A 46,582-nucleotide genomic window follows, 5' to 3' on the forward strand; every position below is an offset into this window, starting at 1 on the left:
GGGGGGGGGGGGGGGGGGGGGGGGGGGGGGGGGGGGGGGGGGGGGGGGGGGGGGGGGGGGGGGGGGGGGGGGGGGGGGGGGGGGGGGGGGGGGGGGGGTTGGGGGGGGGGGGGGGGGGGGGGGCGGCGGGGGGGGGCCCCCCCCCCGGACGTGTCTCGCGGGCCGTTCAGTCCCGACGGGCCTCCCCGCCGGCCTGCTCGCCGATCGCGTCCTCCTCGGGGTCGGTCGTCGCGAGCACGCCCGCGGCGAGGGTCTGCGCGACCTCCTGCAGCAGCGGGTGGCCCGGCAGGTCCTCGACGGGCACCGGCAGCGGCAGCGACCAGTTGGGCCGGTCGGTGGTGCCGGGCATGTTGGGCCGGCGCCGCACGGCGAGCGCGTCGTCGAGGGTGGCCGACAGCAGCAGCGACGGCGCCCGTCCGAGCAGCTCGTGCGCCCGCGTCACCGCCGCCTCCGGCTTCGCGTTCTCGCGCAGCCCCGGGAGCCGCTCCAGCAGCGACCGCCGGCCGCGCTCGAGCTCCTCGTCGCTGCCGGTCCCGTGCTCGCGCTGCTCCTCGACGTCGGCCCCGGTCCACAGCCCCGCCACGGTCGGCAGGTCGTGCGTGGTGATCGCGGCCATGGCCTCCTCGGGCCACTCGGCGGGGTCGTCGTCCTCGAACCACAGCAGCCGGTAGCTGAGGATGCCGTGCTCGGCCATGGCCTCCCGGACGCCGTCCTCGACCGTGCCCAGGTCCTCGCCGACGACGACCGCCCGCGCCCGGTGGCTCTCCAGCGCCACGATGTCCAGCAGGTCCTCGGCGGGGTAGCGGACGTAGGCGCCGTCGGCGGCGCTCCCGCCCGAGGGCACCCACCACAGCCGGAACAGGCCCATGACGTGGTCGATGCGCAGCCCGCCGGCGCCGGCCATCGTGGCGCGGATCGACTCGACGAACGGCTCGTAGTCCCACTCCTGCAGCCGCCACGGCACCAGCGGCGGGGAGCCCCAGTCCTGGCCCTGCGCGTTGAACTCGTCCGGCGGCGCCCCGACGGTCGCGCCCTGCGCCAGCACCCCCTGCCAGGTCCAGGCGTCGGCGCCGCCGCCGGCCACGCCGATCGGCAGGTCCTGGATGACCGTCATGCCCTCGGTGGCGCGCTCGAGCTGCAGCGCCAGGCACCACTGCAGCCAGGCGTGGAAGGCGACGTCGCGCTCGTGCGCGGCCGCGAAGGAGCCGACGGCGCCGCTGCGCGGGTCGCGCAGCTCCTCGGGCCAGGTGTGCCAGTCGGGGCCGTGCACGTCGGCCAGCGCGCACCAGGTCGCCCAGTCCTGCAGCTTCTGCCCCTGGTGCCACCACCAGTCGGGGAAGGCGGGGTCGTCGCGGCCGGTGGCGTCGAACACCCGGCGCAGGACCTCGCGCTTGCGGGCCCAGATCGCGTCGCGGTCGATGAGGTCGCCCTCGGACAGGGCGCGGCCGGCGTCGCCGTCGAGGTCGACGCGGTCGGCGCCGGGCACCTCCTCGACGCGGAGGTAGACGGGGTTGCGGAAGCGGCGGGTGGCCGGCAGGTAGGGGCTGGCCTCCTGCTGCGGGGTCGGGGCGACGGCGTGCAGCGGGTTGATGAGCACGAAGCCCGCGCCCTGGCCGGCGGCCATCTCGCGGACGGCGCGCAGGTCGGCGAGGTCGCCGATGCCCCAGCTGCCGCGGCTGCGGGTGGCGTAGAGCTGCACCGCCCAGCCCCAGGCACGGTCCTCCGGCAGCCAGCACCGGCCGGGGGACACGACCAGCCGGCGCCGCGGGCCCCCGGGCTCCTGCAGCCAGTGGTAGCCGAGCGGGAAGTCGGCGGGCAGCTCGCCGTCGACGTGCCGGGTGGACCCGTCCTCGAGGGTCACCTCGGCCTCGTCGACCTCCAGGACGTCGCCGGGGCGGGCGACGATGGGCGCCCGGTGCTCGAGGTCCTCCGGCGGCTCGCCGATCACCTCCCGCAGGCGGTCGATGGTGGCCTGGGCGACCTCGTGTTCCTCGTCGAGGGCGTCGAGCCAGGTGGCGTCGATGCCCCAGCGGTCGGTGCTGCTGGTGCGTGTCACCCCCCGATCCTCACGGCGGGCCCGGCTGATCGCAGCGCAGGCGCGGCGTGGCGCCGCTCTCCCCCCGTCCCGCCCCGGCCGGCCGCGGTTCCGGCACCCGGCGGTCCTGTGGCCGTCGACCAGGCGCTGGGGTAGGCACGAGCGGTGACCGTGATCGGCTTCCACAACTCGCACGAGCAGGTCCACCCGGCCGAGCTCCTGGCCGCCTCGCAGCACGCCGAGGAGGTCGGGTTCACCGCGGCGATGTGCTCGGACCACCTGACGCCGTGGAACCCGCGGCAGGGGGAGTCGGGCTTCGCGTGGTCGTGGCTGGGCGCGGCGCTGGCCACCACCGGGCTGCCGTTCGGCGCGGTCAACGCCCCCGGCCAGCGCTACCACCCGGTGATCGTCGCCCAGGCGATCGCGACCCTCGGCGCGATGTTCCCCGGCCGGTTCTGGGTGGCGCTGGGGTCGGGCGAGGCCATGAACGAGCACGTCACCGGGCACGTCTGGCCGAACAAGGACATCCGCGACGCGCGGCTGCGCGAGTGCATCGACGTCATCCGCGCGCTGCTGGCCGGCGAGGAGGTCAGCCACGACGGGCTGGTCGTCGTCGACCGCGCGCAGATCTGGACGCTGCCCGAGCAGCAGCCCGCGCTGATCGCCCCCGCCGTCACCGCCCGCACCGCCGCCCGGCACGCCGAGTGGGCCGACGGGCTGGTCACCATCAACCAGCCGCACGACGTGCTGCGCGACGTCGTCTCGTCCTACCGGGACGCCGGGGGGCAGGGGACGCTGACCATCCAGGTGCACGTGTCCTGGGACCCCGACGAGGACCGCGCGCTGGCCATCGCGCACGACCAGTGGCGCAGCAACGTGTTCGCGCCGCCGCTGTGCTGGGACCTCGACACGACGACGGCGTTCGACCAGGCCAGCGCGCACGTGCGCCCCGAGGACGTGACGACGGCGGTGCGGGTGTCCTCGGACCTCGGGCAGCACGCCGCGTGGATCGCCGAGTACGTGGACCTCGGCTTCGACCAGGTCTACCTGCACCACGTGGGCAAGGAGCAGAAGCCGTTCCTCGACGCCTTCGGCGAGCACGTGCTGCCGCGGCTCGACGTCACCCGGCCCGCGCCGGCCGTCGCGGTCAACCCGCTGCGGCCGCACCAGGAGCCGCAGCCCGCCGTCCTGAAGTAGCCGCCCGCCGACCGCACCCGATGATCATCGGCTCGTTGCCGTCCGCGGCGGCGTGTCCGCGCGTGTCCCGTGCACGCACCCGGTGGTCGACACGGGCGGACGGCAGCGGCCCCGCGCCGTCCGGTTGCCCCGCGGGGCCGTGATCGACAGGCTCGCCGGGTGCGGATCACGGACACGGCGGACCTCTGGTGGAAGACGGCGGTCGTGTACTGCCTTGACGTCGAGACGTTCATGGACTGGAACGGCGACGGGTGCGGTGACCTCGCGGGCCTGGCCCAGCGGATCGACCACCTCGCCGACCTCGGCGTCACCTGCCTGTGGCTGATGCCCTTCTACCCGACCGCCGAGCGCGACGACGGCTACGACATCACCGACTTCTTCGGCGTCGACCCGCGGCTGGGCACGCACGGCGACCTGGTCGAGGTCATCCGCACGGCCGACGACCGCGGCATCCGGGTGATCGCCGACCTCGTCGTCAACCACACCTCGATCCAGCACCCCTGGTTCCAGCAGGGCCGGCAGAGCCGCGACGCGCCCTTCCACGACTTCTACGTGTGGCGCGACGACGAGCCGCCGGACACCTCCGACCAGGTGGTCTTCCCCGACCAGGAGGACTCGGTCTGGACGCGCAACGAGCCGACGGGGGAGTGGTACCTGCACCGGTTCTACAAGGAGCAGCCCGACCTCGACGTCACCAACCCGCGGGTGCGCGACGAGGTCGCCAAGATCATGGGCTTCTGGCTGCAGCTGGGGCTGTCGGGCTTCCGCGTGGACGCCGTCCCGTTCTTCCTCGAGACCCAGGACGGCGCCGACGCCGAGCACTTCCCCGACCCGCACGAGTACCTGCGCGCGCTGCGCTCGCTGGTCGGCCGGCGCACCGGCAGCGGCGTGCTGCTCGGCGAGGTGAACCTGCCGCACGAGCAGCAGAAGGAGTTCTTCGGCGGCGACGACGGCGACGAGCTGACCATGCTGTTCGACTTCGTCGGCATGCAGGCGATGTACCTGTCGCTGGCCCGCGCCGACGCCGGCCCGCTGGTGCAGGCGCTCACCGGCCGGCCCGAGGTGGACCCCGACAGCCAGTGGGCGACCTTCGTCCGCAACCACGACGAGCTCACCCTCGACAAGCTCTCCGAGGACGAGCGCGAGGAGGTATTCGCCGCCTTCGGCCCGGAGGAGCGGATGCAGGTCTACGGCCGCGGCCTGCGCCGCCGGCTGCCGCCGATGCTCGACGGCGACCCGCGGCGGGTGCGGATGGTCTACAGCCTGCTGTTCTCGCTGCCCGGCACGCCGGTGCTCTTCTACGGCGAGGAGATCGGCATGGGCGAGGACCTCGACGCCGAGGGCCGGCTCGCGGTCCGGACGCCGATGCAGTGGACCGCCGGGCGCAACGGCGGGTTCTCCACCGCCGACGCCGACCGGCTGCCCGGGCCCGTGGTCACCGGCGGCTTCGCCCCGGAGTTCGTCAACGTCGCTGACCAGCGCCGCGACCCCGACTCGCTGCTGTCGTTCGTGAAGCTGCTCATCCGCCGCTACCGCGAGTCGCCGGAGCTGGGCTGGGGCTCGTTCCGGGTGCTCGAGCAGCCGCACCCGGAGGTGCTCGCGCACGTCTGCGAGTGGGACGACGGCACGCTGGTCGCCGTCCACAACCTCGGCCCCGAGCCGCGCGTGGTGCCGCTCGTGCTCGACGGCTGCGACGCCGCGCACCGGCTGGAGGACCTGCTGGTCACCCAGACGACGCCGATCGGCGACGACGGCGCGGTGGAGCTGGCGCTGGAGGGCTACGGGTACCGCTGGCTGCGGGTGGTCGCCGAGGACAGCCGCCGGCTGCTCTGACGCGCCGTCATCCCGGGACGACGGGGCGTGGTCGCGCGCCGCGTCGTCCCGGCGCGGGACCGGCGGGTCCCGCCGCGCCCGGGCGGCCTGCGCGGAGCTGTCGGAGGGGCGTCCTAGCGTCGCGGGCGATGACCGAGCCCGCCGTCCCCGCGCCCACCGCCCCGCCGACCGCCCCCGTGCAGTACCCGCCCGGCGACCCGGGCCCGGGCGGGGCGACCGCGGCCGGCCAGGCGTCCCCCGGAAGCGCCGCCCCTGCCCCCGGCGGCCCTCCGGGAGGACCGGCGGCGGGCGGGCCGGCGGCGGGCGGGCCCGCGCCCGGCGCCGAGGGCGGCGTCCAGCCCACCGGGCCGGTGACCGGGCGGCCGCCGGTGGTCCGGGCCCGCCGGAGCGACCCGCTGACCCGCATGGGCCCGTGGGCGCCGGCGGCCGGGGCGGTCCTCGGCCTGGTGGCCGGGGTGGTCGCCGTCCTGCTGCTCGGCGGGCGGGCCGAGGCGTTCGCCGAGCGCCTGGCGCTGGTGTTCCTCGTCGTCGGGCTGGTGATGCTCGGCGCGGCCGGGGCGCTGCTGGCCGACGAGGTGCGGCTGGTCCGCCGCGGCGCCCGCGAGGCCGCGGTGCGGCCGGCCTGGGTGGAGGCGACCGCGGGGTTGATCAACGGGCTCACCCCGGCCCGCCTGCTGCTCGGCTCCAGCGCGTTCGTGCTCTTCCTCGCCGCCTACACCGCGCGCTAGGGGCGCCTCAGCCCACCGCGTCGGGGTCGCGCAGCGTGGCGGGGTCCAGCCGGCCCTCGACGATGTCGTCGGCGACGTCGTCGACCACCCGCCCGGTGGCGAAGGCGTACGCGCGCAGCACGGCCAGGGTGTCCACCACGTCGAGGCCGAGCGCCACCGTGGCCACACCGGTCGCCTGCCACACGCGGCTGCGGCGGCGGGCGTCGGGGGAGTCCCACCACCGGTGGCCGCCCTCGTCGGCCACCCCGCCGGAGGCGCGCACCAGCTCCTCGGTCAGGCACACGACGACCGCCTCGACGTCGTCGCGCGGGACACCGGTGAGCGTGCCCAGCTCCCGCGCGTAGAGGTCGACGATCACCGTGGGTCCCAGCGGCGGGGCCAGCGGCACCGAGAACACCGCGCGGTAGGGCGTCTCGCCGAGCAGCGCCTCGTGCAGCTCGGGCCAGTTGCGGTGGATGTCCTCGATGTCGAAGACGATGGCGCTGCCGGTGTCGTGGGCGCGCAGGCACGGGCCGTCGCCGGCGGTGAACTGCAGCTGCTCGGCCCGCGAGGTGGTGCGGTCGCTCGCGCCGATCGGCGTCCGCAGCCCGGCGCCCTCGTGGATGCTCAGCGCCGCGCCGTCCACCCGGACCGCCTGCGCCGCCGCCCGGGCCAGCCGGGAGGGCACCATCTCCGGGCCGTCCTCGCCGTCGCCCGGCGGGTCCTGCAGTGCGTCCAGGAACCGCGTCGCCGCGTCACTCGCCGTCACCCGTCCACTCCCGTCGTCCTGGTCGCCGGTCCTCCCGGTGGCCGCTCCCCGGACCTGCGCGTCTCGCGACCCGTGGCCACCTTGGTCCAGCCGCCGCGCGTGCACCACACCTCGGGGCTCATCCGTACGCCTGCACGGCGAGGACGACGGCCAGGCCCAGCCCGGCGAGCGCGATCAGCCGGCGCAGCAGGGTCTGCGGCGCGCGCCGCACGACCCGCGGGCCGAGCCGGCCGCCGGCCAGGCAGCCCAGCGCCAGGGGCAGCGCGGCGCTCCAGGCCACCGGCGCGAGCACCACGAACCCCACGGCGGCCACCGCGTTCGCCGCCCCCAGGACGACGTTCTTGAGCGCGTTGCTGCTCGGCAGGCCCTCGCCGGTGCCCAGCAGCACGAGCGCGAGCAGCAGTACCCCGGCGGCGGCGCCGAAGTAGCCGCCGTAGACCCCGATGACGCCGGTGCCGGCGACCAGCCACCACGGGTCCCGGGCGCCGTGCACCCGGCGGCCCTCCTCGGCCAGCTCGCCCGGCGGCCGCTGCAGCAGGATGGCCAGCGCCGCGCCGCCGATGAGCAGCGGGACCAGCCGCTCGAACGCCTCGGCGGGGGTGAGCAGCAGCAGCGCCGCGCCCGCCACCCCGCCGACCACCCCGGCGGCGGCCAGCGGCAGCAGCCGCCGGCCCTGCCCGGCCAGCTCCGGCCGGGACGCGCTCACCGACCCCACGCTGGTCAGCACCAGGGCGACGGTGTTGGTGACGTTGGCGGTGACCGGCGGCAGCCCGGTGGCCAGCAGCGCCGGGTAGCTCACCAGCGAGGCCAGCCCGGCGATGCTGCCGGCCAGCCCGGCGCCGATCCCGGCGAGGACCAGCAGCAGCCACTCCAGGACGGTCACCGGGCCACCAGCACGCCGATGGCCACGCAGCCGAGGACGACGATCGCCGTCCGCAGGACCGCCGCGGGCAGCCGGCGGCCGTACCGGGCGCCGAGCGCGCCGCCCACCACGGAGCCGCCGGCGACCAGCCCGGCGGCGGCCCAGTCGACCCGGTCGGGCGCGACGACGACGTAGGCCGTCGCCGCGACGGCGTTCACCGCGGCGCTGAGCACGTTCTTGAGCGCGTTCAGGCGCTGCAGCGGCTCCGCGAGCAGCAACCCGAACACCCCCATCTGCAGCACGCCCTGGCTGGCGGCGAAGTAGCCGCCGTAGCTGCCGGTCGCGTAGGCGCCGGCGACCAGGCCGGCCAGCCGCCACCGGTGCGGCGTCGCGCCGTCGGCGGTGCGGCGGGCGGCCAGCCGGCGGGTCAGCAGCGGCTGGACGGCGACCAGCACGACGGCCAGCCCGACCAGCACCGGCACCACCGCCTCGAACGCCGCCGCCGGCAGGTGCAGCAGCAGGACCGCACCGGTCAGCGCGCCCAGCGCCGACGCCGGCAGCAGCCGCAGCACCAGCCCGCGCTGCCCGGCGAGCTCGCGGCGGTAGCCGACCGCCCCGCTCACGTTGCCCGGCACGAGCCCCAGCGTGTTGGACACGCTCGCGGTGACCGGCGGCAGCCCGGTGGCCAGCAGCACCGGGAAGGTCACCAGCGTCCCGGACCCGACGACGGCGTTGATCGCGCCCGCCGCGCCACCGGCGGCGAGCACGGCGAGCACCTCGGCGGGCGTCACGCGTCCTTGCGGCCGGCGTCGACGACGCGCAGCACCAGCTCGCCGGCCTCGTCGGAGGCGGCCAGGTCCACCTCGGCGTCGATGCCCCAGTCGTGGTCACCGGCCGGGTCGTCGAGGATCTGCCGCACCCGCCACACCCCGGGCTCGCCCCGGTCCCACACGAGCAGCGCCGGGCCGCGGGCGTCGGCGCCGGTGCCCACCTCGGCGTGCTCGGCGAAGTAGCCGCGGACCACCTCGCCCCACCGCTCGGCGTCCCAGCCGGAGCCGGCGTCGAGCTCGCCGAGGTCGTACCAGCGGCGCCGCGCCCACAGCTGCACCCGGGCGAACAGCGCGTTGCGGACCATCGCGGTGAACGCCCGCTCGTTGCCGGTGAGCGGCCGGGCCCGCGCCGGGACGGCGACCGGCTCGTCCAGCGGCTGGTCCGGGCTGGTCAGCTGCTCCCACTCGTCGAGGAGGCTGGAGTCCACCTGCCGCACCAGCTCGCCGAGCCACTCGACCACGTCGGTGACCTCCTCGGTGCGCGCGGCCGCGGGCACGCCGGACCGCAGCGCCTTCACCGCGTCGGAGAGGTAGCGCAGCACCGCCCCCTCGGAGCGGGTCAGCCCGTAGGTGGAGACCAGCTCCTTGAACGTCATCGCCCGCTCCCACGTCTCGCGGACGACGGACTTCGGCGAGGGGTGCGCGTCGGCGGCCCACGGGTTGCTGCGCACGTAGACGGCGAAGGCGTGCTCGAGCAGCTCCTCGAGCGGCTTCGGGTAGGTGACGTCCTCGAGCAGCTCGATGCGCTCGTCGTACTCGATGCCCTCGGCCTTCATCTGCGCGACCGCCTCGCCGCGCGCCTTGTTCAGCTGCGCGGCCAGGATCTGCCGCGGGTCGTCGAGGGTGGCCTCCACGACGCTGACGACGTCGAGGGCGAAGGTGTCCGAGGCGGGGTCGAGCAGCTCGATCGCGGCGAGGGCGAACGTCGACAGCGGCTGGTTGAGCGCGAAGTCCGGCGGCAGGTCGACCGTCAGCCGGTGGCGGCGGCCGTCGGGCTCCGGCTCGGGCAGCCGCTCGAGCACGCCGGCCTGCAGCAGCGAGCGGGCGATGCCCACCGCCTCGCGGATGAGCCGCAGCTGCCGCTTGCGCGGCTCGTGGTTGTCGGTGAGCAGCCGGCGCAGCGCCGCGACCGGGTCGCCGGGCCGGTCGACGACGTCGAGCAGCATCGCCGTCGTCACCCGCATGTGGCTGGTCAGCGGCTCGGGGTCGGCGGCGACCAGGCGCTCCATGGTCGACTTCGACCACGGCACCATCCCCTCGGGCGCCTTCTTGCGGACCAGCTTGCGGCGCTTCTTCGGGTCGTCGGCGACCTTGGCGAACTGCCGGAGGTTCTCCACCTCGTGCTCGGGCGCCTGGACGACGACGGTGCCCGCGGTGTCGTAGCCCGCGCGCCCGGCCCGCCCGGCGATCTGGTGGAACTCGCGGGCGTTGAGCAGCCGGGTGCGGCTGCCGTCGTACTTGCTCAGCGCGGAGAACACGACGGTGCGGATGGGCACGTTGATGCCGACGCCGAGGGTGTCGGTGCCGCAGATGACCTTGAGCAGCCCGGCCTGGGCCAGCTGCTCCACCAGCCGCCGGTACTTGGGCAGCATCCCGGCGTGGTGGACGCCGATGCCGTGGCGCACCAGCCGCGACAGCGTCGTCCCGAAGGCCGAGGTGAACCGGAACCCGCCGATCGCGTCGGCGATCGCGGCCTTCTCCTCCTTCGTGCACACGTTGACGCTCATCAGGGCCTGCGCCCGCTCCAGCGCCTGGGCCTGGGTGAAGTGCACGACGTAGACCGGCGCCTGCTTCGTGTCCAGCAGCTCCTGGATGGTCTCGTGCGCCGGCGTCGTCGCGTACCAGTGGTGCAGGGGGACCGGGCGCTCGGCGCTCGCGACCAGCGCGGTGGGCCGGCCGGTGCGGCGGGTGAGGTCCTCGCGCAGCGCGTCGGTGTTGCCCAGCGTGGCGCTCATCAGGAGGAACTGCGCCCGCGGCAGCTCGAGCAGCGGCACCTGCCAGGCCCAGCCGCGGTCGGGGTCGCCGTAGAAGTGGAACTCGTCCATGACGACGAGGCCGATGTCGGCGTCGGCGCCCTCGCGCAGCGCCACGTTGGCGAGCACCTCGGCGGTGCAGGCGATGACCGGCGCGCCGGCGTTGACGCTCGCGTCGCCGGTCAGCATGCCGACGTTGGCCGCGCCGAACACCCCGCACAGCGCGAAGAACTTCTCGCTCACCAGGGCCTTGATCGGCGCGGTGTAGAAGCTGCGGCGTCCGGCCGCCATCGCCGCGTACTGCGCGCCGGTGGCCACCAGGGACTTGCCCGACCCGGTCGGCGTCGCGAGGACGACGTTGGCGCCGCTGACCAGCTCGATCAGCGCCTCCTCCTGGTGCGGGTACAGCGGCGTGCCGCCGTCCTCGGCCCAGGCCGCGAAGGAGGTGAACAGCTCGTCGGGGTCGCTGCCGCGCGCCCGGAGGGCGGTGAGGTCGCCGGGGTCGTCGAGCAGGGGGAGGGGCGCGGTCGCGGTCATCGTGAGGGACAGCGTGCCCGATGCTCCCGGCCTTCCCGGACGCCGGGGCGACGTAACGAAACGGTCACGACTCGCCCGGGGGTGTGTGGCGCGGTTCGCCTCCGTCGATCAAAGTGAACAGAAGGTGAACGGAAGGTGGATGAGACGCATGCTGGAGAAGAACTGCCCCGAGTGCCACTGGGTGACGGTGACCGACGCCGACGGGCGTCGCCGGATCGAGATGCGGTGGGGCTCGCCGCTGCCGGCCGCGCAGGCGCGGCCGCGGCGCGCGGCCTGACGCCGCCCGGGTTCCGCACGGGACCGCACGGGTAGGCGGGTCGGCGAGGGCGGGACGGGGAGCAGACCCGCCCCGCCGGACCCGCCAGCAGGAGGAGCCCCCCGTGTCGTCACCCCGCCCCGAGTCCCAGCCCGAGCAGCAGCAGACCCCGCCGGGGACGCTCGGCGAGATGGAGCCGAAGCCCGACCACGGTGAGGAGACCTACCGCGGGTCGGGCCGGCTGGCCGGCAAGGCCGCGGTCGTCACCGGCGGCGACAGCGGCATCGGCCGTGCCGTCGCGATCGCCTTCGCCCGCGAGGGCGCCGACGTCCTCATCTCCTACCTCTCCGAGCACGAGGACGCCGAGGACACCAAGAAGTACGTCGAGGAGGCCGGCCGCCGGTGCGTGCTGGTGCCCGGTGACCTCTCCGACCGGGCGCACGCCAAGACGATCATCCCGAAGGCCGTCGAGGAGTTCGGCAAGGTCGACGTCCTGGTGAACAACGCCGCCTTCCAGATGTCGCACGACAGCCTGGACGAGGTCTCCGACGAGGAGTGGGACCACACGGTGGCCACCAACCTCACCGCGATGTTCACCCTCTGCAAGGATGTGATCCCGCACATGCCGGCGGGCGGGTCGATCATCAACTCGTCGTCGGTGAACTCCGACATGCCGAGCCCGAGCCTCGCGCCCTACGCCATGACCAAGGCCGGCATCGCGAACTTCACCGCGAGCCTCGCGCAGATGTACGCCGAGAAGGGCATCCGGGCCAACAGCGTCGCGCCCGGGCCGGTCTGGACGCCGCTGATCCCCGCGACCATGCCCGAGGAGAAGGTGGCCAGCTTCGGCCAGCAGGTGCCGATGGGCCGCGCCGGTCAGCCGGCCGAGCTCGCGCCGGTGTACGTGCTGCTGGCCAGCGACGAGGCGTCCTACGTGTCGGGCGCGCGCGTCGCGGTGACCGGCGGCAACCCGATCCTGTAGCGCCGTCCGCGGATGACCAGCTGAGTTCACGCTGACGCGTCCTGGCCCACCGTCGGCGGTGGGCCAGGACGCGGCACTCGGCTCAGCTGATCGTGCGGGCGAGCGCGGCGACGTCGGCCGGGCGCACCCGGCAGCAGCCGCCGACCAGCCGCGCGCCGGCGGCCACCCACGCCGCGGCGTCGCCGGGGTCGATGCCGCCGGCGCCCGTCCAGCGCCGGGCCGCGGCGTCCCACCCCTCGCCGCTGTTCGGGTAGGCGACCAGCGGCACCCCGGCGGCCGCCGCGGCCGCCAGCGCCGGCAGCACCCCGGCCGGGTCGGTGCAGTTGACGCCGACGGCGACCACCCCGGGCACGCCGCGCGCCATCGCGAACACCTCCGCCGCGCGCTCGCCGCGCCGGGTGCGCACCACGCCGCCGGCGTCCACGACGGTGGTCAGCGACAGCCACAGCGGCAGGCCCAGCGAGGTCGCCTCGGCCAGCACCGCCTCCACCTCCGCGGAGGCCGGCAGCGTCTCGCACGCGAGCACGTCGGCGCCGGCGTCGGCGAGCGCGGCCATCCGGGGCCGGTGGAACGCACGCAGCCGGTCGACGCCGACCTCGGCCACGTACGCGCCGGTGTACTCCGAGCCGTCGGCCAGCGCGGCGCCGTACGGCCCCACCGACCCGGCCACCCACGCGCCCGGCGCCCCCTCGCGGGCCAGCGCCACCGAGCGGGCGACCAGGGCCAGCGCCTCGTCCCGGTCCACGCCGACCGCGGCGAACCCCTCGACGGTCGCCTGGTAGCTCGCCGTCGTCGCCACCTGCGCCCCGGCGGCGGCGAAGGCGGCGTGCGCGGCGACGACGGCGCCCGGGTCGTCGCGCAGCAGCCGCGCCGACCACAGCACCGAGGCGACGTCGTGCCCGCGGGCCTCGAGCTCGGTGGACAGGCCGCCGTCGAGCAGGACCGGGCCGGCGGCGAGCGCGGCGGGCAGGGAGGTCACCGCCCCATCGTCCTCAGGAGGGCCGGTACGGCGGCGCCACGCCCCAGCCCCACCGCGGCACCGGGGCGTGCTCGACGACGGCGGCGCCGTCCTGCGAGTTGGCCAGCGCCAGCCGGGTGCCCCACTCGACGTAGCCGACGAAGGCCGCGCGGAACTCGGGGTCGTCGGGCAGGCCGGCGTCGTCGGCGGCGCGGCTCATCAGCGTGGCGAACCGGAAGCGCTGCTCGGGCACCAGCCCCAGCCCGCGGTGGTGGGCGAGCATCCGCTCGTAGCCGCCGAGCTGCTCGGTGTAGAGCGGCGGGCCGCCGAACACCTCGCACCACCAGGCGGTGACGTGCGCGCGGTGCGCCTCGGACACGCCGCCGGGGAACAGCGGGCCGAGCAGGTCGTCCCGCTCGACCCGGTCGTGGAACGCGTCGATCAGGCGCCGGGAGGTCGGGGCGCCGCCGGCCCACTCGTAGAGCGTGGGTGGCACGCCGGCCAGCGCACCACGGCCCCCGGCGGCGAGGAAGGACTCAGCGCGCGAGGCGGTAGTGGGACAGGACGACGCCGGTCGTCGTCGGCACCGACTCGACCAGCTCCCAGCGCAGGCGCGCCCCGGCCGGGAACAGGGTGCGGCCGCTGCCCAGGGCGACCGGCGCGACGGCGAGCCACGCGTCGTCGACCAGGCCCGCCGGGAGCAGGGTGGCCAGCAGGTCGGGGCTGCCGAGCACGGTGAGGTCGGTGTCGACGGCGGCCTTCAGCTCGGCGACGGTCGCGGCGGCGCCGCCGGCGAGGACCGTGGTGTGCGCCCACGTCGGCGCGTAGACCGGGTCCCGGGTGACGACGTACTTCTGCTTCGCGTCGAGCACCGGGCCGAACGGGTTGTCGGTGGTGCCCGCCCACGCGCCCTGCATCGACTCGAAGGTGCGCCGGCCGAACAGCAGAGCGCCCTCGCGCGCCATGCCGCGGCCCATGACCTCGCCGAGGACGCCGTCGGGGTAGGGCGCGAACCAGCCGCCGTGGGCGAACCCGCCGCGGGTGTCCTCGTCCGGTGCGGCCGGCGCCTGGACGACGCCGTCCAGGCTGACGTTCTCGACGATGCTGATCGTGCCCACGGCTCCTCCTCGGGTACGTCGCTACGGATTCAGTAGTAGCGACTACGTCTGACAGAGCGCAAGGGGTAGCCTCGACCGCGTGCCGGACCGCCGCCGCTACGACGACCCGTGCGGGGTCGCCCGAGCGCTCGACGTCGTGGGGGAGCGCTGGGCGCTGCTCGTCGTCCGCGAGCTGCTGCTCGGTCCGAAGCGCTACACCGACCTCGCGCGCGGGCTGCCCGGCAGCAGCCCGACCGTGCTGAGCCAGCGGCTGCGCGACCTGGAGGCGGCCGGGGTCGTCACGCGGCCGGTCGCCGGGCCGCCGGTGGGCGGGCGGGTCTACGCCCTCACGCCGCGCGGGCGCGAGCTCGAGGACGTGCTGCTGGCGCTCGGCCGGTGGGGCTCGCGCACGGTGCAGACCTCGGCCGGGGACCTGGGCACCGACGCGTTCGTGCTCGCGCTGCGCACCGTCGCCGACCCCGCCCGGCTGGCCGGCTGGTCGGCGCGGGTGGAGCTCGCGGTCGACGACCCCGCCGCGCCCGACCGGGTCGCGCTCACCGTCGCCGACGGCCGGCTGTCGGCCGTCCGGGGCGGCACCGACGCGCCCGACGCCGTCCTGGCCGGCGCGCCGGCGGTGCTCCGCCCGGTCGCCTTCGGCCGCCGGTCCCTCGACGACGCCCTGGCCGCCGGGGACCTGCGCGTCGACGGCGACGTCGGCGTCGTGCGCCGGCTGCTGGGCGCGCTCGTCCCGCCGGTCCCTGCCTGACCTCCGCGATCACGGACCTCGCGGGGGGACACGCCGGGCGCCGTCGGCGTGTCCCCACGGCGGGGCCGTGATCGCGGGCCACCGGGGCGTCGGTGAGACTGGGCAGGTGCCCGGCAGCGACGACACCAGCGGCGACCTCCCGGTCACCGGCTCCCTCGTCGTCCCCGCCGCGGCGCTGGGCTGGCGCTTCTCGCGGTCCTCGGGACCGGGCGGGCAGGGCGTCAACACCGCCGACTCCCGCGTCGAGTTGTCCGTTGCGCCGCTGGAGCTGCCCGGGCTGACCGACGCGCAGCGGCAGCGGCTGGCCGAGCGGCTCGGCTCGCGGCTGGCGGGCGGCGTCCTGACCATCACGGCGAGCGAGCACCGCCAGCAGCTGCGCAACCGGGCCGCCGCGCGCGAGCGGCTGGCCGCGGTGCTGCGCGCCGCCCTGGCCGCGCCGCCCCCGCCGCGCCGGCGCACGAAGCCGACCCGCGGCTCGCAGGAGCGGCGGATCGCGGAGAAGAAGCGGCGCGGCGAGCTCAAGCGCCGCCGCGGCAGCTGGGACTAGGCGCTCACAGCTCCGGCATCGGGACGCCCGGCGGCCGGACCGCCACCCACAGCGGCAGCTGCCCGTCGGCCGAGCGGGTCGCCGTCGTCACCTCGAAGCCCAACCCGCGGGCGAAGCGCACCACCGCCCAGGCGGGGGCGACCAGCGCGGCGGGGACGCCGTCGGCGTCGCAGCGGGCCAGCACGGGCGCGAGCACCGCGCCGCCGAGGCCGCGACGGCGGGAGCGCGGCCGGGTGCCCAGCGCGCGCAGCCGCCAGTGCGGGCCCTCGGGCAGCGCGGCGGCGAGCTCGGCCTCGGTGCGGGCGACGGCGTCGGCGCGGTCGGCGTGCAGCCGCGGCACCTCCCGCTCCAGCGCCGCGCGGACGTCGGCCGGCAGCGGGGTCGCGGCCCCGGCGGGGGCGTCCCAGGAGGCGACGGCGTCGACGTCCTCACTGACCCAGGTGGTGCCGGTGGCGACCCCGCGGTGCCCGGCGTCCAGCTCGGCCAGCCGGGTGAGCCGCTGCGTGCGCCCGTCCAGCGGCAGCGCCCAGCGCACCCACCGCGACTCGGCCAGCGCCACGGTGAGGGTGGCGGCGATCCGCGGCACGTCGCGCGGCTCGGCCGCCCGGACCACCGGGACGCCGACGTGGACCGTCGGCCCGGGTTCGCTCATGCCAGCCATGACACCACGGCGCGCGCACGGCCCGGACACGACCGTGGGGCCGGCCCCGGGACGGGACCGGCCCCACGGGGCGCGTGTCGGACTCACACGTCGAAGCCGGCGCGGTCGACCTTGCGGTGGTAGCGGGTACCGAGCTTGCCGCCCAGGATCGCGCCGAGCAGCGTGACCAGGAGCGCGGCGATGCCGGCGACGATCCCGGCGGTGGTCAGGGTGTCCCCGCTGATCGGGATGCTGGGCAGGTTCAGCCGCGAGAGCACGTCGTACTCCGAGCCGAGCACCGCGCCGAGGGCGGCGACGGCGACGACGACCAGCAGGCCGATCACCCACACGGCGATGCCCTGCCGGACCCCGTCGAACCGGGCCATGCGCCCGGCGACGTAGCCGCCGGCGAGATAGGCCAGGAACAGCACGACCAGCAGCGTGATGCCGCCGATGACGCCGATGGTGTCGGCCTGTGCAGTGGCCTGGTTGGTGGCCTGGTCGGCGCTGGACACCTGGGTCAGGCCGAAGGCGACGCCGGCGGCGGACAGCAGGGCCAGCAGGATCACGGCCAGACCGTTGGCGGACAGCCAGCCGAAGAAGGCCGCTCCCCACTTGATGCCGCCGAAGCGCTCGTGCTGCGCGTCGACGGCGTCACGGGCCTTGCCGCGGGTGGCCGACGCACCGACCGAACCGGAGGTGGCGTCGCCGCCGACAGAGGAGCTCATGGTGCCTTCCTGAGGGGATCGGGGAGTGCGGGTGCGGACCGGCCGACGGGCCGGCCGGTCCGCGGTGGGGTCAGCGGCGACGGGTCGTCGGGTCGACGTCGCCGTCGACCTCGATCTGCTCCTTGCGCACCTGCTCGGTGACCTGCTGCTGCTCGGTCACCGTCTGGGTGTCGAGGCGGACGCGCTCGACCGGCGTGGCCTCCTTGGACACCACGGGGCGCTCGGCGTGCAGGACGACCTCGTGCTCCTCCTCGGAGATGGCCGGCCCGTCCATCGCGTTGCCGATGTTGGCGTCGGTGATGGGCTCGCGCTCGACCCGGACCTCCTCGTGGGAGACGGGGACGGTCTGGCTCACGTTCTCCGTGACGACGTACTTCCGCAGCCGCGCCCTGCCGGCCTCGACGCGCTGGGTGCCCACGTTGAGGTGCTCCTCGGAGCGGGTCATGGCGTTGTCGGTCGTCGGGCCCGAGGTGTCGCGGCCGACGACGCCCTCCCGGCCGCTGAGGTCGGCGCGGCCACCGGTCGTCGTCCCGGTCGTCGTCCCGGCCGTCATCGCCTGACCGGTCGCGGTGCCCGAGGTGCCCAGGCCGTAGTAGCGGTAGAGCTCCTGCTCCTCCTGCGGCGACAGGTGGCCGGCGGAGACGTCGACGTGCGGGGCGCCCTTGACCTTCGCCTTGTCGTAGGGGACGCGCAGCTCGCCGCCGGAGACCGTGGCGTCGGCCAGGGGGACGAAGGCCTCCTTGGTGCCGAACAGGCCGGTGCGGACGGTCGCCCACTCGGGACGGCCGGTCTCGTCGTCGAGGAAGACCTCGCCGACGCTGCCGTGCTTGCCGTCGGGGCCGACGGCGGTGCTGCCGATGACGTCGCTGATCTGCCGGTCGTCGATCACGTGCGCTCCTCGCGGAAGGGGGTGGGGGATCGGCCGGCTCCCTCACGCGGCGGAGTGCCCGGGGTCAGCTGGCCACTCCGGGGGTGCCCCGCGGTTTACGACGTAAACCCTCTTCGGCTCACTCCCCGGGGACGCGCCCCTCCCGCCGGAGGGACTCCAGGCGGCCGAGCAGGTTCTCGAGGGCCTCCTCGAACTCGGCGGCCGACTCGTCCCGCGACAGCAGCCCCTCCAGCTCGGTGACGAGCGGGTACTGCGAGAGGTCGGTCCCGGTGCCGGGGACGCCCCCCGGTGCGTCCTCGGGGCTGATCTGCACGCCCTTCTGCGACACCTCGAGCAGCAGGTGTCCGAGCAGGAAGCTCGAGTAGGCCCGGTACGCGGCGACCGCCGCCTCGGCGCCGAAGCCGCTGTCGGTCATCGCGGTGAGGAAGGACTCGACCCAGCGCAGGCTGCGCAGCGGCGGGCGGACCCAGGGGGCCTCCGGCGGCCGGGTGGCCACCAGGGGGAAGACCTCGGGGTGCGCGAGGGCGATCCGCCGGACGCCATGGGCCAGCCGCTGCAGGAAGTCCTGCCACCCGCCGGCGGCGCGTATGTGCACGTCGGGATCGCCGTACAGCTCGTCGATGACGGTCTCGACGACGCCGTCGAGCAGCTGCTCGCGTCCGGGCACGTACCGGTAGAGCGCCATGGCCTCCACCCCGAGGAAGGCGCCGAGCCGCCGCATCGTGAGGGCGGCCAGACCGTGCCGGTCGATGAACTCGACGGCCGCGCCCAGGATGCGGCGGCGGTCGAGGGAGGCCCGCCCGGTGCCGGGGGGGCCGGCGGGGAGGACGGCCGCGGCGCCGCCACGGGCCTCCGGCGAGTCGGGGTCGGGACGGTGCATCGGGACGGTGTCGTCGGTCCGCGCCACGTCTGCCTCCCGGTTCCTCGTCGGACCCTGCATACCACCGTCGCCGCACCGGACCCCCTGCCCGCCCGTGAGGTCTCCGGAACGCAGCCTTGACGTCGTCGTGGCCGCGGGGAAACCGCCGCACCCGACGCTCGGAGCCGTGTCCGCAGCCCTCCCGTCCGGCGCCGCCGCACCGGCCGGCCCCCGCACGCGGACCACCGCGACGCACTGTCCCTACTGCTCGCTGCAGTGCGGCACGGCGGTCACCGCCGGCGATCGTCCCGCGACGCTCGTACCCCTCGACTTCCCGACCAACCGGGGCGGGCTGTGCAGCAAGGGCTGGTCGGCGACCGAGCTGCTCGACCACCCCGAGCGGCTGACCCGCCCGCTGGTCCGCGCGGTGCCCGGCGACCGCACCAGCCCGCTGGTCGAGTCCACCTGGGACGAGGCGCTCGACCGCGTCGTCGCCGCGATCGGGCGCACCCAGGCCCGGTACGGCCGCGACGCCGTCGGCTGCTTCGGCGGCGGGTCGCTGACCAACGAGCAGGCCTACCAGCTCGGCAAGTTCGCCCGGGTGGCGCTGCGCACCAGCGCCATCGACTACAACGGGCGCTTCTGCATGTCCTCGGCGGTCGCCGCGGCCACCCGCGCGTTCGGTGTCGACCGCGGGCTGCCGTTCCCGCTGGCCGACGTCGCCGACGCCGAGGTCGTGGTCCTGGTGGGCAGCAACCCGGCCGACACCATGCCGCCGGCGATGCAGCACCTGGACGCCGGCCGCGAGCGCGGCGCGCTGCACGTCGTCGTCGACCCCCGCCGGACGGCGACCGCCCGCCGCCCCGGGTTGCACCTGCAGCCGCTGCCCGGCACCGACCTGGCGCTCGCCAACGGGCTGCTGCACGTGGCGATCGCCGAGGGGCTGGTCGACGAGGCGTACGTGGCCGCGCGCACCACCGGCTTCGACGCGGTGCGCGCCGCGGTGCGCAGCTACTGGCCCGACCGGGTCGAGCGGCTCACCGGCGTGCCGGTGGAGCAGCAGCGGCGCACCGTGACCGCGCTCGCCCGGGCGGAGCGGGCGATGGTGCTCACCGCGCGCGGCGTCGAGCAGCACAGCGCGGGCACCGACACCGCGACCGCGTGGCTCAACCTGGCGCTCGCCCTCGGGCTGCCCGGCCGGCCCGGCAGCGGCTGGGGCACCCTCACCGGCCAGGGCAACGGGCAGGGCGGCCGCGAGCACGGGCAGAAGGCCGACCAGCTGCCCGGCTACCGCAGGCTCGCCGACCCGGCCGACCGCGCGCACGTCGCCGCCGTCTGGGGCGTCGACCCCGACGACCTGCCGGTGCCCGGCCGCAGCGCCTTCGAGCTGCTCGACGCGCTCGGCACCGACGGCGGCGTGCGCACCCTGCTCGTGCTCGCCTCCAACGTCGCCGTCTCCGCGCCCGACGCCCGCCGGGTGGTCAGCCGGCTCGGCGACCTGGACTTCCTCGCCGTCAGCGACTTCTTCCTCTCCGAGACCGCCGAGCTGGCCGACGTCGTGCTGCCCAGCGCGATGTGGGCCGAGGAGTCCGGGACGATGACCAACCTCGAGGGCCGGGTCATCCGCCGGCGGCGCGCGCTCGACCCGCCCGAGGGCGTCCGCGACGACCTGGCACTGCTCGCCGAGCTGGCGGAGCGGCTGGGCGCGCGCGGCTTCTCCGCCGACCCGGAGACCGTCTTCGCCGAGCTCGGCCGGGCCAGCGCCGGGGGAGCGGCCGACTACTCGGGCATCACCTACGACCGCATCGACGCCGAGCAGGGCGTGTTCTGGCCCTGTCCAGACCCGGCGCATCCCGGCACGCCGCGGCTGTTCACCGAGCGGTTCGCCACCCCTGACGGCCGCGCCCGGTTCGTGCCGGTGCACCACACCGGCGCGCGCGAGCAGCCCGACGCCGAGTACCCGTACGTGCTCACCACCGGCCGGGTGCTCGCCCACTACCAGTCGGGCACCCAGACCCGGCGCACGCGCAGCCTGCAGCTGGTCGCCCCGGCCCCGCGGGCGGAGCTGCACCCCGACCTCGCCCGCCGGCTGGGGATCGCGCACGACGACGTCGTCGAGCTGGCCACCCGCCGCGGCCGCGCCCGCTTCACCGCCACGGTCACCGACGCCATCCGCCCGGACACAGTCTTCGTGCCCTTCCACTGGGGCGGCGGGTCCAGCGCCAACGCGCTCACCGACCCCGCGCTCGACCCGGTCAGCCGGATGCCCGCCTTCAAGGCGTGCGCGGTCGCCGTCACCCGCGTCGGCGGCCCCGCCGAGCGGCCGCTCGCCCCCGACGCCGCGACCCAGCCCGCGCCGCGGCCGCACACCCGCCCCGTCCCGCCCGTACCACGGCCCCCGACCCGGAGGAGGACCCCCGGCGTGAAGAGCACCCCGAGATTCCTGCAAGGCGTCTTCCCGCTGACCGGGGAGGGGCTGGCGAAACCCGGCCCGGTCGACCCGGCGCTGCGCTACCAGGTGCCCGCCGGCGCCACCGCGCAGGCGCTGTACTTCCGCGGCGGCAACTCCACCGGCGAGCTGGTCTACGTGCTGCTGCTGCGCGACGGGGAGCCGGTGCGGTGGTTCCCGATCGGCGCCAAGGGCGACGTGCACGTGCCGCTGCGGGTGGTCGAGGACCTGCCCGGCGGCTGCGTCGTCGAGCTGCACGCCGCCGCGCCCGAGGGCGTCACCGGCGACCTCGTCGTCGACCTGGGCCTGGTGGAGGTCTGATGACGACGGTCCTGGGCGGTCGCCCCGAGGGACTGACCACGATCGCGCTGGACGACGACCTCGACGCCCGCGCGCGGCTGGTCGTCGTCGGCAACGGCATGGCCGGCGCCCGGTTCGTCGAGGAGGTGCTCGAGCGCGGCGGCGGCGAGCAGTTCCGGATCACCGTGTTCGGCGACGAGCCGCACGGCAACTACAACCGGATCCTGCTCAGCCCGGTCCTGGCCGGGGAGACGTCCGAGGACGACATCGTCCTCAACAGCCACGACTGGTACGCCGACAACGGCGTCACGCTGCGCGCCGGCGTCCGGGTGGAGCGGGTCGACACCGCCGCCAAGGTCGTCTACGCCGCCGACGGGACCAGCACCGCCTACGACCACCTGGTGCTGGCCACCGGCAGCTACAGCTTCGTCCCGCCGATGACCGGCGTCCGGCGCGACGACGGCAGCCTGCTGCCCGGCGTGTACGGCTTCCGCACCATCGACGAGACCCGCGCGATGCTCGCCGCCACCGGCCGCTGCCGGAAGGCGGTGGTCATGGGCGGCGGGCTGCTCGGGCTGGAGGCCGCCCGCGCGCTGCAGGGCCACGGCCTCGAGGTCGACCTCGTGCACGCGATGCCGTGGCTGATGAACGCCCAGCTCTCCCGGGAGGCCGGCGCCGTCCTCGAGCGCAGCGTCGCGTCGCTCGGCATCACCGTCCACCTCGACGTGCTGGCCACCGAGGTGCTCGGCGACGACGCCGTCGAGGGCGTGCGGCTGAAGGACGGCCGGCGGATCGACTGCGACCTGCTCGTCGTCGCCGCCGGCGTCCGCCCGCACACCGACGTCGCCGTCCGCTCGGGGCTGGAGGTGGAGCGCGGCATCGTCGTCGACGACCAGCTGCGCACCGACGACCCCGACGTCTACGCCATCGGCGAGTGCGCGCAGCACCGCGGCTCGGTCTACGGGCTGGTCGCCCCCGCCTGGGAGCACGCGCGGGTGCTCGCCGACGTGCTCACCGGCACCGACCCGGACGCCGAGTACCACGGCAGCCGGACGGCGACCAAGCTCAAGGTCGCCGGGGTCGACGTCGCCACGATGGGCGTGAGCACCCCCGAGCGCGACTCCGACGAGCTCCTCGTGATCTCCGAGCCCCGGCGCGGCGTGCACCTGTCCGTCGTCGTCCGCGACGACCGGCTGGTCGGCGCCACGCTGCTCGGCGACACCCGCAAGGTCGCCTACCTCACCCAGGCGTTCGACCGCGGCAGCGCGCTGCCCGCGGAGCGCATCCGGCTGCTGGTCGACCTCTCCGACGGTGCGGAGGAGGTCGGCGTCGCGGAGATGCCGGCCGACTCCCAGGTCTGCAACTGCAACGGCGTGACCAAGGGCGCGATCTGCGGGGCGGTCGCCGACGGCTGCGGCAGCGTCGGGGCGGTCATGGACCGCACCCGCGCCGGCAAGGGCTGCGGCTCGTGCAAGGCGCTGGTGAGGCAGGTGGTGGAGTGGGCCGCCGACGGCGACGTCGCCGAGGACCCGGCCGCCTCGTACTACGTGCCGGGCGTCCCGCTGGCCAAGCCCGACCTCGTGGCCGCGATCCGCGAGCGGGACCTGCGCAGCGTCTCGGCCGTCTTCGCGGCGCTCGCCCCCGGCGGCAAGGAGGACGCCCGCTCGAAGATGGGCCTGACCTCGCTGCTCAAGACGGTGTGGGGCAGCGACTTCGTCCGGGAGAAGGACGCCGAGTTCGTCAACGACCGGGTGCACGCCAACATCCAGCGCGACGGCACCTTCTCCGTCGTCCCGCAGATGAAGGGCGGGGTGACGACGCCGGCCCAGCTGCGCCGCATCGCCGACGTCGCCGAGAAGTACGAGGTGCCGATGGTCAAGGTGACCGGCGGGCAGCGGATCGACCTGCTCGGGGTCCGCAAGGAGGACCTGCCGGCGATGTGGGCCGACCTGGGCATGCCGTCCGGGTACGCCTACGGCAAGAGCATGCGCACGGTGAAGACCTGCGTGGGCAGCGACTTCTGCCGATTCGGCCTCGGGGACTCCACGCAGCTCGGCATCGACCTGGAGACCCGGCTGCAGGGCATCGAGAGCCCCGCGAAGATCAAGATGGCCGTCGTCGGCTGCCCGCGGAACTGCGCCGAGGCGTACGTGAAGGACGTCGGCGTCGTCGCGGTCGGGAGCGGCCGCTGGGAGGTGTACGTCGGCGGGGCCGCCGGGGCCACGGTGCGCAAGGGCGACCTGCTGGCCACCGTCGACTCCCCGGAGGCGGTCATGACGCTGGTCGGCCGGTTCGTGCAGTACTACCGGGAGAACGCCAACTGGCTGGAGCGGACCTACGACTTCGTGCCGCGGGTCGGGCTGGAGCGGGTCCGGGCGGTGGTCGTCGACGACGCCGACGGGATCGGCGCCGACCTCGACGCCGGCCTGCAGCGCTCGGTCGACGCCTACACCGACCCGTGGGGGCAGGACGGTCCCGAGCCGGCCACGCCCGGGCAGTTCCGGCCCGCGCTGCCGCTGGTCGCGCTGCCGCAGGTGCCGGTCCGGTGAGCGTCGTCGACACCCGGCCGGCCGCTCCCGCCGGCGTCCGGGCGTACACGGTCGGCCTCGCCGGGGACGTGCCGCCGGGGGAGGGGCGGGCGTTCGTCGCCGGGGACGCCCAGGTCGCCGTCTTCCGGCTGCGCGACGGGTCGCTGCACGCCACCCAGGCGGCCTGCCCGCACGCCGGCGGCCCGCTCGCCGACGGGCAGACCGACCCGGACGTGCTCGTCTGCCCGCTGCACCTGTACGGGTTCCGGTGGGCCGACGGCGCCTCGACCGGCGGCGACGTCGGCCCGGTGCGCGTCTACCCGGTCCGCGAGGTGGACGGGATGCTCGTCGTCGACGTCTGACCCCGCCGGGTGTGCACGCAGCGCGGTCCCGGGGTCCTCCGGGTCGCGCTGCGTGCACGCACCGCTCAGTCCTCGATGACGTCGAGGCCCTGCTCGCGCAGCCGCGCCAGGGAGGCGAGCATCCCCTCCACCACCTCGGGGGCGTGCCCCTCCCAGTCCGCCACCTCGCCGATGACGCGCAGCGGGGAACGCGTCCGGTAGGACCGGGTGGGGTTGCCGGGGAACCGCTTGTCGGTGACGTTCGGGTCGTCCTCGAAGGGGCCCAGCGGCTCCACGACGTAGACGTGTCCCCGGTGCCCGTCCCCGGCCAGCGCCGTCGCCAGCTCCGCTCCCCAGGCGGCGGTGTCGACCAGCGCCGTGAAGTACACGTGGTCCATCACCCGGCCGGCCTGGAAGTTCGAGCCGCGGCCGGGGACCAGCTCGTCGCCGACGGCGAGCGTCGCCCGCGTCCCGTGGAAGAAGGGCCCGGGGACGTCCCCGCAGTTCTCGGAGGTGACGGGGACGCGCGGCGGCTGCTCCATCCCGGCGATGATGCCCTCACGGGTGCATGCGGGCGCCCTTCGTGACCTTGTCGACGGCGTTGCGCGGTCCGTGCACGGCGATCCCGACCAGGTCGAGGTCGGCGCCGGCGACCGCGCGGACCGCGGCCCGGTTCTCGGCGTCGCCGCCGGTGGCGAACAGGTCCGCGGTGAACAGCGAGGTCGGCAGTCCCCGCTCGAGCGCCCGCGTCCGGGCCCGGGCGAGCAGCTCCCCGGGCCCGGTGAGGACCAGCACCGGCTGGCGGAACATCGCGAGGTACCGGGTGCCGTCGGCGTCCTCGTAGGGCCGGCCGACCAGCTCCGGCACCGCGGCGGCGACCGCGCTCGCCAGGAACGCGGTCACGTTGAGCTCCTGCCACGGCAGCAGGCCCTCCCGCAGCAGGACGGCGATCTTGGTGGGCCACGGCGGGCCGGCGTCACCGGTCTCCTCGACGTCCACCGTCTCCCCGAGGGGCAGCGTCTCCATGCCCCGCAGCGTCGCCCCGGCCGGTGGTCCCGCTCTTGTACGTTCCTGACGTGACGGCCGAGGTGGTCGCCTGGCGGCCTCCGGTCCCGGGCCTGACCGAGGTGCTCCACGCCCGGTTCACCGACCACGTCTACCCGCCGCACACCCACGACGCCTGGACGCTGCTGCTCGTGGACGACGGCGCCGTCCGTTACGACCTGGACCGGCACGCGCACGGCGCCTCCCCGGCCGCGGTCACCCTGCTGCCGCCCGGCGTGCCGCACGACGGGCGGTCGCAGTCCCCCGGCGGCTTCCGCAAGCGGGTGCTCTACCTGGAGCCGGCGACCCTGGGCGAGCAGCGCGTCGGCACCGCCGTCGACCACCCCGCCTACGCCGACCCCGTGCTGCGCGACCGCGTCTCCCGGCTGCACGCCGCGCTCGCCCCGCACCCCGAGGCACTGGAGGCGGAGAGCCGGCTGGCGTTCGTGCTCGAGCGGCTGCGCCGGCACCTCGACCGCGCCGTCGTCGCGGCCCCGTCCGTGCGGGACGACCCGCTCGCCGACCGGCTGCGCGACCTGCTCGACGCCCGGCTTCCCGACGGGGTGTCCCTGGAGGCGACGGCGGCCCGGTGGGGCGTGCACCCGACGCACCTGGTCCGCGCGTTCACCCGCCGGCACGGGCTGCCGCCGCACCGGTACCTGACCGGCCGGCGGGTCGACCGCGCCCGGCGGCTGCTGCTCGACGGGCTGCCCCCGGCGGAGGTGGCGACGGCGGTCGGCTTCTTCGACCAGGCGCACCTGACCCGGCACTTCCGCCGGATGCTGGCGACGACGCCCGCCGCCTACGCCCGCCCGGCCTGACCGCTCAGGGGGCCGGGACGACGACGGTGGCCGCCATCGGCCCGCCGCACTCCTCGCTGCCGCCGACCCGCACCCAGTCCAGGTCGGCGCCGACCTCGGCGAGCGTGCCGCCGTCGGCCGCGAGCACGGTGACGGTCGCGGCGTCCGGCGTCTCCGTCTCCGTCGGCACGCCGGCCGTCGTCCCGGTCAGCGGCGCGGTGACCTCGCGCCGCGACTCGGGGTCCCGGTCCGGGCGGACGACCTGCCCGCACGAGGGCTCGCAGACCACCCGCACCGACGCCGGCGCCGGCCCCGGCCAGTCGCCGGTGAGCTGCACCCGCACCGCGTTGACCCACCCGATCGCCGGGCAGACGACCTCGCCCGGGCCGCCGGAGCCGGCCGCGCAGCCGGCCGCCAGCCCGGCCGCGAGCAGGACCCGTCCCGAGGGGACCGGCCGCCGCGGCCGGCGCGGGGCGGTCCGGCGGTCCCGCGCCTCCTCGGCCGGCTGCCGGGCGGCGACGACGGAGGCGGGCTCGGTGGTCACGTCAGTCCCAGCCGTGGGTCGCGGCGAGCCGCTCGAGGCCGTCGAAGCCGAGCTCCTCGGCGGGGGCCAGCGCGGTGCCGTCGGCCGCCAGGTACAGGACCTCGGCGGCGTCGCCCGGCACGGCGGCGACCCGGTCCCGCAGCGGCACGTCCGCGCCGTCCACCCGCGCGGTCGCCGCACCCGGCGGCCCGACCAGCACCGCGCCGTCGTCCTCGGGGCACCGCAGCACGAACCCGCGGCCGGTCACCGGTGCGCCGGCGGGCAGCAGGTCGGTGGCGCACCACGTGCTCGCGGCGGCACCGGTCCCCGCGCTCTCGGTGAGCGTCGCCTCCAGGTAGACCGCGCCCGAGGGCAGGGTCGCGGCGAGCAGCCGCAGCGTCCCTGGGGCATCCCCGCCCGGCAGGCTCCCGGACCAGACGACGTCGAGGGTGACCTCCTCCGGCCGCAGCCCCGTGACCACGAAGACGTGGTCGACCGCCCCGGCCAGGACGGGGTCCGTGCCCACCCCGAGCGCCGGGCTGGGCCGCGCCGGGTCCTCCGGCCGCCAGGCCATCGGCATCGCGGTGACGACCGTCGCGCCGCCGCGGGCCACCCGGTAGCGCAGCGCCTCGTCGTAGGAGCCGGTCGCCGGGTCCAGCGCCAGCGCGGCGACGCCGTCGGGCGCGTCGACCGGGACGAAGTCGCGGCCCACCGTGCCGTCGGCGGCCACCTCCGGGCGCCGGGACACCTCGACGACGTCCCCGGGCGCGGCGACCACGAGCAGGGCGCCGGTGCTCGCGTCCGACAGCGCCACCGGCCGCCCGGCGGCGAGGCCGGACACCGACCCGGCCCGCTGCAGCTGCTCCGGGGCCGCGCCCTCCGGGCCGGTGAACCAGACGGCGGCCAGCGTGCCGGCGGCCGTGGGGTCGGCGGGGTCGGCGGGGCGGTTCGCGGCCATCGCCGGGTCCTCGCCGGCGACCAGCACCCACCGCCGGCCGGCGGCGTCCCCGGCGTAGACGACGCGGCGGGCCTCCGGCGGGGAGTCGGGGGCGTGGTCGCCCGGGCTGTCGGTCCACGGCAGCGCCCGCACGGCCTCGAGGAACGCGGCGTCGCCGGCCAGCGAGCCGCGGGCCGGGCCGGTGAGGACGTCGGCGGAGGCGGCGACCGGGCCGGGCGCGGCCACGCCGACCGCGGGCACCGCCTCGTCGCCCGGCTCCCGCAGCGCGACCGGGACGGCGACCACCACGGCCGCCACCGCCGCGGCCACCGCGGTGAGCCCGATGGTCTGCCGGCGCCGCGCCCGGTGCCGGGTCACCACGGCCCGGGCCAGGTCCTCCCGTGGCGGGGGAGCGGTGTGCTCGGCCAGCCGGGTCAGCCGGTCGGTCAGGTCGTCCATCAGGAGTCCTCCCCGCTCACGAGGACCGGCGGCGCCAGCAGCGCGCGCAGGCGGGCCAGCCCCCGGGTGGTGTGGGTGTTCACCGCGCTGGCCGAGCAGCCCATCGCCTCGGCGGCCTGCTGCTCGGAGAGGTCGGCGTAGTAGCGCAGGACGACGGCGGCGCGCATCCGCGGCGGCAGCGAGCGCAGCGCGGCGCGCAGCTCCTCGTCGTCCTCGCGCGGCTGCGCCGGGTCGGCGCGGTCGGGCAGCGTCTCGACCACCTGCTCGGTGCTCGCGAGCCGGCGCCGCCAGCTGGTGTGGGTGGTGACGACCACCCGGCGGACGTAGGCGGTCGGGTCGCCGCCGCGGGTGACCCGGTCCCAGTGCCGGTAGGTCTTGAGCAGCGCGGTCTGGACCAGGTCCTCGGCGTGCCCGCGGTCCCCGGCCAGCAGCACGGCCAGGCGCAGCAGCCCGGCCTGCTGGCGGGACACGAAGCCCTCGAAGGACGTGCCCTCGACGGACGTGCCCTCGACGGACGTGTCCCCGAGGGACGTGTCCCCGACGCCGTGCTGCTCCACCCGTGCCCTCCCGCGGTCCGCCGTCACCCCTCCCACGCGGCGGGCCGGGCCGGAGACCCACAGCCGCAGGTCACGGGACCATCACGATCCGCGAGTGGGGGTCAGGCCAGCTCGGCGAGGGCGGCGGCGACCGTCGCGTCACGCACGAAGTCCAGCGCGAGCAGCCGGTGCACGAGCACGCCGCGGCGGGTCAGCCGCAGGTCGGCCGGGCGCAGCCGGGGCAGCGCCGCGCCGCCGGGACGCGGGGTCGCGGGCGGCGGGTCCAGCAGGCCGCGGCGCTGCAGGTCGGTGAGGTCGTCGAGCGCGCCCCACGCCGTCCAGCCGCGCGGGTCCTGCGGCACCGGCGTCATCGGCAGCGGGGTGCGCTCGCGCCGGCCGACCGCGGCCAGCAGCACCCACTGCCGGCCGGTGAGCTCCGTGGCCAGCCGCAGCCCGCGGAACACCACGGCGGCGTCGAGGTCGGGGGAGACCGCGGCCTCGGCGAGCAGGTAGCCGAGGTGGCGCACCCGCCACTCCTCGGTGACGCCGCGGGCGGCGAGCACGACGGCCTCGGCCACCTCGTCGGCGGGCGCGCGGTCACCGGGGCCGGGGGCGAGGAAGCCGTCGGTGCGGACGGCGCGGCCCTGGGCGGCGCGGGTCACCGACAGCTCGGCGGCGAAGGCCAGCGCGGCGCCGGCGCGGCAGCGGGCGCGGGAGGACACCGGCGCGGGCGGGTCGGCGTCGGCCGCGGTCGCGGTGCGCCGCAGCCACGCGGCCAGCCCGCCGTCCAGGCGCACCTTCGTCGAGCCGTCGTCGAACACCAGCCCCGCCGCCGTGCGCGCCATCGTCCCGGCGACCAGTTCCCCGGACTCCACGAGCGCGCGTCCCGGTGCCGCCTCCGTGTACTCCGCCACGCCGTCGATCATGGCCGAGCCGGGCGCCCCGTGTCGGCCCGGCGGCCGGGCCCTCACCACAGGGGGGCAGGGCCGGTGAGCACAACGGAACACACGGTCAGCCCGACGGCGACGGCGGGGAAACCGCGGCCCGCGACGCTTCGGCTCCATGGCCGCCCCCACGCGCACCGCGCCACCCACTGCCCCCGCGCCGCCGAGCCCGCCGCGCGGTGGGCGCTGGATCGACGACTGGCGCCCCGAGGACCCGCAGTTCTGGGAGACCACCGGCCGGCGGGTCGCCCGCCGCAACCTGTTCTTCTCGGTGTTCTCCGAGCACGTCGGCTTCTCGATCTGGAGCCTGTGGTCGGTCGTCGTGCTGTTCCTGCCCGAGCCGGTCTTCGGCATCGACCCGGCCGGCAAGTTCCTGCTCACCACGCTGCCCACCGCGCTCGGCGCCGCCGTCCGGCTGCCCTACACCTTCGCCGTCGCCACGTTCGGCGGCCGCAACTGGACGATCGTCAGCGCCGCCCTGCTGCTGGTCCCGACCCTCGCCACCGCCGCCGTCCTCGAGCCCGGCGTCTCCTACACGACCCTGCTGGTCGTCTCCTGCCTGGCCGGCGTCGGCGGCGGCAACTTCGCCAGCTCCATGGCCAACATCAACGCCTTCTACCCCGACCGGCTCAAGGGCTGGGCGCTGGGCCTCAACGCCGGCGGCGGCAACCTCGGCGTCCCGGTCATCCAGCTCGTCGGCCTGCTCGTGCTCGCCACGGCCGGCGTCGAGCACCCGCGGATCGTGCTGCTCGTCTACGTCCCGCTGATCGTCGTCGCCGCCGTCGGCGCGGCCCTGCTCATGGACAACCTGACGACGGCGCGCAACCAGCCGCGGGCCCTGCGCGAGGCGGCCCGCGAGCCGCACACCTACGTCATGTCCTTCCTCTACATCGGCACCTTCGGCTCGTTCATCGGCTTCGGGTTCGCCTTCGGGCAGGTGCTGCAGAACCAGTTCGCCGCGGACTTCGCCACCCCGCTGGCGGCCGCGTCGCTGACCTGGCTGGGTCCGCTGCTCGGCAGCCTGGTCCGCCCGCTCGGCGGCTCGCTGGCCGACCGGTACGGCGGCGCGCGCATCACCGCCTGGAACTTCGTCGCGATGGCGGTCGGCGCCGCGGTCGTGTTCACCGCGAGCCAGGTGGGGTCGCTGCCGCTGTTCGTCGTCGGGTTCGTGCTGCTGTTCGTGCTCAGCGGCGTCGGCAACGGCTCGACGTACAAGATGATCCCGGCGATCGCCCGCACCCGGGCGCAGCAGCGGGTGGCCGCCGGCGCCGACCCGGCCGCCGCCGACCGGCAGGCGCTGCGGACGTCCGGGGCGCTCATCGGCATCGCCGGCGCCGTCGGCGCGTCCGGCGGCGTGCTGGTGAACCTGGCGTTCCGCCAGTCGTTCCTGACCACCGGCAGCGGCGACGCCGCCTACCTCGTGTTCATCGCCTTCTACGCGGTCTGCGTCGTCGTCACCTGGGCGGTGTACCTGCGGCCGACCGCCCGCGCGGCCGGGGTGTGAGCGCGGTCCCCGTGCACGTCCGCGGACGTCCACGGGGACTCACACCGCCAGGCGGTAACCGCGCTTGACGACGGTCTCGACGACGCCCGGCCCGAGCGCGGCGCGCAGCCGGGTCACCGCCATCTCCACGGCGTGCCCGTCGCCGCCGCCGGGCAGCCCGCGCACCAGGTCGGGCTTGGCGACGACGGCGCCGGGACGGGCCGCCAGCGCCCGCAGCACCGCCATCGGTCCCGGCGGCAGCTCGACCAGGCGGCCGTCGAGGACGGCGGCGTGCCCGCGGACCTGCAGCGCGGCGTCCCCGACCCGCAGCACCGGGTCCCGCTCGGGCAGCCGGGCCACGACCTCGCGGGCCAGCGCGCCCAGCCGGGAGCGCTCGGGCTGCAGCGTCGGGATCCCCGCGGCGGTCAGCGGGCCGGCGGTGACCGGGCCGACGGCGACCGGCAGCACCCCGCCGGTCAGCGCGGCCACCAGCTCCTCCCGCCGGCCGAGCTCGGTGGCCACCGACAGCAGGCTGGCCGCGGCCGGCGCGCTGGTGAACGTCACCGCGTCGACCGCGCGCGCGGCGATCGTCCCGACCAGCCGGCGCAGCGGCGCGACGTCCTCGGGCAGCACCCACCGGTAGACCGGCACGGTCAGCACCTCGGCGCCGGTGGCGCGCAGCGCGTCGACGAAGTCCGGCAGCGGGTCGCCGTGCAGCTGGACGGCGACCCGGCGTCCCTCCAGCGGGCCCTCGGCGCCGGACAGCAGGTGCTCGAGCACCTCGGCCGAGGACTCCGACGCCGGCGACCACGCGTCGACCAGCCCGCCGCCGCGGATGGCGCCGCGCGCCTTGGGCCCGCGGGCCAGCACCCGGGCGCCGCGCAGGTGCCCGACGAGCGGCAGGTCCCACGCCTCGGCGGCCTCCAGCCACCCGCGGAACCCCACGCCCGTCGTCGCGACCACCAGGTCCACCGGCGCGGCGAGCACCCCCTCGGTGGCGGCGACCAGCTCGGCGTCGTCGGCCAGCGGCACGATCCGGATCGCCGGGGCGTAGACCACCCGGGCGCCGCGGCGGTCGAGCAGCGCGCCGAGCTCCTCCCGCCGCCGCGCGGCGGTGACCGCCACGGTGTACCCGGCCAGCGGCGCGGGGCCCGCGTCGAGCTCCGGGCCGGTCGCGCGCGCCGGGGCGTCGGGGGAGGAGGTCACCGGTCCATGGTGGCCGGTGGGCGTTGCGGTCGTGTGACGGCCCCTGCACCGCCGGCCGGCCGCGGGGGTGCGACCGGTCAGCGGGTGGCCCACGAGGCGATGAGGATGCTGGCGTCGTCCTGCAGCACCCCGCCCTGGTGGTCGAGCACCGCGCGCACCAGCCGGCGGACCGTCTCCGGCGGCGGCTGGCCGGCCGCCGCCGCCCGGGTCAGGAACTCGACCAGCCGCTGCTCGCCGAACCACCGCCCCGCGGCGTCACGCGCCTCGGTGACGCCGTCGGTGTAGAGCACCAGCGAGTCCCCGGGCTCGAGCACCTCCTCGGCGACCTCGAACTCCGCCGTCCCGAGGCCGAAGGGCACCCGCCCGCCCGCGCTGAGCTCCTTGACCACCCGCCCGCGCCGCAGCAGCAGCGGCGGCGGGTGCCCGGCGCGGACGTAGCGCAGCCGGCCGGAGGTGACGTCGAGGTGGACGAGCACCCCGGTGACGAAGGCGCTGCTGGGGAAGCTCTCGGCGATGACCTGGTCGACGGCGCAGACCTGCTCGCGGATGCCGCGGCCGGCCCGGCGCGCGCTGCGGGCGGTGGCCAGCGTGGCGGCGCTCATCAGCCCGGCGCCGAGGCCGTGCCCCATGGCGTCGAGGACGGTCATCCACACCTCGTCCTCGGCGAGGGCGTAGTCGAACGCGTCGCCGCCGACCTCGGAGCTCGGCTCGAGCAGGCCGGCCAGGACGAAGGCGTCGGTCGCGGCGGTCAGCGGCGGCAGCTGCTGCCAGACCAGCTCGGCCGACGGCGTCCGCGGCAGGCCGCGCCGGCTGCGCTCCAGCACGTCGCCGTAGACGCCCATCGAGGTGACCAGGTGGGCGACCATCGAGGCCAGCCACCAGCACTGCTCGCGCAGGCCGGGGTCCTCGAGGTCCCGGACCGTCTCCACCCGCACCTCGAGGACGCCGACCCGGTCCGCGCCGTCGAGCATCGGCACCCACAGCCGCGGCACGCCGCCGGCCTCCGACGGCAGCGGCTGCCCGTACCGGAACACCCGCCCGGCCAGCGTGCCGTCGACGGCGATCGGCTCGCCCGCCGGCCGGCCGCCGCCGGACAGCGGCACCAGCCGGCGCTGCTCGTGGTCGACGACGTGCACGGCGACGTCGACGCCGAGCACCCGCCCGGCCTGCGCGGCGAGCTGCGGCAGCCGGTCCGGCGGGGCGGCGCGGGCGGCCTCGAGCAGCTGCAGCAGCGCCGCCAGCGGCCCGGTGGTGGGCCGCGGCGGGCGCAGCGCCCGGGAGTAGGGCACCCGGCGGGCCGCGGACAGCTCGTCGAGACGCTCGTTGACCGCGACGGCCAGCAGGTCGCCGTCGACGTCGGACAGGTGCGCCAGCCCGTCCAGGTACGCCTCGACGTCGAACAGGTCGGCGTTGCCCCCGAGCTCGAAGTACCGCAGCCACAGCTGCTCGAGCGTGAGGTCGGCGTGCCGCAGCGCGGCCCGCAGCGAGGCTCGCGGGTCCGTGGCGGGGCCGTCGGCCGCGGGCATCAGCGCAGCCGGCGGACGGCGGAGTCGACGATCGCCCGGGCCGCCTGCCGCAGCGTCCCGGCGTCGCCCCCGGAGCGGGACAGCAGCATGGCCAGCGCGGTCTCCTCGCCGACGCCGTGCCGGGCCATGAGCACGCCCTTGGCGGTGCTGACGACGTCGCGGGTGGCCACCGCCAGCCGCAGGTCCTCGCTCGCCCGCCGCGCCTGCTCCCGCGCGGTGACGTGCGTGACCAGCAGCGCCGCCTGCGCCGCGGACAGGGTGAGCACCTCGGCGTCGCGGTCGGTGAAGACGCCGGGCGCGGTGCCGTAGACCTTGAGCGCGCCGACGGCGCGGTCCCCGGCCACCAGCGGGGCGCTCACGGTGGACAGCAGGCCGAGCTCGGTGGCCGCCGTCGCCCAGCGCGGCCAGCGGGGGTCGGAGCGCAGGTCGTCGGCGCGCACCAGCGTCCGGCCGGCGGCCGCGGCCAGGCACGGCCCCTCGTCGAGCTCGTACTGCAGCGCGTCGGCGCGCTCGACCAGCGGGTCGGTCGAGCCCGACGACCGCCGGCCGCCGCGGTCGACGATCGAGACGCCCGCGCCGGCCGCCGCCGGGACGGTCTGCAGGACCAGCGAGCCGACCAGGCCCAGCGCGGTGGCGACGGTCTCCTCGGACAGCAGCAGCCCCGCCACGCGGGCGGAGACGACCGACAGCTCGTCGGCCAGGGGGAGCGAACGGGTGGCGTCCTGGGACACGGGCACCTCGCGGGGACCGGCCGTGGGCGCCCCGGGTTCTCGAGGTGCCGCGGCCTGCGGACACCCAGGCTAGTGCCGGATCACCGCAGCGGCGCCGCCGTGTAGCGCGGTACCCGTGCGCCGTCGCCGGCGACCAGCCCGCGGCTGACCAGCAGCCGCAGGTGCGCGTCGGTCTCGGTGACGGCGAAGATCCGCATCCGCCGCTCGTACTGCGACCAGGGCCGCGACCACGTCAGGTGCGCGGCCAGGTCCCACGGGGTGCTCGCCGGGTGCGCCCGGACCGCGGCCAGCAGCTCGGCCAGCCGGCGCTCGTGGTGCGCGCGCAGCTCGCGGGCCCGCCCGGCCAGGCCGCGGAAGCGCCACTCGTGGCCGGGCAGGACCTCGTCGGCCTCCTCCCCGGCGACCCGCTCCAACGAGGACAGGTAGTCGCGCAGCGGGTCGGCGGCGCCGCCGGCGTGCGTCGAGACGTTCGGGCTGATGCGGGGGAGGACGTGGTCGCCGGCGAAGAACAGGCCGGTGGCCTCGTCGGCGAAGCACAGGTGCCCGGCGGTGTGCCCGGGCGTGTGCACGGCGCGCAGCGACCAGCCGGGCAGGTCCGCGCGGTCGCCGTCCTCGAGCAGCCGGTCGGGCAGCGCCAGCCGCCGCCACCGCGCGCGCTCCTCCGGCGTCCCGGCGTCCGCGCGCGCGTCCGGCTCGGGGGCGCCGAGCCCGACGAGGAAGGCGACCTCGACCTCGGTGGACTCCTCGGGGGAGCGGGCGGTGAAGACGGTCAGGTCGCGGGCGTCGGCCGGGTGCATCGCCACCCACGCGCCCGAGGCCTCCCGCACCCGGCCGGCCAGGCCCACGTGGTCCATGTGCATGTGGGTGACCAGCACGCCGCGCACGTCGGCGACGCCGGCGCCGATCCCGGCCAGCCCGGCGCACAGCGCCGCCCAGCTGTCGTCGGCGTCCCAGCCGGTGTCGACCAGCCCCAGCCCGCCGCCGGCCAACTCCAGCACGTGGGCGTTGACCCAGCGCAGCGGGCCGCCCATCGGCACCGGCACCGACCACAGGCCCGGCCGCACCCGCTCGACGGCGGGCACCGACCGCTCGCGCCACGCGGCGCGCTGCGCCTCGCCGGTCACCTCCACGCCGCTCGCGTCCACGGCCCGGCACTCTGCCAGCCCGGCCGCGCGCGCCGGGCTGGGACCATGGGGGCGTGCCGACGCCGCCCGCCACCCCTCCCCGGATCTCCGCCGTCCCCCTGCTCATGCGGGTGGTCTGCACGCTGCTCGCCGCCACGGTCGCCGTCGTCATGGTCGTCACCGCGCTCGTCACCCACCCCTCGGACGAGCTCAACCCCTTCGACGCCGCCGACCGCGTGGCCATCGCCGGGATCGGGCTGTTCGTCGGCGCGGGCATCCTGCTGCTGGGCCGGCCGCGGGTCGACGCCGACGCCTCGGGCATCCGGGTGCGCAACCTGCTCGGGCAGCGGACGCTGCCCTGGGCGGCGGTGCGCGGCGTCCGGTTCGACCGCCGGGCCTGGGTGGCCACGCTGGAGCTCGCCAACGGCGACGCGATGGCGATGACGGCGCTGCAGGCGGTCGACGGCGAGCGCGCGGCCACCGCCGTCGAGGGGCTGCGGGCGCTGCTGGCCGCCGACGTGGCCGCCCGCCCCGCGCCGGCGCACGGCCCGCTGCTGCACGAGTGAGCGCGGTCCGCGGCACCGGGAACAACGCGGGTGTCCGCGACGCTGTAGCATGGGCGTGCCTCCCCGCTACACGAGGCGCGTGAACCACTCCAGCGGCCCCGCCCCGGGCCGCTGACCAAGAGGAGCCCGCTCCCACCTGGCGCCGACGAGGCGCCCAGGTCCCCGGTTCGCGGGAATCCGGCCTGCCCCGGCCGGGATCCCGCGACGAGCCCGGCCCGGCGACGGGCCGGTGCCGCACCGGCGAGACGGGCCCTGTGAGCACCGCTCACGGGGCCCTCGCCGTCTCCGGTGCCCGGGTGGGCGCGACCTCCTCCCGTGTGACAGAGCAGAGGAGAGGCCATCACCGAGCCCCGTATCAACGACCGTATCCGCGTCCCCGAGGTCCGCCTGGTGGGCCCGGAGGGCGAGCAGGTCGGCATCGTGCCGATCGGCGAGGCGCTGCGCCTGGCGCAGGACTCCGAGCTCGACCTCGTCGAGGTCGCGCCGATGGCCCGGCCGCCGGTCGTCAAGCTGATGGACTACGGGAAGTTCAAGTACGAGTCCGCCCAGAAGGCCCGCGAGGCCCGGCGGAACCAGGCGCTCACCGTCATCAAGGAGATGCGGCTGCGCCTGAAGATCGACCCGCACGACTACGAGACCAAGAAGGGCCACGTCGAGCGCTTCCTCAAGGCGGGCGACAAGGTCAAGATCACCGTGATGTTCCGCGGTCGCGAGCAGTCGCGGCCCGAGATGGGCTACCGCCTGCTGCAGCGGCTGGCCGGCGACGTCTCCGAGCTGGGCGTCGTCGAGTCCAACCCCAAGCAGGACGGCCGCAACATGGTCATGGTGATCGCCCCGCACCGGAACCAGGCCGCGACCGACGGCGCCCGCCGTCAGGCCAAGGCCGACCGGGCCGCCGAGGGGCAGACCCCGACGGCCTGACCCGGTCGCACAGCAGGACCGCACCACCGAGACGGCCGGCGTCGTCTCGGCAGCCCCGTGCTGCCGGGCGGCGCCGACACCCACGAACAGGACGACGAGGACATGCCGAAGCAGAAGACCCACAAGGGCACCGCGAAGCGGGTGCGCGTCACGGGCACCGGCAAGATCATGCGCGAGCAGGCCAACAACCAGCACAAGTTCGAGCACAAGAGCTCGCGGCGCAAGCGCCGGCTGGAGAAGGACCAGGTCATGTCCCCGGCCGACACCAAGACCATCAAGAAGCTGCTGGGCATCTGAGCCCCCGCCTCCCGTAACCAGCAAGGAGTTCTCACGTGGCACGCGTGAAGCGGGCGGTCAACGCCCAGAAGAAGCGCCGGACGACCCTCGAGGCCGCCAGCGGGTACCGCGGTCAGCGTTCGCGCCTGTACCGCAAGGCCAAGGAGCAGATCCTCCACTCGGCCACCTACAACTACCGCGACCGCAAGGTGCGCAAGGGTGACTTCCGCAAGCTGTGGATCACCCGCATCAACGCCGCGGCGCGGCAGAACGACATGACCTACAACCGGTTCATGCAGGGCCTGAAGCTGGCCGGCATCGAGCTCGACCGCCGCGTGCTCGCCGAGCTCGCGGTCAACGAGCCGGCCGCCTTCGCCGCCCTGGTGGAGACCGCCCGGGCCGCCGTCGCCGCGGCCCCGGCCGGCGGCGAGCAGGCCGCCTGACGAACGGCCCTCCTGCCCCCCGCCCCTCGCAGGCTCGCGGCGGGACCCCGCAGGAGGGCGGTTCCAGCAAGAGCTCGACGCCGTCGGTGACCGGCCCACCAGGGCCGGCGCCGGCGGCGTCGGCGCGTGTGGGGGCCCGTGCGCCGCGCGAGACCGGCGGTCTCGTGGCCATGAGCGCCCGATGGCCACGAGACCGCCGATCTCGACGAGAGGGGACGACGTGAGCGAGCTGCTGACCGAGCGGTCCGGGCGGGTCGCCGCCGCGCGCAAGCTGACCCGGCGCGCCGGCCGCGACGCCGCGGGCGCCTTCCTCGCCGAGGGCCGCCAGGCGGTGTCCGAGGCGCTGGCGACCGCGCCGGACGACGTCCGCGAGGTGTTCGCCACCGAGGCCGCGGCCGCCGCGCACCACGACCTGCTCGCCGGCACGACCGCCCCCGTCCGGCTGGTCACCGAGAAGGCGGCGGCGGGCCTGTCCGAGACCGTGACGCCGCAGGGCCTGGTCGCCGTCTGCGCGCTGCGCGACCTGCCCGCCGGGGCCCTGACCGCCGACCCGCCGGCGCTCGCCGTCGGCCTGGCCGGCCTGGCCGACCCCGGCAACGCCGGCACCGTGCTGCGCACCGCCGACGCCTGCGGCGCCGGCGCGGTGATCTTCGGCGCCGGGTCGGCCGACCCCTACGGGGGCAAGGCCGTCCGGTCCAGCGCCGGCAGCCTGTTCCACCTCGACGTCGTCCGGGGCGCGCCGCTGGAGCCGCTGGTCGCCGGCCTGCGGGCCCGCGGGGTCACGGTCCTGGCCGCCGACGGCGGGGGCGAGGCCGCGCTCGACGAGCTCGGGGAGGCCCTCGCCGGGCCGGTGCTGTGGCTGTTCGGCAACGAGGCGCGCGGCGTGCCGCCGGAGCTGGCCGCGGCCGCCGACGCCCGGGTGCGGATCCCGATGCGCGGCCGCGCCGAGAGCCTCAACCTGGCCGCCGCCGCGGCCATCTGCCTCTACGCGACCCAGCTCGCCCAGGGCTGAGAGGCTGCCCGCGTGGACGACGCGAAGGCCGTGCTGCTGCGCCACCTCACCACCGCCCGCGAGGCGCTGCTGTGGAAGCTCGAGGGGCTGTCCGAGTACGACGTCCGCCGCCCGCTGACGGCCACCGGCACCAACCTGCTCGGCCTGGTCAAGCACCTGGCCTGCGTGGAGGCCGGCTACCTCGGCAACGTCCTGGGCCGGCCGTTCCCCGAGCCGATGGTCTGGGACGACCCGGACGCCGGCGACGACGACCTGTGGGTGCGCCCCGACGAGTCCCGCGCGGACGTCCTGGCGCTCTACGCCCGCGCCACCGCGCACGCCGACGCCACCGTCGCCGCACTGCCGCTGGACGCCACCGGCGAGGTGCCGTGGTGGCCCGAGGAGCGGCGGCACCCCACGCTGCACACGCTGCTGGTGCACGTGCTGGCCGAGGTCGCCCGCCACGCCGGGCACGCCGACGTGCTGCGCGAGGGCCTCGACGGCGCGGCCGGCCTGCGGCGGGACAACGACAACCTCACCCGCGACGGCGACGCCGACCGGGCCGCCTACGTCGCGATGGTCGAGGAGGCCGCCACGCCGTTCCGGTGAGGCGGCGCGCCGCGGCCGGTGCCGGCCGGGGGCCGATGCCTTCCCGCCACGGGCCGCGGACGGCAGGGTGCACGAGTGCGGCGTCCCCGGGGCGGCCGATGTGTCTGTGGCGGGAGGGCAGCTGTGACCGTGGGACCCAGGCAACGGCTCGACGACGACCCGCCCGCGGTTGCCGACGGACGGCGCGCCCGCTGGACCGAGCACCGCCGCGCCCGCCGGGAGGAGCTGGTCGCCGCCGCCGTCGAGGCGGTCCGCAGGGCGGGCCCGGGCTTCGCCGTGGACGACGTCGCCCGCGCCGCCGGGGTGTCCAAGACGGTCATCTACCGCTACTTCACCGACAAGGACGAGCTGGTCGACGCCGTCCTCGAGCGGATCTCCTCGGCGATCCTGCTGCCGCGGCTGCTCGGGGAGCTGGCCGCCGAGCGCCGCGACGACGTCGAGCGGCTGCGCGCGGTCATCGCCGCGTTCGTGCTGCTGGTCGAGGACGAGCCGGAGCTCTACCGCTTCGCCTACGCCTCGGCCGGCCGGGCCGGGCGCCCGGACCTGGTCGCCGCCACGGAGCGCGAGGTCGCCGGCGCGCTGGCGGCGCTGCTCGGCGAGCGGCTGGCCGCCGCGGGCCGGCCCACCGCCGCCGTGACGACGTGGGCCTACGGCGTCGTCGGCATGGTGCAGCTGGCCGCGCACTGGTGGTCGGGCACCCGTGAGGTGCCCGCCGCCGAGCTGGTCGAGCAGCTGACCGCGCTGGCCGCCGGGGGACTGGTCGGCCTGCTGCCGCCGGCCTGAACCCGACGCCCGCCGGCGCCCAGGCGGTGCGCCGTCCCCGCCCCGTGCCGGGGCGCAGCCCTACGGCAGGACCGGCTCCCGCCGCGGCACCGGCGCGGCGCCCGCGGCGGCCCGCGCGGTGGCGGCCCGGGCGGCGGCGTCGCGGGTGACCGCCTTGCGGTCGTACATGCGCAGGTCGGCGCGGTGCAGCAGGTCGGCGAACACGACGCCGTCGGTGGGGCAGACGCTGACCCCGATGCTCGCGTCGACGTGCACCTCGGTGCCGTGCAGCGGCACCGGCCGGCGGATCGAGGCGGTGAGCTCGTCGGCGACCCGCCGCGCCTCCTCCAGCGCCGTCTCCGGCCGCAGGTCCGGCAGCGCGACGAGGAACTCGTCGCCGCCGAGGCGGGCCAGCAGGTCGCGGCGGCGGACCCGGTCGCGCAGCCGGCGGGCGACCACCTGCAGCAGCTCGTCGCCGGCGGCGTGGCCGAGCCGGTCGTTGACCGCCTTGAACCCGTCGAGGTCGACGAACAGCAGGCCGAGCGCGTCGCCGCGGGCGCGGGCCTCCCAGATCGCGGCCTCCACCTGCTCCTCCAGGCGGCGCCGGTTGGGCAGCCCGGTCAGCGGGTCGGTGCAGGCCAGCTCCTGGATGCGGGCCAGCGCCGCCGACGTGCGGTCGCGCTCGCGGACCAGCGCCCGCTCGGCCTCCACGCGCGCGGTGACGTCCACCTGCACGCCGATGTACTGGACGACGGTGCCGTCGGCGTCGTGCACCGGCGCGAGGTGCAGCTCGTTCCACCACGGCGTCCGCTCGGGGCCGCGGACGTTGAGCAGCGTCTCCCGGCACGGCCGGCCGGCCCCGACCGCGGCCCGGACGCGGGAGACCGCGCCCGGGTCGGTGTCGGGGTGCTGCAGCAGCCGGCAGTTGCGGCCGAGGATCTCGTCCGAGGACAGGCCGGCCAGCTGCCGGAAGGCCTCGTTGGCGTAGACGATCGGCTGGTCGGGCAGCCGCACGTCGACCACGGTCACCCCGCTCGGCGTGGCCTCCAGGGCCCGCCGCAGCAGCACCTCCGCCTGCGTGGTGCCCACGGCCAGGCCGGCGGCCGCCGGGCTCGCCGCGGCCGCGGGACGGGGGGCCGCGGCCGCCGCGGGGAGGGCGTCCCCGGCGCGCGGGGCCACCCGGGACAGCAGCGACGACGCCGCGCGGGACACCGTGCTGCGCTCGTAGGTGAGCGCGTACTCGAAGGTGCGCTCCAGGTCCGGGCCGTCGTCGCCGAGGTCGCGGGCCAGCAGCGCGGCGCTGAAGTGCGGGGACAGGACGGCGACGTCCCACTCGCCGCGCACCGGGTCGTCCCCGGCGAGGTGCGCGCCGCGCAGACCGGGCAGCGGCTCCACCGGCAGGTCCTCGCCCAGGGCGCAGACGAAGCCGGTGCGCGCGACCAGGTCGCGGTAGCGCTGGGTGGTGGAGACGGTGAAGTGGCGGGCCTCCTGGAAGGTCGCGGCCACCACGCAGGTCTCGCCCAGGCGCATGGCCTCCCGCTCCAGCTGCTTGGACAGCTCGATGAGCAGGGCCTTGGGCGCGCGGCGCAGCGACACGTCGTCGGGCAGGCAGGCGAAGGGGGAGACCGCGCCGACCGCACCGGTGGGCCGGCCGGCGCCGGGCAGCACCAGCTCGCCGACCGGTAGCCCCGGGGCGGCGCCCGGGCCGGGGCGGCCGAAGTACCAGCCCTGGCCGAGGGTGGCGCCCAGCCCGCGGGCGTAGGCCAGGTGCCCGGCGGTCTCGATGCCCTCGGCGAGCACCACGGCGCCGCTGCGCTCGGCGTAGGCGTTGACCGCGTTCATGATCTCGGCGATCGCCGGGCCCGGGCGCTCCTGCACCAGGCGCAGGTCGAGCTTGACGACGTCGGGGCACAGCAGCGGCAGGAAGGCCAGCGACATCGACTCGGCGCCGACGTCGTCGACGGCGATCGCCCAGCCCAGCTCCCGCACCCGCTCGACGGTGCGCAGCAGCTCGGCCGGACGGGCCGCGATCGCCCGCTCGGTGATCTCCATGACCACCCGCAGGTCGCCGGGCGCGCCCTCGGCGATGGCGACGAGGTCGGCCAGCGGCGCGGTGTCGAGCACCTCGGGCTCGACGTTGACGAAGACGGTCAGCGGCGCGACCAGCCCGCCGTCGACGGCGCCCCGGAACGCGGCGGCCCGGCAGGCCTCGTCCAGCTCCGCGAGCCGGCCGGCGCCGCGGGCCGCGGCGAACAGCGCGTCCGGCCGCTCCAGCGGGCCGACCGGGCCGCGCGCGAGCGCCTCGTAGGCCACCACCCGCCCGGTGTCGATCTCGACGATGGGCTGGAAGACGCTGCGCACGCCGCGCAGCGCGCCGGCGAGGACGGGGTCGGATCCGGGCTGCGCCGGTGCCTCCTGGGGGCGGTTCACGCCCCGGTTGTCGGCACCGGACCCCCGATCCGACACCCGGCGGTCCGCCCGGGTCCCCCGGGAGGGTCAGGCGGGCAGCGCGATGAGGACGACGGCGGCCGCCGCGACGGCGAGCCCCGCCCGCTGCGCCCCGGCCAGCCGCTCGCGCAGCACCACCTGCGCCAGCACGACCGTGCTCGCCGGGTACAGCGAGGCCAGCACCCCGGTGATCGCCAGCTGCTCGCCGACCTGGGTGGCGACCAGGAACAGCGCGTTGGCCGTCATGTCGGCGACGCCGGCGAGCACCACGACCGGCAGCACCCGGCGGGACACGAGCAGCGACCGGCCCGACGCCAGCGCGAGGCCGCCGATCAGCAGCACCGACACCACGCGGGCGGCCAGCAGCGGGCTCAGTCCCGAGTCCTCGCCGGTGCGGTCCAGCAGCACGAAGAACAGCCCGAACCCGGCGCCGGCGGTCAGCGCCGGCCCGACGCTCGCCGGCCGTGCGGTGCGCAGCGAGGACAGCCCGCCCTCGGCCGCCACGAGCACCACCGCGACCAGCGCGAGCAGGATCCCCAGCGCGGCCAGGACGCCGATCCGCTCGCCGAGCAGCAGGCCGCCGACCACCGGCAGCGCCGCGGCCGCCACCGCCGTCACCGGAGCCACCACGCTCATCACCCCGGTGGCCAGCGCGCGGTAGAACAGCAGCAGCCCGGCCCCGCCGGCGACGCCCGCGGCCGCGCCCCAGCCCAGGTCGGCCGGCGTGGGGCTGCCGCCGAGCCAGGGCAGCAGCAGCACGACGGCGACCAGCCCGGCGGCCTGCGACAGCGCGACGACGGCGGCCGCGGCGGCCCGGCGGCTGGCGATCCCCCCGCAGAAGTCGGCCATCCCGTAGACGACGGCCGAGGCCAGCGCCAGCACCATCGCCATCCGGTGCGCCTCCCGTGTCCCGTCGTCCGCCGTCCCGCCGATCCTGACAGCCGCCGGCTCCCGTCCTCCCGCCGGCACCGGGACCGGCGATCTCGTGGCCATGAGCGCCCGATGGCCACGAGACCGCCGATCCCGGGGCGGGGTGGCGGCGGGCGCCCGGGCGCTCGTCGGGCGGCCGGCGGGCGGGCGTGGCAAACCCGGCAGCGGCGTCCCCGGGCCGCCGGGCAGAATGGCCTCCCGTGTCCGGCGCCAACGACCCCTACGACCCCAAGCAGGTCGCGGCCCTGTCCGCCGAGGCCCTCGACGCCGCCGTCGCCGCGGCCCGCGAGGCCTTCGCGGCAGCGGGCGACCTCGAGGCGCTGGCCGCCGTGCGCCCGGCCCACCTCGGTGACCGCGCGCCCGTGCCGCTGGCCCGCCGCGAGCTCGGCGCGCTGCCGCCGGCCGCCCGCGCCGACGCCGGCAAGCGGGTGAACGCGGCGCGGGTCGCCGTCACCGAGGCGTTCGAGGCGCGCAAGGCCGAGCTCGAGGCCGAGCGCGACGCCCGGGCGCTGGCCGAGGAGCGGGTCGACGTCACCCTGCCCTGGGACCGCACCCCGCGCGGCGCCCGCCACCCGCTGACCACGCTGCAGGAGCGGATCGCCGACGTGTTCGTCGGCATGGGCTACGAGGTGGCCGAGGGCCCCGAGCTCGAGGCCGAGTGGCTCAACTTCGACGCGCTCAACATCGGCCGCGACCACCCGGCCCGCACGATGATGGACACCCTGTTCGTCGCCCCCGGGGACTCGGGCCTGGTGCTGCGCACGCACACCAGTCCGGTGCAGGCCCGCACGCTGCTGTCGCGGACGCCGCCGGTGTACGTCGTCGCGCCCGGGCGGGTCTACCGCACCGACGAGCTCGACGCGACGCACACCCCGGTCTTCCACCAGGTCGAGGGCCTGGCCGTCGACCGCGGGCTGACCATGGCGCACCTGCGCGGCACCCTCGACCACCTGGCGCGCTCGCTGTTCGGCCCCGAGGCGGTCACCCGCTGGCGGCCCTCGTACTTCCCGTTCACCGAGCCCTCGGCGGAGTTCGACGTCTGGTTCCCCGAGCACCGCGACGGCCCGCGCTGGGTCGAGTGGGGCGGCTGCGGGATGGTGAACCCGCGGGTGCTCGTCGCCTGCGGCGTCGACCCCGAGGAGTACAGCGGCTTCGCCTTCGGCATGGGCATCGAACGGGCGCTGCAGTTCCGCTCGGGCGTCGGCGACATGCGCGACATCGTCGAGGGCGACGTCCGGTTCACGAGTGCGTTCGGAGTGGAGCTCTAGATGCGGGTCCCCGTCGGCTGGCTGGCCGAGTACGTCGACGTCCCCGCCGGGACCCCCGTCGAGGACCTCGACGCCGCCTTCGTCCGGCTGGGCCTGGAGGTCGAGGAGGTCCACACCCCGGCCGAGGTCACCGGCCCCCTCGTGGTCGGCCGGGTGCTGGAGATCGAGGAGCTCACCGGCTTCAAGAAGCCGATCCGGTGGTGCCAGGTCGACGTCGGCGAGGGCACCCCGCGGGGCATCGTCTGCGGCGCGAGCAACTTCGCGGTGGGGGACAGCGTCGTCGTCGCGCTGCCCGGCGCCGTGCTGCCCGGCGGGTTCGAGATCGCCGCGCGGAAGACCTACGACCACGTCTCCGACGGGATGATCTGCTCGGTCCGCGAGCTCGGCATCGGCGAGGACCACGCCGGGATCCTCGTGCTGGGCGAGGGCTTCGAGCCCGGCGCCGACGCCCGGCCCGTCGTGGGCCTCGACGACGTCGTCATCGAGCTCGCCGTCACCCCCGACCGCGGCTACTGCCTGGCGATGCGCGGCGTCGCCCGCGAGATGGGCACCGGCCTGGGCGTCGCGTGGCGCGACCCGGGCGCGGCGGAGGTCCCCGCCTGGTCCGGCGAGCCGGCGTGGGAGGTGACCGTCGCCGACGCCGACCGCTGCGACCGGTTCTCGATGGTCGCGCTGGAGGGCCTGGACCCGACCGCGCCCAGTCCGTGGTGGATGCGCCGCCGGCTCGCGCAGTCGGGCATCCGCTCCATCTCGCTGGCCGTCGACGTCACCAACTACGTGATGCTCGAGCTCGGCCAGCCGATGCACGCCTTCGACCGGGACGCGGTGACCGGCCCGATCGTCGTCCGGCGGGCCCGCGAGGGCGAGCGGCTGACCACCCTCGACGGCACCGACCGGCAGCTGTCCGGCGACGACCTGCTCATCACCGACGACACCGGCCCGATCGGGCTGGCCGCGGTGATGGGCGGCGCCTCGACCGAGATCGGCGACGGCACCACGAACGTGCTGCTCGAGGCCGCGCACTGGGAGCCCACCGGCGTCGCGCGCACCGCCCGCCGGCACCGGCTGCCGAGCGAGGCCGCCCGCCGCTTCGAGCGCGGTGTCGACCCGGAGATGACCGTCGCCGCGCTGGCCCGCGCCGCGCAGCTGCTGGCCGAGTACGGCGGCGCCCGCGTCGTCGGCGCGCCGGTCGACGTCGACACCCGCGCCCCCCGCCCGTCGATCGCGCTGGACGCCGCCCGGCCCGGCCGGGTCTCCGGCGTGCCCTACTCGCCGGCCCAGGTGGTCGAGCTGCTCGGCGCGGTCGGCTGCGCGGTGGAGGCCGAGGGCTCCTCGCTGACCGTCACCCCGCCGTCGTGGCGCCCGGACCTCACCGACCCGGCCGACCTGGTCGAGGAGGTCGTCCGGCTGGCCGGCTACGACGACGTCCCCTCGGTGCTGCCCACCGCCCCGCCCGGCCGCGGGCTCACCGAGACCCAGCGCCGCCGCCGGACGATCGGCCGGACGCTGGCCGAGGCCGGCTACGTCGAGGCGCCGTCCTACCCGTTCGTCGGCACCCCGGCGCTGGACGCGCTCGGCCTCGCCGAGGACGACCCGCGCCGCCGGGTCGTCCTCGTGCGCAACCCGCTGTCGGAGGAGGAGCCGGCGCTGCGCACCACGCTGCTGCCCGGCCTGCTCGCCACCCTGGCGCGCAACCTCTCCCGCGGCCGGCGCGACGTCGCCCTGTTCGAGCACGGCGCGGTCTTCCCCGGCGACCGGCGCACCCCCGCGCCGCTGCCCGGCGTCGACCGCCGGCCCGACGACGACACCCTCGCCGCCCTGCTCGGCGCGGTGCCCGACCAGCCCTGGCACGTCGCCGTGGGGGGGGGGGGGGGGGGGGGGGGGGGGGGGGGGGGGGGGGGGGGGGGGGGGGGGGGGGGGGGGGCGGGCGGGGAGGGGCCCCAACTCGTCACCTAGCAGCACCAGTCTCCGC

45 protein-coding genes are annotated in these 46,582 nt (G+C 76.7%); 21 read left to right on the forward strand and 24 right to left on the reverse strand.

From position 1 onward, the window contains the following. Positions 1 to 166 precede the first annotated feature (166 nt). A complete protein-coding gene (gene malQ, locus ACI8AA_RS21170) occupies positions 167 to 2,056 on the reverse strand; it encodes a 4-alpha-glucanotransferase (protein ID WP_457046342.1) in 1,890 nt (629 codons plus the stop codon). A gap of 144 nt (positions 2,057 to 2,200) precedes the next feature. Between malQ and ACI8AA_RS21175 the strand changes: the two genes are divergently transcribed. From ACI8AA_RS21175 to ACI8AA_RS21185, 3 genes are all read left to right on the forward strand, one after another. Further along, the gene (locus ACI8AA_RS21175; RefSeq protein ID WP_457046343.1) at positions 2,201 to 3,232 is read left to right on the forward strand and encodes a TIGR03885 family FMN-dependent LLM class oxidoreductase; all 1,032 of its coding nucleotides are present in this window, start codon (positions 2,201 to 2,203) and stop codon (positions 3,230 to 3,232) included. 159 nt (positions 3,233 to 3,391) lie between these two features. After that, entirely contained in the window at positions 3,392 to 5,065 is a 1,674-nt protein-coding gene (locus ACI8AA_RS21180; protein WP_457046344.1) for an alpha-amylase family protein, read from the forward strand. A gap of 128 nt (positions 5,066 to 5,193) precedes the next feature. Further along, complete coding sequence (locus ACI8AA_RS21185; RefSeq protein WP_457046345.1) at positions 5,194 to 5,793, forward strand: hypothetical protein; 600 nt, start codon at positions 5,194 to 5,196, stop codon at positions 5,791 to 5,793. 7 nt (positions 5,794 to 5,800) lie between these two features. On the opposite strand, the gene ACI8AA_RS21190 is transcribed toward ACI8AA_RS21185, so the two are convergent. The 4 genes from ACI8AA_RS21190 to ACI8AA_RS21205 form a co-directional block, all read right to left on the reverse strand. Then, positions 5,801 to 6,541 (reverse strand): hypothetical protein, encoded by a 741-nt coding sequence (locus ACI8AA_RS21190; protein WP_457046346.1) that lies wholly within the window; start codon positions 6,539 to 6,541, stop codon positions 5,801 to 5,803. 118 nt (positions 6,542 to 6,659) lie between these two features. Continuing rightward, a complete protein-coding gene (locus ACI8AA_RS21195; RefSeq protein ID WP_457046347.1) occupies positions 6,660 to 7,424 on the reverse strand; it encodes a sulfite exporter TauE/SafE family protein in 765 nt (254 codons plus the stop codon). Next, positions 7,421 to 8,194 (reverse strand): sulfite exporter TauE/SafE family protein, encoded by a 774-nt coding sequence (locus ACI8AA_RS21200; protein WP_457046348.1) that lies wholly within the window; start codon positions 8,192 to 8,194, stop codon positions 7,421 to 7,423. The genes ACI8AA_RS21195 and ACI8AA_RS21200 overlap by 4 nt, the downstream gene beginning before the upstream one ends. Continuing rightward, positions 8,191 to 10,743, reverse strand: coding sequence for a DEAD/DEAH box helicase (locus ACI8AA_RS21205; RefSeq protein ID WP_457046349.1), 2,553 nt, complete (start codon positions 10,741 to 10,743; stop codon positions 8,191 to 8,193). Before ACI8AA_RS21205 ends, ACI8AA_RS21200 begins: the two co-directional genes overlap by 4 nt. 139 nt (positions 10,744 to 10,882) lie before the next feature. Between ACI8AA_RS21205 and ACI8AA_RS21210 the strand changes: the two genes are divergently transcribed. Both ACI8AA_RS21210 and ACI8AA_RS21215 read left to right on the forward strand, forming a co-directional pair. Beyond that, positions 10,883 to 11,020 (forward strand): hypothetical protein, encoded by a 138-nt coding sequence (locus tag ACI8AA_RS21210; RefSeq protein ID WP_457046350.1) that lies wholly within the window; start codon positions 10,883 to 10,885, stop codon positions 11,018 to 11,020. Positions 11,021 to 11,123: 103 nt separating this feature from the next. After that, positions 11,124 to 11,981, forward strand: coding sequence for an SDR family oxidoreductase (locus tag ACI8AA_RS21215; RefSeq protein ID WP_457046351.1), 858 nt, complete (start codon positions 11,124 to 11,126; stop codon positions 11,979 to 11,981). Positions 11,982 to 12,063: 82 nt separating this feature from the next. Here ACI8AA_RS21215 and mmuM read toward each other — a convergent pair whose 3' ends face one another. Genes mmuM through ACI8AA_RS21230 form a run of 3 tightly spaced genes read right to left on the reverse strand, consistent with a single transcriptional unit; the run spans position 12,064 to position 14,057 of the window. After that, positions 12,064 to 12,960: a homocysteine S-methyltransferase gene (mmuM, locus tag ACI8AA_RS21220; RefSeq protein ID WP_457046352.1), complete on the reverse strand. Its 897-nt coding sequence runs from the start codon at positions 12,958 to 12,960 to the stop codon at positions 12,064 to 12,066. Positions 12,961 to 12,973: 13 nt separating this feature from the next. Beyond that, positions 12,974 to 13,435, reverse strand: coding sequence for a group II truncated hemoglobin (locus ACI8AA_RS21225; protein WP_457046353.1), 462 nt, complete (start codon positions 13,433 to 13,435; stop codon positions 12,974 to 12,976). A gap of 40 nt (positions 13,436 to 13,475) precedes the next feature. Continuing rightward, positions 13,476 to 14,057, reverse strand: coding sequence for a dihydrofolate reductase family protein (locus ACI8AA_RS21230; protein ID WP_457046354.1), 582 nt, complete (start codon positions 14,055 to 14,057; stop codon positions 13,476 to 13,478). Positions 14,058 to 14,136: 79 nt separating this feature from the next. Between ACI8AA_RS21230 and ACI8AA_RS21235 the strand changes: the two genes are divergently transcribed. Together ACI8AA_RS21235 and arfB are read left to right on the forward strand one after the other, a co-directional pair. Further along, entirely contained in the window at positions 14,137 to 14,802 is a 666-nt protein-coding gene (locus tag ACI8AA_RS21235; RefSeq protein ID WP_457046355.1) for a winged helix-turn-helix transcriptional regulator, read from the forward strand. Between the two features lie 106 nt (positions 14,803 to 14,908). Further along, the gene (gene arfB, locus ACI8AA_RS21240; RefSeq protein ID WP_457046356.1) at positions 14,909 to 15,349 is read left to right on the forward strand and encodes an alternative ribosome rescue aminoacyl-tRNA hydrolase ArfB; all 441 of its coding nucleotides are present in this window, start codon (positions 14,909 to 14,911) and stop codon (positions 15,347 to 15,349) included. Positions 15,350 to 15,353: 4 nt separating this feature from the next. Here the strand turns inward: arfB and ACI8AA_RS21245 are convergent, their stop codons facing one another. From ACI8AA_RS21245 to ACI8AA_RS21260, 4 genes are all read right to left on the reverse strand, one after another. After that, the gene (locus ACI8AA_RS21245) at positions 15,354 to 16,001 is read right to left on the reverse strand and encodes an N-acetyltransferase (protein WP_457046357.1); all 648 of its coding nucleotides are present in this window, start codon (positions 15,999 to 16,001) and stop codon (positions 15,354 to 15,356) included. 92 nt (positions 16,002 to 16,093) lie between these two features. After that, positions 16,094 to 16,717 (reverse strand): hypothetical protein, encoded by a 624-nt coding sequence (locus ACI8AA_RS21250; protein WP_457046358.1) that lies wholly within the window; start codon positions 16,715 to 16,717, stop codon positions 16,094 to 16,096. 70 nt (positions 16,718 to 16,787) lie between these two features. Further along, on the reverse strand, positions 16,788 to 17,606 hold the full coding sequence (locus ACI8AA_RS21255; protein WP_457046359.1) for a DUF2382 domain-containing protein: 819 nt from the start codon (positions 17,604 to 17,606) through the stop codon (positions 16,788 to 16,790). A gap of 118 nt (positions 17,607 to 17,724) precedes the next feature. Then, positions 17,725 to 18,513 carry a TetR/AcrR family transcriptional regulator C-terminal domain-containing protein gene (locus ACI8AA_RS21260; RefSeq protein ID WP_457046360.1) on the reverse strand — a complete coding sequence of 263 codons (789 nt, stop codon included), beginning with the start codon at positions 18,511 to 18,513 and terminating at the stop codon, positions 17,725 to 17,727. Between the two features lie 139 nt (positions 18,514 to 18,652). Between ACI8AA_RS21260 and ACI8AA_RS21265 the strand changes: the two genes are divergently transcribed. From ACI8AA_RS21265 to ACI8AA_RS21275, 3 genes are read left to right on the forward strand one after another with little or no spacing between them, the layout of a single operon-like run. After that, entirely contained in the window at positions 18,653 to 21,235 is a 2,583-nt protein-coding gene (locus ACI8AA_RS21265; protein ID WP_457046361.1) for a molybdopterin oxidoreductase family protein, read from the forward strand. After that, positions 21,235 to 23,763 carry a nitrite reductase large subunit NirB gene (gene nirB / locus ACI8AA_RS21270; protein WP_457046362.1) on the forward strand — a complete coding sequence of 843 codons (2,529 nt, stop codon included), beginning with the start codon at positions 21,235 to 21,237 and terminating at the stop codon, positions 23,761 to 23,763. Before ACI8AA_RS21265 ends, nirB begins: the two co-directional genes overlap by 1 nt. Continuing rightward, positions 23,760 to 24,104 (forward strand): Rieske (2Fe-2S) protein, encoded by a 345-nt coding sequence (locus tag ACI8AA_RS21275; RefSeq protein ID WP_457046363.1) that lies wholly within the window; start codon positions 23,760 to 23,762, stop codon positions 24,102 to 24,104. The genes nirB and ACI8AA_RS21275 overlap by 4 nt, the downstream gene beginning before the upstream one ends. A 65-nt stretch (positions 24,105 to 24,169) precedes the next feature. On the opposite strand, the gene arr is transcribed toward ACI8AA_RS21275, so the two are convergent. Continuing rightward, positions 24,170 to 24,625 carry an NAD(+)--rifampin ADP-ribosyltransferase gene (arr, locus tag ACI8AA_RS21280; protein WP_457046364.1) on the reverse strand — a complete coding sequence of 152 codons (456 nt, stop codon included), beginning with the start codon at positions 24,623 to 24,625 and terminating at the stop codon, positions 24,170 to 24,172. Between the two features lie 16 nt (positions 24,626 to 24,641). Then, positions 24,642 to 25,109, reverse strand: coding sequence for a DUF2000 family protein (locus ACI8AA_RS21285; RefSeq protein ID WP_457046365.1), 468 nt, complete (start codon positions 25,107 to 25,109; stop codon positions 24,642 to 24,644). A gap of 50 nt (positions 25,110 to 25,159) precedes the next feature. Between ACI8AA_RS21285 and ACI8AA_RS21290 the strand changes: the two genes are divergently transcribed. Beyond that, positions 25,160 to 25,948, forward strand: a complete 789-nt coding sequence (locus ACI8AA_RS21290; RefSeq protein WP_457046366.1) for an AraC family transcriptional regulator — start codon at positions 25,160 to 25,162, stop codon at positions 25,946 to 25,948. Between the two features lie 4 nt (positions 25,949 to 25,952). On the opposite strand, the gene ACI8AA_RS21295 is transcribed toward ACI8AA_RS21290, so the two are convergent. The 4 genes from ACI8AA_RS21295 to ACI8AA_RS21310 form a co-directional block, all read right to left on the reverse strand. Further along, on the reverse strand, positions 25,953 to 26,471 hold the full coding sequence (locus tag ACI8AA_RS21295; protein WP_457046367.1) for a hypothetical protein: 519 nt from the start codon (positions 26,469 to 26,471) through the stop codon (positions 25,953 to 25,955). A 1-nt stretch (position 26,472) separates the two neighbouring features. Then, on the reverse strand, positions 26,473 to 27,846 hold the full coding sequence (locus tag ACI8AA_RS21300; protein WP_457046368.1) for a hypothetical protein: 1,374 nt from the start codon (positions 27,844 to 27,846) through the stop codon (positions 26,473 to 26,475). Then, positions 27,846 to 28,403 (reverse strand): SigE family RNA polymerase sigma factor, encoded by a 558-nt coding sequence (locus tag ACI8AA_RS21305; RefSeq protein ID WP_457046369.1) that lies wholly within the window; start codon positions 28,401 to 28,403, stop codon positions 27,846 to 27,848. The genes ACI8AA_RS21300 and ACI8AA_RS21305 overlap by 1 nt, the downstream gene beginning before the upstream one ends. Positions 28,404 to 28,504: 101 nt before the next feature. After that, on the reverse strand, positions 28,505 to 29,296 hold the full coding sequence (locus ACI8AA_RS21310; RefSeq protein WP_457046370.1) for a hypothetical protein: 792 nt from the start codon (positions 29,294 to 29,296) through the stop codon (positions 28,505 to 28,507). Positions 29,297 to 29,444: 148 nt separating this feature from the next. Here ACI8AA_RS21310 and ACI8AA_RS21315 point away from each other — a divergent pair, with 148 nt between their 5' ends. After that, a complete protein-coding gene (locus ACI8AA_RS21315) occupies positions 29,445 to 30,830 on the forward strand; it encodes a nitrate/nitrite transporter (RefSeq protein ID WP_457046371.1) in 1,386 nt (461 codons plus the stop codon). A gap of 39 nt (positions 30,831 to 30,869) precedes the next feature. Here ACI8AA_RS21315 and ACI8AA_RS21320 read toward each other — a convergent pair whose 3' ends face one another. The 4 genes from ACI8AA_RS21320 to ACI8AA_RS21335 form a co-directional block, all read right to left on the reverse strand. After that, positions 30,870 to 32,015: a uroporphyrinogen-III synthase gene (locus tag ACI8AA_RS21320; RefSeq protein WP_457046372.1), complete on the reverse strand. Its 1,146-nt coding sequence runs from the start codon at positions 32,013 to 32,015 to the stop codon at positions 30,870 to 30,872. A gap of 77 nt (positions 32,016 to 32,092) precedes the next feature. After that, the gene (locus tag ACI8AA_RS21325) at positions 32,093 to 33,541 is read right to left on the reverse strand and encodes a PP2C family protein-serine/threonine phosphatase (RefSeq protein WP_457046373.1); all 1,449 of its coding nucleotides are present in this window, start codon (positions 33,539 to 33,541) and stop codon (positions 32,093 to 32,095) included. Then, on the reverse strand, positions 33,541 to 34,272 hold the full coding sequence (locus tag ACI8AA_RS21330) for a GAF and ANTAR domain-containing protein (RefSeq protein ID WP_457046374.1): 732 nt from the start codon (positions 34,270 to 34,272) through the stop codon (positions 33,541 to 33,543). Before ACI8AA_RS21330 ends, ACI8AA_RS21325 begins: the two co-directional genes overlap by 1 nt. Before the next feature lie 80 nt (positions 34,273 to 34,352). Then, a complete protein-coding gene (locus ACI8AA_RS21335; protein WP_457046375.1) occupies positions 34,353 to 35,417 on the reverse strand; it encodes an MBL fold metallo-hydrolase in 1,065 nt (354 codons plus the stop codon). A gap of 53 nt (positions 35,418 to 35,470) precedes the next feature. Here ACI8AA_RS21335 and ACI8AA_RS21340 point away from each other — a divergent pair, with 53 nt between their 5' ends. From ACI8AA_RS21340 to ACI8AA_RS21370, 7 genes are all read left to right on the forward strand, one after another. After that, positions 35,471 to 35,962 carry a PH domain-containing protein gene (locus tag ACI8AA_RS21340; protein WP_457046376.1) on the forward strand — a complete coding sequence of 164 codons (492 nt, stop codon included), beginning with the start codon at positions 35,471 to 35,473 and terminating at the stop codon, positions 35,960 to 35,962. Between the two features lie 390 nt (positions 35,963 to 36,352). Further along, positions 36,353 to 36,883 carry a translation initiation factor IF-3 gene (gene infC, locus ACI8AA_RS21345; RefSeq protein WP_387987040.1) on the forward strand — a complete coding sequence of 177 codons (531 nt, stop codon included), beginning with the start codon at positions 36,353 to 36,355 and terminating at the stop codon, positions 36,881 to 36,883. A gap of 102 nt (positions 36,884 to 36,985) precedes the next feature. After that, positions 36,986 to 37,180, forward strand: coding sequence for a 50S ribosomal protein L35 (gene rpmI, locus ACI8AA_RS21350; protein WP_456930242.1), 195 nt, complete (start codon positions 36,986 to 36,988; stop codon positions 37,178 to 37,180). 35 nt (positions 37,181 to 37,215) lie between these two features. Continuing rightward, positions 37,216 to 37,602, forward strand: coding sequence for a 50S ribosomal protein L20 (rplT, locus tag ACI8AA_RS21355; protein ID WP_093579784.1), 387 nt, complete (start codon positions 37,216 to 37,218; stop codon positions 37,600 to 37,602). A 220-nt stretch (positions 37,603 to 37,822) separates the two neighbouring features. Further along, positions 37,823 to 38,614 carry a TrmH family RNA methyltransferase gene (locus ACI8AA_RS21360; protein WP_457046377.1) on the forward strand — a complete coding sequence of 264 codons (792 nt, stop codon included), beginning with the start codon at positions 37,823 to 37,825 and terminating at the stop codon, positions 38,612 to 38,614. A 12-nt stretch (positions 38,615 to 38,626) separates the two neighbouring features. Further along, positions 38,627 to 39,202 (forward strand): DinB family protein, encoded by a 576-nt coding sequence (locus tag ACI8AA_RS21365; RefSeq protein ID WP_457046378.1) that lies wholly within the window; start codon positions 38,627 to 38,629, stop codon positions 39,200 to 39,202. 123 nt (positions 39,203 to 39,325) lie between these two features. After that, complete coding sequence (locus tag ACI8AA_RS21370) at positions 39,326 to 39,985, forward strand: TetR/AcrR family transcriptional regulator (protein WP_457046379.1); 660 nt, start codon at positions 39,326 to 39,328, stop codon at positions 39,983 to 39,985. A gap of 60 nt (positions 39,986 to 40,045) precedes the next feature. On the opposite strand, the gene ACI8AA_RS21375 is transcribed toward ACI8AA_RS21370, so the two are convergent. Then, positions 40,046 to 42,394, reverse strand: a complete 2,349-nt coding sequence (locus ACI8AA_RS21375; RefSeq protein WP_457046380.1) for a diguanylate cyclase domain-containing protein — start codon at positions 42,392 to 42,394, stop codon at positions 40,046 to 40,048. 66 nt (positions 42,395 to 42,460) lie between these two features. Beyond that, positions 42,461 to 43,303 (reverse strand): EamA family transporter, encoded by an 843-nt coding sequence (locus ACI8AA_RS21380; RefSeq protein WP_457046381.1) that lies wholly within the window; start codon positions 43,301 to 43,303, stop codon positions 42,461 to 42,463. A 239-nt stretch (positions 43,304 to 43,542) separates the two neighbouring features. Between ACI8AA_RS21380 and pheS the strand changes: the two genes are divergently transcribed. Further along, positions 43,543 to 44,610 (forward strand): phenylalanine--tRNA ligase subunit alpha, encoded by a 1,068-nt coding sequence (gene pheS / locus ACI8AA_RS21385; RefSeq protein ID WP_457046382.1) that lies wholly within the window; start codon positions 43,543 to 43,545, stop codon positions 44,608 to 44,610. Then, positions 44,611 to 46,566, forward strand: a complete 1,956-nt coding sequence (gene pheT / locus ACI8AA_RS21390) for a phenylalanine--tRNA ligase subunit beta (RefSeq protein WP_457046383.1) — start codon at positions 44,611 to 44,613, stop codon at positions 46,564 to 46,566. Positions 46,567 to 46,582 lie beyond the last annotated feature (16 nt).

The sequence above is a fragment of the Geodermatophilus sp. SYSU D01180 genome (assembly GCF_054050415.1).

Excerpts from the sequence above, each read along its gene's own strand:
- ACI8AA_RS21185 (WP_457046345.1), top strand. The coding sequence starts at position 5,194 with ATGACCGAGCCCGCCGTCCCCGCGCCCACCGCCCCGCCGACCGCCCCC.
- ACI8AA_RS21205 (WP_457046349.1), bottom strand. The coding sequence starts at position 10,743 with ATGACCGCGACCGCGCCCCTCCCCCTGCTCGACGACCCCGGCGACCTC.
- ACI8AA_RS21210 (WP_457046350.1), top strand. The coding sequence starts at position 10,883 with ATGAGACGCATGCTGGAGAAGAACTGCCCCGAGTGCCACTGGGTGACG.
- ACI8AA_RS21245 (WP_457046357.1), bottom strand. The coding sequence starts at position 16,001 with ATGAGCGAACCCGGGCCGACGGTCCACGTCGGCGTCCCGGTGGTCCGG.
- ACI8AA_RS21250 (WP_457046358.1), bottom strand. The coding sequence starts at position 16,717 with ATGAGCTCCTCTGTCGGCGGCGACGCCACCTCCGGTTCGGTCGGTGCG.
- nirB (WP_457046362.1), top strand. The coding sequence starts at position 21,235 with ATGACGACGGTCCTGGGCGGTCGCCCCGAGGGACTGACCACGATCGCG.
- arr (WP_457046364.1), bottom strand. The coding sequence starts at position 24,625 with ATGGAGCAGCCGCCGCGCGTCCCCGTCACCTCCGAGAACTGCGGGGAC.
- ACI8AA_RS21285 (WP_457046365.1), bottom strand. The coding sequence starts at position 25,109 with ATGGAGACGCTGCCCCTCGGGGAGACGGTGGACGTCGAGGAGACCGGT.
- ACI8AA_RS21300 (WP_457046368.1), bottom strand. The coding sequence starts at position 27,846 with ATGGACGACCTGACCGACCGGCTGACCCGGCTGGCCGAGCACACCGCT.
- ACI8AA_RS21315 (WP_457046371.1), top strand. The coding sequence starts at position 29,445 with ATGGCCGCCCCCACGCGCACCGCGCCACCCACTGCCCCCGCGCCGCCG.
- ACI8AA_RS21325 (WP_457046373.1), bottom strand. The coding sequence starts at position 33,541 with ATGCCCGCGGCCGACGGCCCCGCCACGGACCCGCGAGCCTCGCTGCGG.
- rpmI (WP_456930242.1), top strand. The coding sequence starts at position 36,986 with ATGCCGAAGCAGAAGACCCACAAGGGCACCGCGAAGCGGGTGCGCGTC.
- ACI8AA_RS21380 (WP_457046381.1), bottom strand. The coding sequence starts at position 43,303 with ATGGCGATGGTGCTGGCGCTGGCCTCGGCCGTCGTCTACGGGATGGCC.
- pheT (WP_457046383.1), top strand. The coding sequence starts at position 44,611 with ATGCGGGTCCCCGTCGGCTGGCTGGCCGAGTACGTCGACGTCCCCGCC.